Raw genomic sequence first — 55,259 nt, 5'->3', positions numbered from 1 at the left:
CAATGCGAAATCATTCGCTGAAGCCGGGATTGATCTGACTTTCGTTCAGGACAATCATTCGTTCTCGGCCGCCAGGGGTGTTGTTCGCGGGCTTCATTATCAGTTGCCGCCATTTGCGCAGGACAAGCTGGTGCGTGTTACGCGCGGTGCAATTCTCGATGTTGCGGTCGATATCCGCAAAAGCTCGCCAACATTCGGGAAGTGGGTTGCGTTGGAAGTCTCGGCTCAAAAATGGAACCAGATTCTGGTGCCGAAGGGTTTTGCACATGGCTTCATGACGCTCGTGGAAAATACCGAAGTCATCTACAAGGTGACGAATTATTATTCTCCCGAGCACGACCGCTCGATCCGGTTTGATGACCCCGCCATTGGTATCGATTGGCCTCTTCCATCTTCAGGCGCCCAGCTTTCCGACAAGGATCGGAAGGCTCCGCTTTTTGCTGACGCAGAAGTTTTTGCTTGAGGAAATGATATGAATATTCTCGTTACCGGCGGCGCAGGATTCATTGGTTCAGCGGTCTGTCGCCATCTGGCTGCTGATCCCAAGATCAATGTTGTCAATCTCGATAAACTGACCTATGCGGGCAATCTGGCGTCTCTTCGCCAGATCGAAAACCATCCGAATTACAGCTTTCTTCACGCCGACATTTGCGACGACGCAACCGTTCTGGAAGCTTTGCGTGCCCACGAAATCGATGTGGTCATGCATCTGGCGGCGGAAAGCCATGTCGACCGTTCGATCGATGGTCCGGGTGCATTCATCGAGACGAATATCGTCGGAACCTTCCGCCTGCTCAATGCGGCGCTTGCCTATTGGCGGGAACTGCCGGAGCCGCGCAAATCGAGCTTCCGTTTCCACCATATTTCGACGGATGAGGTGTTTGGCGATCTGCCTTTCGATAGCGGCATTTTTACCGAAGAAACGCCATATCAGCCGTCCTCGCCCTATTCGGCTTCGAAAGCTGCATCCGATCATCTGGTGCGTGCCTGGCATGAAACCTATGGCCTGCCGGTGGTGCTTACCAATTGCTCGAACAATTATGGACCGTTCCATTTCCCGGAGAAGCTGATTCCGCTCGTCATTCTCAATGCGCTCGATGAAAAGCCGCTGCCGGTTTATGGGGCAGGGGTGAATGTGCGAGACTGGCTCTATGTCGAGGATCATGCGCGTGCCCTGGCACTGGTCGCGACGACAGGCAAGCTCGGCGAAAGCTACAATATCGGCGGGCGCGCAGAGCGCACCAATCTGAATGTGGTGGAAACGATCTGCGCTATCCTCGACAAGAAGCGGCCTCGCGCAAACGGCAACAGCTATGCCGATCTGATAAGTTTCGTGACAGACCGCCCCGGCCACGACCGCCGCTATGCGATTGACGCTTCGAAGATCGAACGTGAACTGGGCTGGAAGCCGCAGGAAACCTTCGAGACGGGATTGGAAAAAACCATTCAATGGTATCTCGATAATGCATGGTGGTGGGAGCCGATCCGCAGCCGCACCTATGCGGGCGAGCGTCTGGGCAGCACGTCGGCGAAAGAGGTCAAGGCATGAAAATCCTCGTCACCGGGCGGGAGGGGCAGGTTGTCCAAAGCCTTCTTGAGAAGGCGGCTCAGCGTTCCGATCTGGAATTGATTGCGTTGGGTCGCCCGGAACTCGATCTGGCAAAGCCGGAAACCGTCCGCTGTGCCATTGAGGCGACCAAGCCGGAGCTTGTTGTCTCCGCCGCCGCCTACACGGCGGTGGACCTGGCCGAGGATGAGCCGAAACTTGCCTTTGCGGTGAATGCCACTGGCGCCGAAGCGGTTGCCGAAGCCGCAAAGAGCTGCGGTGTTCCCGTCATCCATCTGTCCACGGATTATGTTTTTGCGGGCGACGCAGACGAACCCTATGTCGAAACAGATGCCACCGGGCCCCGCAGCGTCTATGGAAGCTCCAAGCTTGAAGGCGAGCGTCTGGTTGCGCAAGCCAATCCGCAGCACATCATTTTGCGGACGGCGTGGGTCTATAGCCCCTTTGGCAAGAATTTCGTCAAGACGATGCTGAAGCTTGCGGAGACGCGCGATGCGCTCTCTGTCGTTTCCGACCAATGGGGCAACCCGACCAGTGCGCTTGATATCGCCGATGCGATTATCCGGGTGGCGGATCATCTGGCGGCCACGCCGGACTTTTCCGCTTATGGTGTCTATCATCTGGTGGGCACGGGCGACACGAACTGGAGCGGCTTTGCACGCGCCATATTCGATGAAAGCGCCAGACTTGGCGGGCCAGCGGCGACCGTCACGGATATTACGACAGCCGATTATCCAACCAAGGCGGCACGCCCTGCCAACTCACGCCTGTCAACCGCGAAATTCGAGAAGGTGTTCGCCTGGTCGGCACCGCAATGGCAATCGTCATTACGCGATGTGGTGGCCAGACTTGTATAGCTTTCCAGCCGAAGAGGCGCAAAACGGCAATTGTTAACACAGACTGCGTTAACAATTTGAAATTGCCTGCCTATAAGGATTATCACCAGCAATAAGGTGCATCGGGTTGCACCATTGTGGGGATGATAGTTCTCAGGTTCACGTTATAAGATGGCAACATTTTTGAGCGGGGCGCGCTTGCGGGCGGCGTCTCTTCGATACTGGAAAAAGAGCGGGCGGAAAGCATGAGCGGCACATCCCTTAAATTTGGCACAAGCGGTCTTAGGGGATTGGCGGATGAACTGAATGGTTTGCCCGCTTATGCCTATTGCCTTGCCTTTGTCAGGATGTTGTCTGATGCCGGGAAATTGCGGGCAGGCGACAGGGTCTTCGTCGGGCGTGACCTTCGCCCCTCCAGCCCGGCCATTGCAGCATTGTGCATGGCGGCAATCGAGGATGCAGGCTTTCAGCCGGTCGATTGCGGTGTGTTGCCCACGCCCGCATTGAGCCACTATGCGATCTCGCAGCATGCGCCTAGCATCATGGTCACGGGCAGCCATATTCCCGACGACCGCAACGGGCTCAAATTCTACCGCGCCGATGGGGAAATCGACAAGAATGACGAGAGCGCCATCAGCGCCGCCTATGCCGCTCTGCCTGAAAATATCGCCTTTCGTCATCGGCACGATGCGCCGCTCGGCAGTGATGCAATCGACCTCTATGTGCGGCGTTATGTTGGCTTTCTGGGGCTTGAGAGCCTTCAGGGCTTGCGGGTAGGGGTCTATCAGCACTCGTCCGTGGCACGTGATCTCATCATGCGCATCCTGACCGGGCTTGGTGCGGAAGCCGTATCGCTTGGCCGGTCCGATGTGTTCGTGCCTGTCGACACGGAAGCCCTGCGCGCCGAGGATATCGACCTTCTCGGCCAGTGGGCCAGGGAAAGCCGCTTCGACGCCATTGTTTCCACCGATGGCGATGCCGACCGGCCATTGATCGCAGACGAGAAAGGGCATTTCGTCCGTGGCGATCTGGTGGGGGCGATCACCGCGAAATGGCTCGGTGTCGAAACCATCGTGACGCCGGTGACGTCCAATTCCGCTCTTGAAGAGCATTTCGAGCGTGTTGTCAGAACCCGCGTAGGGTCGCCCTATGTCATTGAGGGTATGGAGCGGGCAATCGCGGAGGGCGTGCGGGCGGTTGTCGGGTTTGAGGCCAATGGCGGCGTGTTGCTAGGCACGGATGTCAGCCGGGGCGGGCGCCTGTTGAGCGCCCTGCCGACGCGTGATGCCTTGCTGCCAATTCTGGGGTGTCTCGGTTCCATCAAGGAGCTTGGCAAGCCCTTGTCAGAAATCGCGGCCCGCTTTCATTTCCGTTTCGCGCTGAGCGACAGGCTCCAGAATATCCCGCAGGAAAAGAGCCTTGCATTTCTATCCGTGCTGAAGAACGAAACGGAGCGCAATGCGCTGTTTCACCGGGATGATCCGATCATCCGAACCGAGACGATTGACGGCGTGAAACTCTTTTTCCATTCAGGCAATGCAATTCACTACCGCGCTTCCGGAAATGCGCCGGAATTGCGATGCTATGTGGAAGCCTCAGACGAGAGCCAGGCGGAAACGCTTCTGGAAACGGGACTTGCCATCGCCCGCAACGCAACGAAGGACAACTGAGCAATGAGCTTTATTCCTGTCATTATCAGCGGCGGTTCCGGGTCCAGATTGTGGCCGCTTTCGCGCGATGCGCACCCGAAGCCGTTCATCGAGCTGCCCGATGGCAGCACCCTGATCGGCAAGACCTACAAACGCGCGGCAAAGCTCGACGGCGTGGATCACATCCTCACGGTCACCAATCGCGACTTCCTGTTCCTGACGCTCGATGCCTATGCCGATGCAAAGGCGCCTACCGTGGATAACGCATTTCTGCTGGAGCCGCTCGGACGCGATACGGCGCCTGCCGTCGCGGTTGCGGCCCTGCATGCGGCTGCGACTTACGGCCCGGATGCCACATTGCTTGTCATGCCCGCCGACCACCTGATCGAGGATGAGGCCGCATTTGCCGAGGCTGTATCAAAAGCCCGCCTGCTGGCCGAAACCGGGCGGATCGTCACTTTCGGCATCGTGCCCGACCACCCGGAAACCGGCTTCGGCTATATCGAGACTGAAGGCACGGACGTGCTGCGCTTCGTCGAAAAGCCCGACGCTGCGACGGCGCAGGCCTATGTGGAAAGCGGCCGGTACTTCTGGAATTCCGGCATGTTCTGTTTCACTGCCGGAACCATGCTCGAAGCGATGCAGCGCTTTGCGCCGGATATTGTCAACGCCGTGCAGGCTTCGCTCGAACATGCCCGGCGCGGCGTCAACGGCGAAACCGGGACGATCGAAATCGCAAAGGACGATTTTGCGGCGGCTCCGGCCATTTCCATCGATTATGCGATCATGGAGAAGGCCGACAATATTGCCTGCATTCCGGTGTCCTGCGGCTGGTCCGATATCGGTTCCTGGGCGGCGATGGCCGATCTCATCACGCCCGATGAAGACGGCAACCGCCTGCGCGGCGAAACGGTGATCGAAGACACGACCGACAGTTTTGTCCTGTCCGAAACGCGCCTGGTCAGCCTTGTCGGCGTTCACGATCTTCTTGTCGTGGACACGCCAGACGCGCTGCTTGTCGCCCATCGCGACAAGGCGCAGGACGTGCGCAAAGTCTTCAACAGGCTGCGGGCGAACGGCCATGAGGCGGCCAAGCTGCACCGCACGGCTCACCGGCCATGGGGCACCTATACGGTTCTCGAAGAAGGCGATGGCTTCAAGATCAAGCGGATCGAGGTGAAGCCGGGACAACGCCTGAGCTTGCAGGCGCATCATCACCGGTCCGAACACTGGATCGTCGTTTCCGGCACCGCGAAAGTCACCAATGGCGACCGCGAGATCCTGCTCACAACCAACCAGTCGACCTATATTCCCTGCGGTTTCCGCCACCGGCTGGAAAATCCCGGCATTTTGCCGCTCGTGCTCATCGAGGTGCAAAGCGGCGAATATCTGGGTGAAGATGATATTGTGCGTTTCGATGACGTCTATGGGCGCACGTAAATCGGCCTGACGGGCAGGATGGCGGGAGAAAACGGCGCAAGCCAGCATTTATTCGGGAACCATTCGCGGTTGCCGGTGTTTGCCCTAACATGTCCAGCAAGGAACAGGACCCGGCGACCGATCTGATCGGCATGCCGGTCATCGACTTTCAAAAACACGCCCTTTTCTTCGATGTGGACGGAACCCTGCTCGATATCGCCGCCGATCCCGACGGTGTTATCGTTCCCGCAGCCTTGCAAACATCGCTGTCAATTCTTTCCGACCGTTTGTCCGGCGCAATGGCGCTGGTCACGGGGCGGGCGGTCGCGTTCATCGAGGAACGCTTTCCCGATTATCGCGGCCCGGTCGCCGCGCTGCATGGCGCGGAGTTTCGGCACGCCTCGGGACTGGTTGAATTGATCGAGCCGGACGAGCATTTCCTGATCGCCAGGGATTTTCTGCGCCAAGCCGCCCTTCGCGTCAGCGGTTTTATCGCAGAAGACAAGGGCAGCGCTGTCGCGCTGCATTATCGCGCCGCGCCGGAAAAGGCCGATCTGGCGCGTGATCTTGTCGGCAAGGCGTTGAAACTGGCCGGGCCGGGCTGGATCGTGCAGCCGGGCAGGATGGTTTTCGAGCTGCGGCCCGCCGTCAGCGACAAGGGCGCGGCCCTGCGGCGCTTCATGGGGGAAAAGCCCTTTGCCGGCAGGGTGCCCATCGCCTTTGGCGACGATCTCACCGATCTGCCGATGCTGGAGGCCGCGGCAGAATTGAACGGCAAGGCAGTGGTGATCGGGCGCGCGATTGATCCTGGCCGTGCCGCGCGACTTGGCAATCCGGCTGAATTGCGGCTTTGGCTTTGCGGGATCGTCGGAAAACAGCACACGAAAGGAATTGATGCATGGGACGGCTGATCGTGGTCTCCAACCGTGTTCCCTTGCCCGACGAACAGGGCAAGGCGCCGGCGGGCGGGCTGGCCGTGGCGTTGCAGGCGGCGCTCAAGGAAAGGGGCGGCATATGGCTCGGCTGGTCCGGCAAGACCCTTCCCAACGGCCAGATGCAGGCGCTGGCCATCAAGGATGCCGGCCCGATACGCTATGCGCTGCTCGATCTCCACAAGAAGGATATCGATGAATATTATGCGGGCTTCGCCAACCGCATGCTGTGGCCGCTCTGCCATTACCGGCTGGACCTGATCGATTACACGCGCAAGGACATGGCGGGATATTTCCGCGTCAACCGCCTGTTTGCAAAGCATCTTTTGCCGATGATCGAACCGGATGACGTGATCTGGATTCACGATTACCATCTCATTCCGCTGGCGGCGGAACTGCGCAATCTGGGGGTCGCCAACCGCATCGGCTTTTTCCTGCATATTCCCTGGCCGCCGGCCGATATCCTGTTCACGCTGCCGGTGCACGAGACCATCATGCGCGGCCTTGCCTCTTATGATGTCGTCGGCTTTCAGACGGAAAACGATGTCGATAATTTCATCGGCTGCCTGCGGCGCGAAAAAATCGGCAGGCCACTCAACGATGATGGCCTGTTCGAGGCTTTCGGCCATCAGTTTCGTGTCGAACGTTTCGGTATCGGCATCGAGACCGCCGCCTTCGCCGAAATCGCGGCAAAGGCACAGCGCCATGCGACGGTGAAGCGCATGCGCGACAGCATGCTGGACCGCGATCTTGTCATCGGTGTCGACCGGCTGGATTATTCCAAGGGCATCACCAACCGCATGGAGGCTTTCGAGCATTTCCTGAAAATCGATCCCGGCAATCGCGGCAAGGTCACATTCTTGCAGGTGACGCCGAAATCCCGCTCCGAAGTGCCGGAATATAAGGACATGCAGCGCGCGGTAGCCGAACTTGCCGGGCGGGTGAACGGGGCCAATGCCACGGTGGACTGGACGCCGATACGTTATATCAACCGCTCCCTGAACCGGGAGGTGCTGGCGGGGCTTTACCGGTTGGCTGCTGTGGGGCTGGTGACGCCGTTGCGCGACGGCATGAACCTCGTCGCCAAGGAATATGTTGCAGCCCAGGACCCTGAAAATCCGGGCGTGCTGGTCCTGTCCCGCTTTGCCGGCGCCGCGCAGGAGCTGGACGGCGCGCTTCTGGTCAATCCCTATGATGCGGAAGCGATGGCCCATGCCATGGCCCGCGCGCTTGCCATGCCGGTTGCGGAACGCAGGGAGCGGTTTGACGCCATGATGGGTTTTTTGACCACCCATGACGTCAATCGCTGGTGTGATGATTTCCTGAGCCGCCTCTCTCCCGCCTGACGGGCAGGGTTACGGCTTGATGATGCCGACTTTGGCGGCTTCCTCGGTCAGATGGATCGTATAGGAGAAAGCGGCAGGGTCGGATGCAAGCAGGGGGGCGCCCATGGATCTGGCATCTTTCGGCGACATGCCGAAGCGGGCCTTGAAGGCCTTGGTGAATTGCGTGCCGTCATGAAAGCCGCACCGATAGGCGATTTCCTTGAAGGATACCGGTTTGCCGTGCTGGCTGACGAGGATGCGATAGGCGCGATCCAGCCGCTTGTCGCGGATGACCTTGGCAACGCCGCCATCCATGTCGAATGCGCGATAGAGATGCGAGCGGGAAACGCGGAAATTCTGTATGATCGAATGCGGCCCAAGCAGCGGATTGGACAGGTTGTCGTCAATATAGGCGAGGATGCGCTTGCGCATCGGCAGGTTGATTGGAAGGCTTTCCACGGGCCCGCCTTCACTGCCCGCAATGCCCGCGCCAAGCAGGGTCAGCATCGCTTCCTGCGCGGAATGGGCCTCCGTCATGTTCAGTTCACCGCTGACGGCCTGAAGCCCGCGGAGATAATCGAAGAGAAGGCGCGTGATGGGATTGCTCGCGCGCATCACCAGCCCATGCAGGTTGCGCCAGCCCACGATCTTTTCCAGCTCGTCCCGTGGGATGATGACCGTTATGCGCGATCCGCCATCGGCGCGGCTGCTGAGTGTCTGGGTGAGATCGATGACGACAATGTCGCCCTGGCTGGCAACGACATCGACGCCGTTGAAATTGCCCTGGAGGTCGCCGCCGGTGATGACCTGCAGCAGATAATGATTGAGCCCGCCCTGGGCGATGATTTTGGGCGTGCGGGCATAATTCTGCGTGTTGAAGGTGGTGGTGCCGATCTGAATGGAACCCAGCATGCGGGCGGCAATCGTTCCTTCAAACAGATAGTCGCGATTGTCCTTGTCGACCGGGATTTCATACATGGGCTTGAGGACAGCGCGCCAGAAATCGTTGCGCAGCTTATCCTCCACCATGTCAGTTGAAATTGATGTCTCGATCGCCATTCCAGCACCATAAGACCCAGTATTGACACGCTCATATGCAAATTCATTCATGCTCACAAAATCAACAAGCTGTTAGACGGTCGTGATGCTTGCAATCAGTTGTGGACACTATATTGGAGGCGCATTATTATTGGGTGAAAATAGATTTGTCGACATAGTACAAAAAAATTTATATGTAGGGAATGTTTTGTAGGGAATTCCATTTGTTGCTTATTGACGCATGTGTTTGGCTTTTATTTGACGTATATTAGAGGTTACTAATATTAAAGACCCGGTTCCATAAGCCGCCATGCCGGCCTGCAAATGGCGTTTTGTCTCAGTTCCGGTGCTCATGTAACGTTCTCGGGCGCATCGGCCTATCCGAAAAGCCTGCAATTTTTCAGGACCATGCTCGGAGCCACGTTGCGCTCCGCTATTCGAAATTCACATTTTCGCGCACATAAGTCGCTTTTTGGTTCAGGCACTAAATTGGGATTGAGCCGGTTTTTAAACGGTTTATGGTACAACTTATATTTGAAAAAGTGATTGATATGAAATTATTTTGTGCTGTTGCGGCGCTGGCCGCGCTTGCTTGCACGGCAAGCGCGTTGGCTGCGGGACTGGATGCAAATTTCGGGGTGGAGTGCCGGACCGTTCCCATGCAGGGGACGGGGCCGTCGGATATGGCGACCTCCAATGCGATGCGCCCGTCAACCAGGGGAGCGCGGCCGTCCTGGGCGATGCCCCTGTCCAACTCGCCCTCGCGTTCCGTCGGCGGGCGGTCCAATCGCGCTGTCACCTATCCGCAGGCAGCGCCGTCGCCGCAGCTTTTCCGCTATGAGTGCGGCTCGCGGTCCGCGCAGCCGAATTTTGCTCCGCAGACCGGTTACGGCGGTCAGTAGGGGCTGTCGACCTTGCCCATCTCGACATAGACGGTCTTGATCTGGCTGTAATGGGCAAGGGCGGCAATGCCGTTTTCGCGTCCGATGCCCGATTGCTTGTAGCCGCCGAAAGGCACTTCCACCGGTGTCAGATTATAGGCGTTGATCCAGCATGTCCCGGCCTTGATCTGGCCGATCACGCGATGACCGCGCGCAAGATCGGCGGTGAACACGCCTGCCGCCAGGCCGAATTCGGTATTGTTGGCGCGGGCGATCACCTCGTCTTCGTCGGAAAATTCGAGCACGCTCATCACCGGCCCGAAGATCTCCTCGCGCGCGATGGTCATCCCGTCCGTGACATCGGTAAAGACGGTCGGCTCGATGAAATAGCCCTTGTCGAAGCCTTGCAGCTTCGGCACGCCGCCGCCGCAGGCAAGTGTCGCGCCTTCTGCCTTGCCCTTTTCGATATAGGAGAGAACCTTGTCGCGCTGGGCTGCATTGACAAGCGGGCCCATCTGGGTTGCCTCATCCATCGGATCGCCGATGCGGATTTTCCGCGTGCGTTCAACCAGCCGCTCGACAAAGCGCTCGCGGATAGTCTTGTGAACGAAGACGCGCGTGCCGTTCGAGCAGACCTGACCGGTCGAATAGAAATTGCCGAGCATCGCGCCGCCGATGGCGCTTTCCAGGTCGGCATCGTCGAAGACGATGAGCGGCGACTTGCCGCCAAGCTCCATGGTGACATGTTTCAGATGTTCGCCCGCCTGCGCCATGATGCGCTTGGCCGTAGGCACTGAACCCGTCAGCGAAACCTTTGCCGTCAGGCGATGATTGACAAGCGCGGCACCCACATCGCCAAAGCCCTGCACGACATTGAACAAGCCATCCGGCAAGCCCGCTTCCTTGTAGGCTTCGGCCAGTGCAAGCGCTGAAAGCGGCGTGTTTTCGGACGGCTTGAAGATGAAGGCATTGCCCATGGCGAGCGCCGGCGCCGATTTCCACGCCGCGATCTGGATCGGATAGTTCCACGCGCCGATGCCCACACAGATGCCGAGCGCTTCGCGGCGCGTATAGGCGAACGAACCGCCAAGCTCCACGAACTCGCCGTTGAAGCCGGAAATGATGCCGCCGAAAAACTCCAGCGCATCGGCTGCCGACGCTGCATCCGCGACCAGCGTTTCCTGAAGCGCCTTGCCGGTATCGAGCGTTTCGAGCTTGGAGAGTTTCCTGTTCTTCTCGCGAAGAATCTCTGCCGTGCGGCGCAGGATGCGCCCGCGCTCAACCGGTTTCAAGGCTGCCCATTCGCCCTGCGCCTTCAGCGCCGCCGCGTAAGCGGCTTCGATCACGCCGGGCGTCGCGGAATGGAGCCTGGCGATTTCGTCGCCGGTCGCCGGATAGATGACCGGCAGCGGCTTGCCCGCCTTGTCTTCCACGAATGCACCGCCAATGAAGTGCGAGGCCTTGGGTTGTACTTTCATTGTTGTTTCCTTGTTTAAGGCAGTAGGGCAGTAAGGCAGTAGGGCAGTATGTTTTTAAGCGCAGGGAACACGAGCCAACATATTGCCCTACTGCCTTACTGCCCTATTCCCCTGGACCGCGTCAGCGGTCTGCCTCCCTCCACCGCGGATTGATCCACGGCTCCTGATTGGAGCGGGCGAGCGGCGTGCGGCCGAGAATGTGGTCGGAGGCCTTTTCACCCACCATGATCGACGGGCCGTTGAGATTGCCGTTGGGGATGCGCGGGAAGATGGATGAATCCGCAACGCGCAAACCCTCGACGCCGATCACGCGGCATTCAGCATCGACCACGGCCATCGGATCGTCAACCGCACCCATCTTGCACGTGCCGCAGGGATGAAAGGCGCTTTCGACATGCTCGCGGATGAAATTGTCGATTTCATCGTCGGTTTGTATATGCGCGCCGGGCTGGATTTCCGCGCCGCGATAGGCGTCGAATGCTTTCTGTCCGAAGATTTCCCGCGTCAGCCGCACGCAATGGCGGAAATCCGCCCAATCGTCCTCATGCGACATGTAATTGAACCGGATGACAGGCTTTTCACGCGGATTGGCCGAGCGAAGCGTCACGCTGCCGCGGGATTTCGACCGCATCGGGCCGACATGGGCCTGAAAGCCATGCGATTGCGCCGCAGCCTTGCCGTCATAGCGGATGGCGACCGGCAGGAAGTGATACTGGATGTCGGGATATTCCACGCCCGCCTTTGAGCGCACGAAAGCAGCGGATTCGAAATGGTTCGTCGCGCCGTCGCCCGTCTTGAAGAACAGCCATTCCGCGCCGATCTTGGCTTTCGAGAACAGGTTCAGCTTGGAATAGAGCGTGATGGGCTGCGTGCATTCCTGCTGGATATAGACCTCCAGATGGTCCTGCAGGTTCTGGCCGACGCCGGGACGATCCGCCACCACGTCGATGCCGTGTTGTTTCAGTTGTTCGGCCGGTCCGATGCCGGAAAGCATGAGAAGCTTGGGCGAATTGATCGATGAAGCGGCAATGATGACCTCGCGCCGCGCGCGGATGGTCGAGAAGCTGCGGCCCGCTTCGATTTCCACGCCGACGGCGTGCTTTCCTTCCAGCACGATCTTGCGCGCCAGACCCTTGACCAGCTTGACATTCGGGCGTTTGAGCGCAGGCTTCAGATAGGCATTGGCGGCAGACCAGCGACGACCGTTGTGGATCGTCTGTTCCATCGGGCCAAAGCCTTCCTGCTTCTCGCCATTATAATCTTCGGTGACTTCAAAACCCGCCTGCTGGCCCGCCTCGACAAAGGCATGGAACAGCGGATTGTCGCGCTTGCCGCGCTGCACATAAAGCGGGCCGTTGGTGCCGCGCCAGCCTTCCTGCCCGCCTTGCGAATTTTCCATCCGCTTGAAATAGGGCAGCACATCGGCATAGGCCCATCCGCGCGCGCCGCTTTCCGACCAATGGTCGTAATCGCGCGCATGGCCGCGCACATAGACCATGCCGTTGATGGACGACGAGCCGCCCAGCACCTTGCCGCGCGGGGTGACAAGGCTGCGCCCGCCAATATGCGGCTCCGGCTCGGTGGAGAATCCCCAGTCATAGGTCTCCATGTTCATGGGGAAGGAGAGGGCGGCAGGCATCTGGATCAGCGGACCGACATCGGGGACGCCATATTCGATGACGATCACCGAATAACGCCCGTCTTCCGAGAGACGGTAGGCCATGGCCGATCCGGCGGAACCGGAGCCGATGATGACGAAATCTGCTTCCATGCTCAATTCTTCCCCGCAAGCTGAACTGCGATATAGTCTTCCACCAGCGCGATGGCCGAGGCGGCATCGGGCGCGTCGGCGCCAAGCGCGTGACGGATATAAAGGCCGTCGATCATGGCGCCCGCCCCCTCGGCGATGCGGTGGGCGTTGGCGCGGCTTGTGAGCTGCTCCAGCGCGAAAACCAGGTTGGAATGAAGGCGGCGCGCATAGATGCGCAAAAGCCGCTTCGTGTCTTCCGACTGCTGGGCGTGGACATAGAAGGTCAGCCAGGCTGCAATCGTTTCCTGCGCGAATTGCGATGCGGAAAAATTGACCGCGATGATCGCGGCGATGCGCTCGCGCGGTGTCGCGGCCTGTTTCACCGCCGCGTTGAGATCGTGGCCCAATTCGCGCAGCAGGTGGCGCATGGTGGCGAGAATGAGCTTGTCCTTGCCGCCGAAATAATGATGCGCGAGCGCGGGCGAAACGCCTGCCTCATGGGCGATCTGCGCAACGGTCACATCCAGCGAGCCGCGCTGGCCGATGGTGCGGATGGCGGCATCGATCAACTCGCGCCGCCGCAAGGGTTCCATCCCGATCTTGGGCATGATTTTGGTCCGTTCTCAGGCAAATTATGGGGCAGTTTAACGTTGATTGACTCATCAATCAATAAAAACTGGATATGCAAATCATGCATTTACCCCGTCCTGCATGCTGGCGGAGCCTGTCGCAGGCGGGCTTGCGGGAGCAGCGCCCACCGCCTACATTCAACTGATGAGCAGAGCATTCACCAAAGAACAGGATGATGCGCCGACCGATCTCGGCGAGCGTCCGGTCAGCCCGCACCGCAATCTCGTCACGCCCGCCGGCCTGAAGATGATCGAGGACGAGATCGCACGGCTGCAACATGAACTGGCGGACGCCAATGTCGCGGGCGAACGTTCGGCGATTGCGCGCATTTCGCGCGATCTGCGCTATTGGACGGCGCGGCGCGAAAATGCCGAGCTTTCGGTGCCTGATCCCGCCAGCGATGTGGTGCGCTTCGGCATGACGGTGGAGTTGGAAAATCTGGATGACGGCAAAACCCGCCGCTGGACAATCGTGGGCGAGGACGAGGCCGATCCGTCAAGCGGCAGGATTTCCCACGTCGCGCCGGTGGCGATCCTGCTGTTCGGCAAGCCGGTCGGCGATATCGTCAAGATCAACAATGTCGAATGGGAAATCGTGTCGCTGAAAGGGCTTTAACCTTCTATGGCGACGGCATGATCGCGGAAGAACGCCGCCGCGCCCGCTTCATCGATTTCGCTGGTCGAAACCATCAGGACAAGCTGGATGACGTCTTCCTGTTCAGCTTCAAGACTGTAGCCGTTGAAATAAAGAAAAAGGTCGGCGGCAGCCAGTCCCGTTCTCTTGTTGCCGTCCACGAAAGGATGGTTTTTCAGCACTCCGAACAGATAGGCTGCTGCCAGGTCGAAAATATCGGGATCGCCATAGGCTTCCTTTTGCAAGGGGCGCGCCAGTGCCGAATCCAGCAAGCCTGAATCGCGAATGCCGGCTGCGCCGCCGTGCAGGCGCAATTGCTCTTGATGCAGAGCCTCTATGAAAGACCGCGAATGAAAGTCGATCATTGCGCGAGCACGCGATAGGCGGTCTCGTATTTTTTCATCCGCTCGCGGGCAATCTTCATCTTCTGCTCGAAGACTTCGGGCGCTTCGGTGCTTTTGGTCAGCCGCAGCCCATCCTTGTCTGTCGTCAGGATCAAAGTGTCGCCGGTTTGGACATTCAACTGCTCCAGCACTTCCTTGGGCAGGATCACTCCGTCGGAATTGCCGATCTTGCGCAGGGTTACGTTCATGGCTTTTCTCCTATGTTATAACCCATGATATAACATAGTGCGCCTTGCTTGTCACGACTGGCTACAGCCAGCCCTTGCGGCGGAAATAATAGAGCGGCAGCAGGGCGGAAGCGACCATCATGCCAAGCGCCATCGGATAGCCCCAGGGCGAATTCAGTTCCGGCATGAAGGAGAAGTTCATGCCATAGATGGAAGCCACCAGCGTCGGCGGCATGAAGCCGACCGCCGCCACGGAAAATATCTTGATGATGGCGTTCTGCTCCACCGAAATCAGCCCGACGATCGTATCGAGCAGGAATGTGACCTTGTTGGCCAGAAAATCGACATAGGCGGTCAGCGATTGGGTGTCGCGCTCCAGCGATTTGATCCAGCTGCGCGTTTCCTTCTTGCCGGATGCGGGATTGCTGGTGGCCGACAGATAGACCAGCATGCGGCTGATGCCCGCCAGACTTTCCCGCATGCGCGAAAGAAAGGTTCCCTGTCCGCCGATCTGGGTCAGGATATGGCGAAAGTCCTGCGTCGTCATCGGGCGGGCTTTCGGCTGGCGGCGATAGATGGAGTGCGAGGCCGCATCGATCTTGCCCGCCACCCCTTCCAGAATATCGGCAAGCCGGTTGGTCGTGGCCTCGGTGATGCCGAGCATGATCGAAAGGCCGGAGCATTTGGATGAGGTCAGTCCGTTGCCCGGTTTTGTGGCGCGCAGAATATAGGTGCTGAAGGATTTCGGGTTGGCGTAGCGCACGGTGATCAGCCGCGGGCCGTGCAGGATGAAGGTGACCGGCGCAAGCTCGCGATGGTCGAGATCGACCGCGTGCAGGATCGGGACGGTCAGATATTGCGCGCCGGTTTCCATGTAGAACCGGCTCGATTCCTCGATTTCGGTCATGTCCTCGCGCGTGGGGATCGAAATGCCTGTCCAGGCCTCGACGATGCTGTCTTCATTGACGGCGGGAGCAATCAGGTCGATCCAGATCACATTGTCGGGCAGGGGGCTGCCGGGCGCGACCTCCACCGCTTCAAGATGGTCTCCGGAAAGGCTGTAGGTTGTAATCATGCTGGCACCTGAAGTCTGGCCTGAAATCTGGCTTGAAATATAGGATGTCTATTGTCGGATCGCGTAAAGGCACTTTGCGCGAAAATTGTTAACGGAATGCGGCAGTGGTTTCCAGCCCGCGCGGCGGTTGACAGGCCTGTTCCGCAGGTCTAATTCATCAAGTCATCAGATGACTTTGGTGGAGTTATGAAGGCACTATCCCGCAAGACCCTGGCGGACGCAGCCACGCAGTCCTTGCGTGCGGAAATCACATCCGGGCGCTGGGCGATAGGCGATCAATTGCCCAATGAAGCGGCCCTTTCGGCAACGCTCGGCGTCAGCCGCGGCACGGTGCGTGAGGCCGTCCGGGCGCTGGTGGCGCAGGGAATGCTGGAAACCCGGCAGGGTTCGGGAACCTATGTCCGCTCCACCGCCGATACCGTGCGCAGCCTCGACCGCATCCGCCATACCAGTCTGCGCGACCGTTTTGAAACACGGGCAGTCCTGGAAACGGAGGCCGCGCGCCTTGCCGCCCTGCGCATCACGCAAAGGGGGCTTGCGCATCTGGAAAAAATGCTGGTCCAGCGCGGCAACCGCGACGAACTCGACCGCGCAGCCTTCGTGGCCCGCGATTTCGCCTTTCATGAGGCCATCGTCGCGGCCTCCGGCAACAGCGCGCTGATCGAGGTCTATGCGTTTTTTTCCGCCTCCATCCGCGATTCCATAGAAGCAACGCTCGACGGCGAACTGCCCGAGCCCAGCCATGAAGCGCACCGCCAGATCGTCGAGGCCATCGCCACCGGCGATCCCGACAAGGCCGGCGCGACGGTTCGCCGTTTCATGGCGCCCCTGATTGAAGCACTTGAAAGGTTGCTCGCATCATGAGCCACACGAACACAGCCTTGCCGGACAGGGCGGAAGACGCGGCGATCATACAGCCCGACGCGCTGGTCGATGCGGAGGCGGACAGCGTTCCGCCGCCGCCGGCCCAGCCATCGCCGGGCAGGGCAATGCGTGTCCTGTTGGGGTTGAGCCTCGTGCTGATCGCGGCCAATCTGCGTCCGGTATTCTCCAGCGTTTCCGTGCTGTTGCCGGAGATTATCGACGCCACCGGCATGTCCTCCGTCGCAGCCGGTGTGTTGACCACCTTGCCGGTCGTCTGCCTCGGCGTCTTTGCGCCATTCGCGCCGCGGCTGGCGCAGCGTTTTGGCGCGGAGCGCGTGCTGCTTATGGTTCTGGCTGTGCTGACGGTCGGCACCGCCATTCGCGGCTTCGGTTCGTTTTACTCGCTTTATATCGGCGCGGCGCTGGCCGGCGCCGCCATCGCAACCGGCAATGTCCTGCTTCCCGGTGTCGTCAAGCGCGACTTTCCCAAAACCGCCGCCATCATGACCGGCCTTTATACGATGGCGCTGTGCGGCGGCGCCGCCGCTGCTGCCGGTTTCACCATTCCGATCAAGGGGATGCTCGGCGGTTCGTGGAACCTCGCTTTGGCCTTCTGGGCCGTTCCGGCGGCAATCATTCTCGTGCTGTGGCTGCCGCAGGCCATGCGCGCGAAACACAATGTGGCCCATTCGGGCTTCAGGGTCGTCGGCCTCTGGAAGGACAGGCTGGCCTGGCAGGTGACGCTCTTCATGGGGCTGCAATCCTCCACCGCCTATATCGTCTTTGGATGGCTTGCGCCGATGCTGCGCGAGCAGGGCCTCAGCCCGGCGGCTGCGGGCGGTCTGGTTTCCTTTTCCATCATGGTGCAGGTCATCACCTGCCTCGGCGTTCCTTCCATCGCCACCCGCCAGAAGAACCAGAGCCTGCTCAATGTCGTTCTGTGCGCCTGCGCGGCCCTGCCGCTGATCGGTTTTCTCTATTTGCCGCAATGGACCTATTGGGTGCTGGCCGTCATTCAGGGCATCGGGCAGGGCGGGCTCATCGCCGCGGCCATGATGGTGATCGTGCTGCGCGCACCGGATTCGCACACGGCAGCGCATCTGTCCGGCATGGCGCAATGCGTCGGCTATACGCTTGCCGCCATCGGACCGCTGATCGTGGGGATGATCCACAGCGCGACGGGCAGCTTTGCGGCCTGCGGCGCGTTCTTCGCCCTGCTGGGCTTGGGGGCTGCCACCGCCGGATGGGGCGCGGGGCGCGCGCGCCATGTCGGCGTGCAGGTCATCAAGGAATAGCGGCAACAAAAAACCCCGGCAAAACCGGGGTTTTTCTTGACCGTCATACGAAATGGATCAGGCCTTTTCGTAGAGTTCTTCGACGAATTCCCAATTGATGAGATTATCGACGAAGGCTTCGAGATATTTCGGACGCAGGTTGCGATAATCGACATAATAGGAATGTTCCCACACGTCGACGCCGAGGACCGGCGTTGCGCCATGAACGAGCGGATTTTCGCCATTCGGGGTCTTGGAGATTTCAAGCTTGCCGTTCTTCACCGACAGCCAGGCCCAGCCCGAACCGAACTGGCCGACACCGGCGGCGATGAAATCTTCGCGGAACTTGTCATAGCCGCCAAGATCCGAATCGATAGCCTTTTCAAGCTTGGCCGGCAGCTTCTTGCCGCCACCGCCCTTCTTCATCCACTTCCAGAACAGGATGTGGTTGTAGTGCTGGCCGGCATTGTTGAAGAGGCCCTGGTTCTTGCCATAGCTTTCCTTGACGATCTCTTCCAGGCTCTTGCCTTCGAGGCCGGAGCCTTCGAGCAGCTTGTTGCCGTTGGTGACATAGGCCTGATGGTGCTTGTCGTGATGAAGTTCAAGCGTCTCGCGCGACATGAAAGGCGCAAGCGCATCATAGTCATACGGCAGGGCGGGCAGTTCGAAAGCCATTGGAAACTCTCCTCTTTTTTTCAGCTTATATGGGCAGCTTGCGGCGGGCCGAGCAGACGCTGCCTCAAAACCTGTGTGCGGTTCCTACATAGGCCGCATCGGTGCGGGCGGCAATGGCGCGAATGCGCAATTCAGCTTCAAGACAATGAAATATTATTGAAATCCCAGTAGGATGGCGCAAATCTGAATTTTATGCCTCGCATCGCGCGGCGGCCCTACACAGGAGAAAACGGTGTCCTACAGTTCTTATGTCTTCGACGCTTATGGCACATTGTTCGATGTCCATTCGGCGGTGCGGCGACATGCGGACAAGGCCGGGCCGGACGGCCGGGCATTTTCCGAGCTGTGGCGCGCAAAACAGCTCGAATATTCCTGGGTGCTGAGCCTGATGGGTGCCTATAGCGACTTCTGGAAACTGACCGAGGATTCGCTCGATTTCGCTTTCGCCCGCTATCCTTCCGTCGATCCGGCGCTGCGCGGCGATCTGCTCGACGCCTATTGGAAGCTCGATTGCTATCCGGAAGTGCCGGCCGCCCTCAAAAGCCTGAAGGAGAAGGGCGCGCGGCTTGCAATCCTCTCCAACGGATCGCCTGCAATGCTGGTATCCGCGGTCCGTTCGGCAGCGCTCGACGTCCTGCTGGACGACGTGATTTCGGTCGATGAAGTGAGAAAATACAAGACCGCCCCGGCCGTCTATGAACTCATCACCCTGCACTGGCGGCTTTATCCGTCGGCAATCTCGTTCCAGTCTTCCAATCGCTGGGACGTGGCAGGCGCGGTGCGGTTCGGCATGCGCGGGGTCTGGATCAACCGGACCAACCAGCCCGACGAGTACAGGCAATTTGCACCGGCGCTCATTTTGCCGAGCCTTCAATTGCTGGACTGATTGCTCACCAAAATTTGAACTGTCCGCATTTTTTGAAAGCAGGCTGTTGCACCCAAAATTGTGTCGCGGCTGCAACACGCGCCATGCCGGTGGGGCTTTGCCATGTTTAGGCCGCATTGCGAACGGGCGTACGCCACAATTTTCGGGCGTTTTCCCTGCAACCAAACACCGGAAACAGCCATTTTGGGCCGTTTCGATGGTTTGCCGCCGGTCCGCCACAATTGGCCGGGTCGCAATTCGTTAACCCTGAATGTGTATCTGTAACCCTCCCATCACTAAACTGGTTTTCATATGCAAACGACCCTTACCCGCCGTTCCTTTCTGACGGCAATGACAGCAACAGCGGCCGCCGGCCTGGCCGGTTGCGCTCAGTTGGGGCAGAATGTTCCAATCATCGATGTGGATCAGTCGGGTAATCCGATCAACCGCACCCCGCAGGCCAATGTCGACGCTTCCTATGGCGGCTGGGCGCAGATGTATGCCGCCGTCGAGGATGGCGGTTTCCAGCTTCCGGCAATCCCGATCCAGAAGATGGACAAGCGCTATCTGCGTCAGGTGGTGCAGGACCCGACCGGCGAACTGCCGGGTACGCTGGTCATCGATACGGCCAACCGCTTCTGCTATCTCGTCCTCGAAAACGGACAGGCGCTGCGCTACGGCGTCGGCATTGGCCGCGAAGGTTTTGCCTGGTCGGGCCGCGCCGTGATCCAGTACAAGCGCCAGTGGCCGCGCTGGACCCCGCCGGACGAAATGATTGCCCGCCAGCCGGAACTGACGCAATACAGCGCCAGGAATGGCGGCATGGCTCCGGGCCTGAAGAACCCGCTCGGCGCCCGCGCGCTCTATATTTTCCAGGATGGCAAGGACACGCTCTACCGCCTGCACGGCAATCCGGAATGGTGGTCCATCGGCAAGGCGGTCTCTTCGGGCTGCGTGCGCTTCCTGAACCAGGACATCATCGATCTCTACGATCGCGTACCGGCAAAGTCGCCGATTTTGGTAATGTGAAGTTAGGGCAATAGGGCAGTAAGGCAGTAGGGCAATATGTTTTTGCTTGACTGAAAACCTTCTGCCCTATTCACTTACTGCCTTACTGCCTTACTGCCTTACTGCCTTACTGCCTTACTGCCCTAAATCACCTCTTGAACCCGCCGAGAATGCCGCGCACGAGCGCGCGGCCGAGCGAACTGCCGACCGAGCGGACGACGGATTTCATCGCGGCTTCTGCAACGGTCTGGCGGCCGGAGCGGCGACCGGTGCCAAGTGCCGTGCCGACCAGATCGCCAAGGATGCCGCCGCCGTCGCCTTCTTCGTCCGCCTTGGTCTTCTGCTGGGCTTCGGCGGCATTTTGCGCCTTGCGCGCCAGCATTTCGAAAGCGGAATCGCGGTCCACCGCCTGATCGTATTGTCCGGCAACCGGGCTTGCGGCGATGATCTTCGCGCGTTCTTCCGGCGTCAGCGGGCCGATGCGGGAGGAGGGCGGGCGCATGAGCGTGCGCTGCACGATGGAGGGCACGCCCTTGGCCTGAAGCGTGGAAACCAGCGCCTCGCCGGTGGCGAGATTGGTGATGGCCTCGAACGTGTTGAAATCCGGGTTCGGGCGGAATGTGTCGGCTGCGGTTTTCACGGCATTGGTTTCGCGCGGCGTATAGGCGCGAAGCGCGTGCTGCACGCGGTTGCCAAGCTGCGCCAGCACCGTTTCGGGCACGTCGAGCGGGTTCTGCGTGACGAAATAGACGCCGACGCCCTTGGAGCGGATCAGGCGCACCACCTGCTCGACCCGGTCGATCAGCGCCTTCGGCGCTTCATCGAAGAGAAGATGCGCTTCATCGAAGAAGAAGACGAGCCTCGGCTTGTCGGGATCGCCCACTTCCGGCAGTTCCTCGAACAGTTCCGACATCAGCCAGAGCAGGAAAGTCGAATAGAGGCGCGGGCTCATCATCAGCTTGTCGGCGGCAAGCACGCTCACCACGCCGCGTCCGTCGGTCGTGGTGCGCATCAGGTCGGCAATCTTGAGCGCCGGTTCCCCGAAGAATTTCGAGCCGCCCTGCTGGTCGAGGACCAGAAGCGAACGCTGGATCGCGCCAACGGAAGCCTTGTTCACATTGCCATATTTGCCGGAAAGCTCGGCCGAGCGCTCCGCCATTTCGGCCAGGATAGCCTGCAAGTCCTTGAGGTCGAGAAGCAGCAAGCCTTCCTCATCCGCAAGGCGAAAGGCGATGTTCAGCACGCCTTCCTGCGCGTCGGTCAGGCTCATCAGGCGGGCCAGCAGCAGCGGCCCCATTTCGGAAATGGTGGCGCGGACGGGATGGCCCTGTTCGCCGAAAATATCCCAGAAGATGACGGGCGCGGCGCGCATCTCATAGGGGTCGAGCTTCACTTCCGCGGCGCGCTTGAGAAGACCGTCATTTTGCACGCCGACAGCGGCGATGCCGGACAGGTCGCCCTTGATGTCGGCGCAGAACACCGGAACGCCGGCCGCCGAAAAACTTTCGGCCAGAACCTGCAGCGTCACCGTCTTACCCGTGCCGGTCGCGCCGGTGACAAGGCCGTGCCGGTTGCCGTATTTCAGCGCTAGATATTCCGGCTGCTGGTAGGAGTCGTCAGGCTTGCGGCTCGCGCCAAGAAAAATAGCGTCTTCGGCAGTCATCAGGCAGCTTGCTCCCTCTCTTCAATTATGACTTACGGTATAAACTTCGCTCGACGTCACGACAAGAAAAAGCCTTGGATAAGGGCCTCGGACAAGGCCGGCTATCCGCCTCAACGCGCAAGGTAGCCGTTCGGGTGGGCCGGAATGGCTTTCAGATAGGCGGCAATGGCATTGCGGTCGGCTTCTGTAAGATGGGCCATGTTCGCAACCACATCGGTCATCGATCCGCCAAGCGAATCGAAATCCGGCGTAAAGCCGCTCTGCAACGCATAGGCGATCTCGTTTTCGCTCCAGTCGGCAAGGCCCGCCTCGTCGGATGTGATGTTGGGCACGACACCGCGTTTTCCGTCGCTACCGGTCTCCGGCGACAAGGCACCGGCAAGCCATTGGCCGCTCTCCAGCCCGCCAATCGCATTGCGCGGCGTGTGGCATTCGCCGCAATGGCCAAGCGCTTCGACCAGATATTGGCCGCGTTTTACCGCATCGGAGGCATTTGCGATTTCCACCGCAGGCCGGTCGGTCAGGTAAAGATGTTTCCACAGGCCAAGCCCGCGCCGGATATTGAACGGAAAGGAAAGCCTGTGCGGTGCCGCGACATTGTCGGATGGCGGCAGCGTTTTCATGAAGGCGAAGAGATCGGCCACATCCTGCGGCTGCATCCTTGCATAGGATGTATAGGGGAAGGATGGATAAAGATGCTCCCCCTGCCTGCCGACGCCTTTCAGCATCGCATTGGCGAAATCCTGAATGGTCCAGGTGCCGATCCCCTGTTCGGACGGGGAAATATTGGGCGCAACGAAAGTCCCGAAATCCGAAACCAGCTCATGCCCGCCCGCCAGCACCTTGCGCGCATCCCCCGATGCGCCGGGTGCAGCATGGCAGGAAGCACAGCCGCCCGCCCAGAAAACCTGCTCTCCCTTGACGGGGTCGCCGGGCTTCATCGCGTCCAGCATGGTCGCGTCCACCTTTTGCGGGGTGGTGAGAATCCAGAAGACCGCAGCGCCAATGACGGCCACGGCACCTGCGGCATATGCCAGTTTTCGGACCATTTCATCCGTTCCCGTCTGTCGGCCCCGACAATCGCCGACCGCTCTTCCGGCTGTCATCCGGCAGGAAAATTTCACATGCAGGGCAGGGGAACCGCGCCGGCACACCGAATGTTTCCGCCCGGTGCGCCCTCATGTCAACCGTGACGGTCAGTTCTTTTTGACGCGATAGACCTGATGGCAGGAGCCGCAATTGGCCGCGACCTGCTGGAAGGCAGGCTTCAGCGCATCGAGATCCTGTGGCTTGGCGGCGACAGCCGCAGCCGCGTCGGCACGGAATTTTTCGACATGCTTGACGAAATCGTCCTTGTTTTCCCAGATTTTCGGCGAGGCTTCCGTGTCACCCTTGTCGGAACCGGCGGGGAACAGCGTCTCCACATCCAGCTTTTTGGCATCGGCATCGATCTTTTCGAGTGCGGCAAGGGCTGTAGCCGCGTCGAAAGGCTTCTCACCCTTGACCATGTGGGCGATCGTCCTGACCGACCGTCCAAGGTCCTTCATGATCGCCTGACGATCGGCAACGACATCGGCCTGCGCCACACCGGCCACCAATACCGCCGCAGAACTGACAGTCAGGAAAAACAAACGCATGCGATCCTCCACATTTAAAAACTGAACAGATTTGGCCCCTTGGTTCAAATATCCGATACAATCCACGACATTGCAATCTTCGCATCGGCTAAATTCCCGGTACGGCAAGTATCATCCAGAATTTATAGGGATTATTGCGCGGGCTTCACGTTATCGTGAAAAACATGACTAGAATACTATTGTTTTATACTGACTGGCTTGGTCGTCTTTACACTCGGTTGGAGTGGCCAAGAACGAAAAAAGCCCCGGAAACCGGGGCTTTTCAAGCATATAAACTTCGATCAGACGAACTGGCCGAGGCCCGGAATTGCGCCGATCACGGCATCCACCGGCTCGTCACCGGCCTTTTCCTTGGCAAAGCGGATGGTTTCCTTGGCAACGCCGGAAATTTCACCCATGCCGAGGCCGGCGCCCATGAGCTGTGAGCCGAGGCCCATCACGCCGCCCATCAGGTTGGACAGGAAGCCGCCGCCCTTGACCTGCGCGATTGCTTCTTCCGCGCCGGGAACCGCTGCCAGAAGCTTCTGCACTTCCGCGGCCGGGCCTTCCTTTTGCAGGAAGGCGAGGATCATGCCGACTGCCTTTTCTGCCGTTGCCGCATCGATGCCAACTTTGGAGGTGATGCGCGCGATCAGTTCTTCCATGGAAACTCTCCCAAATGTCTTACGTTTACGTAATATGCATTCTCGCCTTCGCTTTGCAAGCCGCCATGAGCGAAAATGTGAGGGGCAATATGCAATAATCGCAGAGTATGACGGTTTGAGCATCGGCGCCGCATTGCGCTATGCGGTGCGGATCTCCTGCAATTCCAGTTCCTCGATCATGACCTGCCGCATGACGAATTTCTGGATCTTGCCGGTCACGGTCATCGGAAACTGATCCACGAAACGGATATGGGCGGGAATCTTGTAATGCGCGATGCGCTGCCGGCAATATTCGGCCAGTTCCTCGTCGGTTAGCCGGGCATCCTTGTGCAGCTTGACCCAGGCGCAGATGATTTCGCCGAATTTCCGGTCGGGAATGCCGAATATCTGCACATCGCTGATCGCGGGATGGGTAAAGAGAAATTCCTCGATCTCGCGCGGATAGATGTTCTCGCCGCCGCGAATGATGAGGTCCTTGATGCGCCCGACAATGTTGCAATAGCCTTCCTCGTCTATGGTCGCGAGGTCCCCGGTGTGCATCCAGCCCGCATCGTCTATGGCGCCGCATGAGCTTTCCGCGTCGTTCCAATAGCCGCGCATGACGCTGTAGCCCCGCGTCAGCAATTCGCCCTTTTCCCCGCGCGCCACCACCTTGCCGTCCGCATCGACGATCTTCACCTCCAGATGCGGGTGGATGCGCCCGACGGTCGAGACGCGCCGCTCCAGCGGATCGGTCGTCGAACTCTGGAAACTGACCGGGCTTGTCTCCGTCATGCCATAGGCGATGGTGATTTCGCTCTGGTGCATCTCGCTCACCACGCGCCGCATCACTTCGATGGGGCAGGGCGATCCCGCCATGATGCCGGTGCGCAGGCTTGAGAGGTCGAAACGGCTGAATTCCGGGTGATCCAGCATCGCGATGAACATTGTCGGCACCCCATGCAGGCCGGTGCATTGCTCCTCCTCGACGGTCTGGAGCGTCAGGAGAGGGTCGAAACTGTCATTCGGGATCACCATGCAGGAGCCATGGGTGACGCAGGCAAGATTGCCCAGCACCATGCCGAAGCAATGATAGAACGGCACCGGGATGCAGAGCCGGTCCTGTTCGGAAAGCCGCATCGCCTCGCCGACGAAAAACCCGTTATTGAGGATATTGTGATGCGAGAGCGTCGCGCCCTTCGGGTTGCCCGTCGTGCCGCTGGTGAACTGGATATTGATGGGATCGTCGAATTGCAGCTCGTCCGCAAGCCGCGCCAGTTCTTCGCGCGTGACTTCATCGCCGGATTGGGCGACATCGCCGAAATTCAGCATGCCCGGCGTCTGTTCCGCGCCAAGCCGGATCACGCAGCGCAGACTGGGAAGCCGCCCGCACACCAGATGGCCGGGCCGGGCTTCGTCCAGTTCGGGCACGATGCTGCGCAGGATATCGATATAGTTGCTGGTCTTCAGCGATGGCGCGAGGATGAGTGCGGCGCATTCGACTTTGCCGAGCACATATTCCAGTTCATGCGCCCGATAGGCCGGGTTGATGTTGACCAGGATCAGCCCCGCCTTGGCGCTCGCAAACTGGGTGAGTATCCATTCGAGATTGTTCGGCGACCATATGCCGAGGCGCTCGCCGGGGCGAAGCCCGATGGCCAGAAAACCTTCGGCAAGTTCGTCGGTCAGTTGTCTGAGTTCGCGATAGGTCAGCCGGATATTCTGGTGCCGGACCACGACGGCCGGACGGTCGGGGTATTTTTCCGCGATCCCGTCCAGATGCCGACCGATCGTATTGCCGATGAGAAGCTTGTCGCTCGCGCCATGGACATAGCTTTGAGCGCGGCTGGCCTGCTGCTGCATTTCCGATCCTCCCAAACCGAAGATGACGCCCAAGGGCGATGCATCAAGTGATGGGAGGATGCCATTCGCGAAGCTTCGTGAAAACCACGAGTTTCAATATTCTTGTTCAGCGTTTGGTGCAGCGTACCAGAGTGGCGGCACCGGCATTGGTATATTTGCTCTGCATCGTATAGAGCCAGCCCTTGCATTCCGACATGCTGCTGAAGCACCGGACGCGGTCGATCGAAACCAGCCCGTCGCCGCCGGTGATGAAGGGCGAATCGTCCACGCCGCTGAACTGGCCGACGATGATCCCGCTGCCTCTTTTCGGCACATTGCAGCGCTGGCCCGCATATTCGCTGACATCCTTGCGCACCTGCGCCTCAGCCGACATGGGCAGCGCAATGAGGCCCGAAACCGCAAGCGACGCGGAAGTGAGGCAGACAGCAACAAGCTTATGCAGCATCGAACTCTCCCTGAAAACTACGGCTATGGAATAATATCATAAGTAGAATAGTGCTTTTTTCCAGAACATGTCTCCCGAAAGTGGAAACCGGTTTCGGGATAAAGACATGCATAAAACAAGGAAGCATCGCACCCGTGAAATAGGGATGCGATGCTTTTATCGGAAATCAAAGCGTATCGCCGGCCTTGCCTGTCACCTTGAGCGCGAAGGCATGGGTGTAGGCGACTTCCTCCAGCCGGGAAAAGCGGCCCGACGCCCCGGCATGGCCCGCATCCATATTGATGCGGAACAGGACCGGATGCTCATCGGTCTTGAGTTCGCGCAGGCGCGCGACCCATTTGGCCGGCTCCCAATAGGTCACGCGCGGATCGGTCAGCCCCGCCACGGCCAATATGGCCGGATAGGCCTGGGAACGGACATTTTCATAGGGCGAATAGGCCGCAATCGTCCGGTAATCGGCTTCCGAGGTGATCGGATTGCCCCATTCGGGCCATTCCGGCGGGGTGAGCGGCAGGGTGTCGTCGAGCATCGTGTTCAGCACGTCCACAAACGGCACTTCGGCAATGATGCCGCCGAATGCGTCCGGCGCCATATTGGCAATCGCGCCCATCAACATGCCGCCCGCCGAACCGCCATGGGCAACGATGCGCTCATGGCTGGTGAAGCCTTCGGCAACGAGGTGTCTTGCGGCGGCGATGAAGTCGGTGAACGTGTTCACCTTCCTGTCGCGCTTGCCGTTTTCATACCAGGCGAAACCCTTGTCCTTGCCGCCGCGGATATGGGCGATGGCATAGACGAAGCCGCGATCCACAAGCGACAGCCGCGAGGTGCTGAAGCTTGCGGGAATGGTGATGCCGTAGGAACCGTAGCCATAAAGCAGGCAGGGTGCCGAGCCGTCGAGCCTGGTGTCCTTGCGATAGAGCAGGGACACCGGCACCAGTTCGCCGTCCGATGCCTTGGCGAAGACCCGGCGCGTGACATAATCCTGCGCATTGTGGCCGGAGGGGACTTCCTGCGTCTTCAGGAGCGTCCGCTCGCGCGTGCGCATATTATAGTCGAAGAGCTGTTCCGGGGTCGTCATGGACGAATAGGAAAAGCGGATCACATCCGTATCATATTCCGCGCTGCCATGAAGGCCGAGCGAATAGGCTTCCTCGTCGAAGGCGATGGCATGTTCCGTGCCGGTCTCGCGGTCGCGGATGACGATGCGCGGCAGGCCGTTGTCGCGTTCCATCCAGACCAGATGCCGCTTGTAGGCGTCGTGCGACAGGATCAGCCGTCCGGGCTTTTCCGCCACGACCTCGACCCAGTTTTCCGGCTGCGGCGCGGCCACCGGCGCCTGGCAGATCTTGAAATCGCGGGCGCCGTCGGCATTGGTCAGGATGTAGAAGACATCGCCGCCCGGCGTGAGATAATATTCGGTGCCGGTCTTGCGTTCCATGACCAGTTGCGGCCTTGCCGCCGGATCATTGGCGGGAAGCAGCCAGCATTCCGATGTTTCATGGTCGCGAATGTCGATGAACATATAGTCGTCCAGCGACGAACTCGCGACACTGACGAAAAATCCCGGATCCTTTTCTTCAAAAATCAGGCGGTCGTCCGCCTGATCCGCGCCGACCGCGTGATAGAAGACCTTCGACGGACGATGGTTCTCGTCGAGGCGCGTATAGAAGAAGCCCTTGCTCGCCGCGTCCCATGCGCCGCCGCCGCTGGTATCGGTGACGACATCCTCCAGGTCCTTCATCGAGGTGAGGTCACGGACTTTCAGCTTGTAAAATTCCGATCCCTTGTCGTCATAACCCCAGATCAGAAGCTTGTGATCCGGCGCGTGATCCGCCGAGGCCAGGCGGAAATAAGCCTTGTCCCTGCCTTCGACATCGCCGTCGAGAAGAATGGTTTGCGCGCCGCCATCGCGCGGCGTGCGGATGAAATAGGGCTGCTCGCCGCCGGTGCGGTAGGACATGCCATAGGCGTAAGGGCCATCCTTGGCGGGGACGGACGAGTCGTCCTCCTTGATGCGCGCGCGCATTTCGGCGAACAGGCTTTTTTGCAGCGCTTCCGTATCCTGCATCAGCGCGGCCTGATAGGCATTCTCCGCTTCCAGATGCGTGCGGATTTCGGGCGGCAGAACCGACGGGTCCTTGAAGACGTCCTGCCAGTTATCGGCGCGCAACCAGGCATAATCGTCGGTGCGGGTGATTCCGTGGCGGGTGTCGTTGACCGGATGTTTGGCCGCGTGCGGCGGCTGGGGTTGGAACGAGTTTCGAGACATCCACAATTCCCATGAAAACTGTTTCGATTTGCTGCATGGCCGGGTGATAGCAAACCGCGACAGGCTTGTCTCATCGAGGTTTGGCCCGGCCCGTGCGGCGATTGGGCCTTTCCGGGGCGCGCGGATGGCGTGAGCATCCTGATGCCCCGGCATAAATCTGCATTCGGGAGGACGATACTGGTGTTTATATAGTTGGGCGAAAAGGCGAATGCGAGTTGATTTCGTTGAAATATATTTGATCAATGCCTTTTTGAGGCCCGATTCTGCGGCCAAAAGCTGCATAACGGAAACAGATTAGTCTTTAGTTTTGTACAAGAAAACTTGAGGGAGAAAACTGTTGCTAAGGCTGGCCGAGCAAACTAAAAGAAGCTTGGCTGCGAACTGCGGCTTCACCCATATCCTGTAATAAATGACAGGATCGCCCGCGCGAACACATCGCGATCCAAAGTTTCCCAATCCTTTTTGAGGTTCAGACCGGAATTTTCTATTTGACGGCTCAAGAAGAAAGACTTGTTTTTAATGTAATGTGGTTTGACAATTCTATTGCAAATGACATCATCAACTGATATTCGCATTCTGGAACAGATGGGGCGAAGTTTTGGAATACGCAGCGACGATGGCAGGCGGGGATCTCCAGTCGTCGATTGCGCAACAATAAAAAGTAAAAAGGAAATCTGATGGAAAATCTGGACACGCATGATGAGAGCGCAGAACTGCTGCTGAGCCTTACTGCCGATGTTGTGGCTGCCTATGTCGGCAATAATTCGATTCGGGCTGGTGAACTGCCGTTGCTGATCGCTGAAGTACATGCTGCTTTCAAGCGTCATGTGGAACGCGAAGAAGCGCCTGTCGTCGTTGAAAAGCCGAAGCCTGCCGTCAATCCGAAGAAGTCGGTTCATGACGACTACATCGTCTGCCTTGAAGACGGCAAGAAATTCAAGTCGCTCAAGCGCCACCTGATGACCCATTACAACATGACGCCGGAACAGTACCGCGAAAAGTGGGATCTCGACCCGAACTATCCGATGGTCGCTCCCAATTATGCTGCCGCCCGTTCGCGCCTGGCCAAGAAGATGGGTCTGGGCCGCAAGCCCAAGGACGCCTGATCGCGCCCATTTGCAGCTCCGGCTTTGGAGTGCGCTGCGCTTTGCCGCATCTGATCTGAAACTTTTATAGATCTGGCCGGTATCGTTGAGCTTGTGCTTCTCGATACCGGCCATTTTATTTTGCGACTGCAAGAATTGCGGGAAAGCTGCGCGGCGCTCAGCCGATCCGGTCGAAGGCCTGTTTCAGCGCGATATGCCGGTTCAGGTCATAGCTCCAGTGGCCGCACATTCCTTTCAGCCGCTCCCTTTCGATGAGGCGCGTCAGGCGCCGTTTGGTTCGTTCCTTTTCTTCCCGCGGCGCCTTGAGAACCGCATCCAGGTCGATCCCGGCAATCAACTGCAAGGCAAGGCGCTGCATCGCGGTCAGTTGATTCTGCTTCTGCCGGACGAAAAACAATGTTCGGGCGTGTTCGAGATCCGCTTCCATGGCAATTACCCTCATTTTCTGATGGGAAACAGCATGAGCCACGGCAGATAGCGTTGGATAATATTCCTAGATTTTGTTCCGTCTTTCTATAAAATGGGCTTTACTTTCGCATGGTCGCGCCGGGTTAATGATGTGCTGACAAGATGTTAGCTTTATTTTAGCTGCTTCGAAAATAAGCGCGGCGGCAATTCCTTCCACGAAACTTATCCACGCTTGCATTTTCCTCATTATAAGAAGATATTCCTATTCTGGCGAGGAAAGATGAATGTCTTTGGAACTATCGGATGTCATTCATACGCGGGCGCAAGCTTTCGAAGCATTGAAGCTGCTGGCGGCGCGACATGGGCGGAGCCTGAGTCTTGAAAGAGTGGAGGGGCTGGCCGACCGGCCGCGGCAACAGCACAATGTAGCGCTGTGCGATGCCCTGATTGATTTGCTCGTGGCCATGTTCGGTGTTTCTGGCACCGAATTGCGGTCGCCCTTGCGGTGCAGGCGCGAGGTGGCGCGGGTGCGCCAGATCGGCATGTATGTCGCGCATACGGTGTTCGGCCTGGCCATGCGTGACGTGGCGGCCGGGTTTGCGCGCGACCGGACAACGGTGATGCATGCCTGCCATTTGGTGGAGGACATGCGCGACGATACGGAATTCGATGCAATCGTCTCGACATTCGAGCGGGTCGCGCAAAGTGCGTTCACGGCCTGGAGGATGGCGGCATGACGATGCAGTTGTCGGTATCCGAAGCGAGAATCCTGCGTTTCCTGAAGAGTGGCGGCTGCGAGGTTCAGGATTCGGTCCGCGCGTCGCATGTGCTGCTGTCGACCGGGCAGGGGACCATTGCCGCGTCCCGCGCCGAGCTTGCGGCGATGGAGCGGAAGGGATTGCTGCAATGGGAGGAGGAGCGGCTTCGTCTGGCGCAGGGCCAAGCCCGGCCTTCGAAGGAGAAGGGCAGGCGCTTGCCCCGTTCTGCACGGCGCACTGAGACCGTCGACTATGCGCAGGGCGAAAGGATCGAGATCAATATCGAGGAATCGCCGCTCGCCATGCTCTACCGGCGCAAGAACGCGAATGGTTCTTCCTTCATCTCGGAAAACGAATTTCTGGCCGGCGAGCGATTGCGCGCCGATTTCACGCGCGGATCGCTGATGCCCTCCGTCACCATGCGCTGGGACAACAGTGCCCGGAGCGGGCGCAACGGACCGGGCGGCATGGCCGAGCTGACGGACATGGCGCTTGCCAGCCGCATGCGCGTCGAGCGGGCGCTGGAGGCGGTCGGGCCGGAACTGGGCGGTGTGCTGGTTGACGTGTGCTGTTTCCTGAAGGGCCTCGAAACCGTGGAGCGGGAGCGGCAATGGCCCGCGCGTTCGGCCAAGATGCTGCTCAAGGCCGGTCTTGGCGCGCTGCACAGGCACTATAATCCTCATGTCGAAAGGGCTCGCGGCGCGGGCACGATCCTGCATTGGGGAACAAATGACTATCGGCCGCAGATGCGCTCGCAGAATATGTGATGCTCTGCCCCTCATTGACACCCACCGGAGGCGGGTCTATCGCCTCTTTCCCGAAGGGCTCCGTGCCCGTTGGGGAAGTGGGGAGAAATTGCATGAATTCGGTACGGGACCGGCTGGAAAACATCCTGTCGCGGCTGGAAGCCCGCGCAGGCACCGAGCGCGTCTTCAGCAAGATCTACGCGCAACAGGCGCGGGATGCGGCGGATGCCGCCGATGCCCGCCTGCGTGACGGGCGCGCGCTCGGGCCGCTCGACGGGCGCATCGTTTCGATCAAGGATCTGTTCGATATCGCCGGAGAGCCGACGCTGGCCGGTTCGGTCATCCGCCGCGGTGCGGCCCCGGCAAAACAGGATGCAGCAATCGTCCGACGCCTGCGCGATGCGGGCGCCGTCATCGTGGGCAAGACCCACATGACGGAATTTGCCTTCACCCCGGTCGGTCTCAATCCGCATTATGGCGCGCCGGGCAATGCCGTCGATCCCGCGCATATTCCGGGCGGATCGTCGTCTGGCGCGGCAGTCTCGGTCGCGGAAGGCACGAGCGATATCGCCATCGGTTCGGATACGGGCGGATCGGTGCGCATTCCGGCGGCGCTGAACGGCATTGTCGGCTTCAAGCCGACCGCCCGGCGCATTCCGCTCGACGGTGCCTTTCCGCTGGCGCCGTCGCTCGATTCCATCGGCCCGCTGACCCGGACGGTGGCCGACGCCATTGTGACCGATGCCGTCATGGCGGGCGAAACGCCGGTGCTGCCCGATGCCCTGCCGCTCACGGGCCTGCGCGTCGCGCTGCCGAAGGGCTATCTTCTGGCCGATATGGAGCCGGATGTGGCAAAACACTTCGCGGCCGCCGTCGCGCTTCTTGAAAAGGCGGGCGCGATCATTGCCGATCTGGAGGTCGATGATCTGATCCAGCGCCTGCGTGAGGCAACCCGCGTCGGCTCCATCGCGGGGATCGAGGCAAGCCATATCCACGCCGCGACCTGGCTTGGCGATCCCGACGCCAATGTCGATATCCGCGTGAAGCATCCGCTTTCCATCCGCGCCAAGGTGCCGATGGAAACCTATCGGGCGCTCATGGAAATGCGGGCAATGCTTGTGCGGGAAATGGATGAGCGCCTCGGCGGTTTCGACATGTTCGTGACGCCCACGACGCCCATCGTTGCGCCGACGATTGCCTCGGTCAGCCATGACGAGGCGGAATATGACCGTGTGGAAGGGCTGCTCCTGCGGGATACGCAGGTTGGAAACCAGTTCGATCTCAGTAGTATCACCGTGCCCATGCCGGGCATGACGTTGCCGACCGGCTTCATGCTCACCGCACGCGGCGGCACGGATAAAAGGCTGCTGGCCGCAGCACTTTCGGTCGAAAAACTGTTAGAGCCTGATTCAAAAAGCGGCATGTGTGCGCGAAAATGGTGATTTTCGAGTACCGGAGCGGAGCGTACTTAAAGGTACGTGAGCACCGGAACGCAGACAAATTGCCATTTGCAGCCGCACAGGGCGACTTTTGGAACAGGCTCTTCTAGGCTGATTCTTTCGCCACCTCAGCTTCGCGGCGAATGCGCGCCACCATGGCGCGCAATCCGTTGGAGCGCTGCGGCGTCAGATGCTCGTCGAGGCCGAGTTTTTTCAAAATGGCTTCGGGGTCGACGTTGAGGATTTCCGAAGCCTTGCGGCCCGAATAAAGCGCCAGCACGATGGCCACCAGACCGCGCACGATATGCGCATCGGAATCGCCCAGAAATTCGATGACCGGATCCTCGCCGCCTTGGGGCAGCGTCTTGAGCCAGACCTGGCTCACACAGCCCTGAACCTTGTGCGCCGCGTCACGCGCATCGTCGGGATAGGGCGGCAGTTCCTTGCCGAGGTCGATAACGTAGCGATAGCGGTCTTCCCAATCGTCGAGAAATTCGAAATCGGACATGATGCTATCGATGGTCGTGGTCATGATACTCGCCTGAAAGAAGTTTCTTGCCGCTTATATAGTCACGAAACGCCGCGAGGTCACGGAAAACTAGCGTTGAATTGAACCAGTCGGGCGGCGGTCGAGTGCGCGCAGGGCTTCGTCCCGCGATGTCGGGATGGGAATGCCGGTTGTGACCTGTACGGGTTCGGCGGCTGCCGGTTCCACTTTTGCGGGCGGTTGCGGCTTGGTGCCGAAACGGTCGCTCAGATATTCGAGCGCGGCGCGGCTTCCTTCCAGGAGCCCGCTTCCGGCGCTGGAAACAAGCGAGGTTCCGTTCTGGCAGAAAGACGGGTTGTCGATGCACAGCTTGCCCAGTTCCACGGCGGTTTTGCCATTGGCGAGAAGCTGATCGATGGAATCCGGTTCCCGCTTCGTCTCGGCTATGACGGGTTTCTCCTGCTGCCTGTTTTGCTCATCCGCAGGAAAGAAGCGCGGCATCACGATGAATGCCAACGACAGCCAGAATACGGATTTGAGGAGAAAACGGATCATTGCCTTCTTGCTGTTGCGCACCTTCGGTTTGGATCAATGTCGGATGAATTTGACAAGATTCCGTAACCGATCGGTTCGATAAGAGGTATTTGAACGTCAGAATTGCGTGATCGCAATGATTTCATCCGTCCGATCGCTACTCTCTGTTTACCATAGGCGGAAAAGGAGACCCGGCGCGTCACTTATCCGCTTCGGGCGGTCCCGTTTTATCGTTTCTTTAAAGCCTCGGCTGCAATCTGTTGCTGGCTGGAACTGCGTCGTCACGGCGAACGGTTTTCCGGTTTTGACAATGCAAGAGTATTGAGTGAGTAAGGCACGTTGAACGCCATTCTTTTGAAAACAGCCGAAACCGTCCGCGCGAATGCGCAGGCGATCAGCCGTTTTTACGAACGTTTCTGCCGCCGCTGGGTAGCCCATCCCGATGCGGCCTCCATACGTGTCATCGGTTCGGTTCTGGCCGTCCCGGTCCTGCTTTGCGCTGCGGTGCTCGGCTCCGGCGTAACGCCGGGCTTTACGGAATTTGCGATCCTGGCCGCAAGCTTTGCGGGCGTCGCCATGATCCTGTGCGCGCTGTCGCTGATGGGCGTCGCAATGCCCGTTCTGGCTGGCCTGAACTTCTCGGCCTATGGCGCGGGCCTTGCCGCCATCGGTGCCTTTTCGCATGGCAATGCCGTCCTGTGGCTGATGGCCGCCGGCCTGCCGCTTGAGGTCTGGCTTGCGACGCGAAAGCCTGTGGCTGCCGCTTTTGCCGCCGCTTTTGCTGCCGTGATTCTCGGTTATCTTGCGACCGCAAGCGGCGGTGTCATTTCCGGCGGCAGCTATGTGTCCGTCGCCGTTCTGGTGCTTTATGCCGCAAGCCTCGTTGCGCGTGGCTTTGCAAGCGCCTCCACCCCCAAGCAGATCAGGATCGGTGCGCCGCAGGTGGCCGTGGCCGCAGGTGACGTGCAGTTTGCCCTCGATGCCGAGGGCGTGGTGTCTTCGGTCGATGCGAATTCGGCAAGGCTTCTGGGCGTCCAGCCCAAGATGCTGGAAGGAACGGCGCTGATCGAGCGCGTGCATGTGGCCGACCGTGTGCAGTATCTTTCGCTTCTGGCCGATCTTCGCGCGGGCACATCCTTGCGCAAGACCGAAGTGCGCCTGCGCTCCATCGAAAATGGCGAAACCATCTTCCGCGCCTATCGTCTCGAAGGGGCGGCAAGTGCTGACGCGATCACGCTGATCGGCCGTTCGCTCGAAGGCGAACAGAAGCTTTTGAACGAGATCGCAACGCTGAAAGCGGAACTGGAATCGGAGCGCATCGGCAAGGGTCGCCTGCTTGCCGCCGTCAGCCATGAGCTGCGCACGCCGCTCAATTCCATCATCGGCTTTTCCGACATGCTGTCGCATGAAATGGGCGGCAAGCTCGCCAATGAGAAGCAGCGCGAATATGCGGGCCTCATCCACCAGTCCGGCCATTATCTGCTGGAACTCGTGAATGCCGTTCTCGACAATTCGCGTCTGGAAACCGGCAATTACAGCATCGACCCGCAGACGCTCGCTTTCCGCGAGGCGGCTGAAATGTGCACCGCCGTCCTGCTGCCGCAGGCTGAAAAGAAAGGCGTGGCCTTCTGCCACCGCGTCGGCAACGGCATTGGCGAACTGGTGGCCGACCGCCGCGCCGTGCAGCAAATCCTGCTCAACCTCGCCGGAAATGCGGTGAAGTTCACGCAAAGCGGCGGCTGCGTCACCATCGATGCGGCCCGCGTGATGACCGAGGGCCGTCCGATGCTGGAAATCATCGTGTCGGATACCGGCATCGGCATCGAGCCGGAAGATATGCAGCGCATCGGCACGCCTTTCGTGCGCGCCGACAACACTTATACGCGCGCGCAGGAGGGAAGCGGCCTCGGGCTTTCAGTGGTCAAGGGGTTGGTGGAACTGCATCAGGGGAGCATGCAATTGAAAAGCTGCCCCGGCGAAGGCACGATCGTCACGGTCCGCCTTCCGGTGGCGGGTCCGCAATGTGTTGTGGGAGAAGATGAACATCAGGAGCTTGGCCCAGAGCTTGGCACGGTGATTGATATGCACCGTCACCAGGGAGAAAGGCGTAATGACTGGCAGAACGACGAAATCCGGGAGCAGAAAAATGCGCAAACCCGCAAAACGGCGTAGCTTGGGATCGCGGCTTCTCCACTTCTTCTTCACATCGGCTTCCGCGCTGGCGATTGCAGCGGGAGATTTCATCGTGCGCAACCCCGTCCTGACCGGCGGGGCGACGGCGTTTCTGGTGGTTTTGGGTTTCGTCTCGGCCAATGCGCTCTGGTATCAGCCGGAGGCGCACAATGCCGTGTTCTTCCGCACCAGGCCGGATTTCGTGTTCAAGCCGACGCCGCGCCCGGTCCTGCCGGGGACGGCGGCGGCAAGCGACAACGCCCCGAAACCGGCCGCGACAGCCTCTGCAAACAATGACATGGCGCAGCCGCCGGAAGCTGCCAGCCCGTCGCCCGAGCGCATGATGATGAGCGCATCGGTGGACGACATGCTGCCCGCGCTTGCGCCCAATGCCGATCTGGAAATCGCGCGCCTCCAGCAGCGGCTTTCGACGCTTGGCATCTACAAGGGGCCGGTGGATGGTTTTACCGGGCCGCAGACCCGCGAAGCGGTGGAACGCTGGCGCGCCCTCCAGCAGAAGCTCGGCGTGCAGGGGGCGAACATGCCCGCGCAATTGCAGGCCGATGCGCAAAACAGCGCCCCGGCCGAGGACGATGTGGCAAGGGCCATCGAGGTCGCGGTTCCCACACCGCGCCCGCAACCTGCGGTCTTGAAGACGGAAACGAATGCAAAGCCGAAACCGGCCCTCGCATCCTATGAAAAACCCGCGCCGAAAAGGCAGGCGGCGGCAGTGCCCACGGCGCATTCGGCGAAGGTGAGTTCGCAGGATATCATCCGCGTGCAGGCCGGGCTGAAGGCCTTCGGCAATGACACGGTGCCGGTGAACGGACAGGCGGGCAAGGCGACGCAGGAAGCGGTGCGCGAATTCCAGAAACTGTTCAGCCTGCCGGTGACAGGCGAAATCGATGCAGCGCTCATCACCAAGATGCGCGAGATCGGCCTGATAAGCTGATGGGCTCTCGATGCGCCTGACCTCCGATTTCTGGGTTTCGGCCTTGATCCGCAAGGTGCAGGGCGCGGGCGGCTTTGCCTATCTCGCCCGTCGCGGTTCGCCGGAGGCGGGCGCGATCTTCATCAAGGTCAGCTCGCGTTTGGGTGCCTGCGACCTCTATTCGCCTGCGCCGCAAACCTCCTATGAGGAGGATAATGACGGCGAGCGCATGTTTCTGCGCATTCTTCACGATGCGGATGAGATGGCGGCAAGCGACCGCATGGCGCGGGAAACCCGCTTCGATCCTGATCTCTGGCTGGTCGAACTGGAAGATATAGCCGACGCATCGGCGTTCTTTTCCGTTTCGCAGGACGGTGAAGCAATATAAGGCGGGATTACTTCACCGACGTCTGAAGCGATGGGCGATCGGAATTGGCGGCGTCCACGAGCGGGGCATCGTCTTCGGCTTCAGCCATTTCACGCAGTTTGCCGCGCAGCATGGCCGACATGTCCTCGGCCTTCCAGCGCCGCACGAGCGCCATCGCCTTTTCGCGGTCGATGGAGCGATAGATATGGACAAATTCCCGCAGGCTGTCGCGATTGGTGTCGATGGGTCCCAGAACGGCCGTCATGACGAGATAGCATTCGGCGGCCGACAGTCCGAGCGCCTTGAGCGCAATCGGCAGATGCGAATCCGGCCATTGCCCGATGATCGCATCGGACCGCTCGAAGGAAAGATCAAGCGCATCGGCCAGCGCATTGCGGAAAAACTGGCTGTCGATCAGAAGCGCGGTATCGATGAGCGGCTGCGAGCCGGTGGGACCGCCCGCCTCATAGAAGGGCTGTTGCAGCGCGCGCGCCAGCCGTTCGGAACTGCCTTCCTTCATCAGGGGCGCCCTGGCGGCGGAAAGGTCCGGCACGACCGGCCTTTCGAGCGGCTCGGCCTCGATATTGGCAAGGTTTTCCTGAAGCGCCAGCGTGCGGTCGATCACGGGATCGGCAAAACTGCGCAGCACCCCTTGCAGAAGAACATCGCCGGACTGGCGCCGCGCAATGGCGCGCGCATGGGCAAGGCCGTTCTTGCCGATGATGTCGATCAGGTCGGCAGGGCGCAGAAGGGGAGAGCGCAGCAGGATGGGCGCGGAGATTTCGACGGGCTGGCTGGCCAGCGCCAGAATGAGGCGGCGCGGCGCGTCTTCCAATTGCGCCAGCGCATTGGCTGCTTGCCGCTTGCCGCGGGTGGAAGCGCATTGCAGAAGCGGCAAAGCGAGATCTTCAAGCTGCTGCATGTCCTGCCGTCCGGGGCGCGTGATGCCCGCAAACGCCGAAATCGCGGCCGCCAGAAGGTCGTCCGCCTTGGCTGTCCCCGCTTTTGAATTCGACGGGCTCCGGTGGCCTGAAATATCCTCCAGGGCGCGGAACTGTTCATTTGTCACGCAGAATACTCCGGTAGGCACACAACTCACCCGCCCCAAATCGCAGATCGCGCCTCCGGCAGCAGCCGGTTTATGCGCAAATGCGCCCCGCACAGGTCGCTGGTCCGGGGTCGGTATTGCGGATAGTAGCGTTGAAGCCTTAGCAACTCATTAACCGTGCCGTGGAGAAACGGTGTTGGCGTTGGGTTTTACAGTCCTTCGAAGGGTGCGCACCGCGCTTGCGCGAAGAAGTGCCGCATTTGCCTGTTCCACGTTGCATCGGGCACGAAAACCCGCAGCACGGCGGCGCCTTCACCAATATTCTGCTCGATCAGGATCGAGCGGCCATCAGCCTGCGATCCATCGGAGCGAAGACTGGCCATGCCGATGGGGTCGGCCAGGATCAGGTCGAGCTTGCGTTCGTTGGAAACGCTGTCGTTCAGGCTGTAGAGATTGTCCCCGTTCGGCGCATAGATGGACAGCGACCAGTAGGGCACGTTTGCCCCTGTCGTGATGTGCACGGGACCGTCGGCCAGATCGAAGCGGCAGGTGGCTTGCCGCACCAGCGGATCGCTGTCGCTGACCGGGCCGGTCTTTTCGTCCAGCCGGTGAAAACGGTATGGCTCGCTTCCGGCTTCGATCCGCGACCAGGCGTTCTTGTCGGAATAGTAGGGAACGAGAAAAAGCACCGCGATATGCACAATCGCAGCACCCACAAGGCCGAGGAGGACGAGGTGGAAAATTCTAGCCACGGCACGCCCCCGGATTGGCCCCGGCAACGCGCACGATATCCGGCATCACCAGATCGGAAAGGCCGGAGGAGGAGGCCGCAGGCGTGTCGTAGAGCGTCATGACGAGAACGAAATCGCCGCTGCCTTCGACGGGCAGCCAGTTGCCCGGTGCGGCATCGGGACCGATGGTGATCGTGACGCTGCCGTCATCGTCGTAAAGCACCTCGCGTGAATGCAGCGCTGCCTGCAATCCTGCGCGCGGCCTGACGGGTTCGAGATCGGGCGTGGTGGGATAGAGGGTCCAGAAGCGGGCAGGCGGTGTCATGCCGCTCAGGCGATAGGTGCAGCCGCGCCGCAATGCGCGCCCGCTCTTGTCGCCGCGCGCATGGAAGGCAAGCCCTTCCGCCGTTCCGAGCGCCAGATAGGCCTCGCGCGCGGCGCGGGCCTTGGAATAGGGGTCGGCATCGGGCGTGCCTGCCGCCGGATAGGCGCTCCAGACCCCGACCTGGAGTTCACCGAACCCCTCAAAGCGGTCGAGCACCTTGTCGACGCTCCAGATGCCGCCGCCGAGAGCCAGCGCAAGCACTATCGCCGTGTTGAATATCGTCTTGAACATCGCCCCTCAGAGTACTGAAATTTTCATGTGCTCGGCGGTCCTGGGCAAAGGCGGCGCGGCGAGGAAGCGGTCGTGCAGCGCCTTGATAAGTTTTGTCGACAGCGGCGAGAGGATGCGCGGCGGCGGGGCCATGGCCTCTTCCGGCCTGGCATTCGCCTCTTGCGGCTTGCTCTTCTCTGGCGGCGCGGGGAATGGTGGGGTGACGCCCGGTATGGGTTTCAGCTCGATGTTCTGATGCGCATAGGCCATCATGCGCTGCCAGGCCATGGCAGGCAGAACGCCGCCGGTCATTTCCTTCATCGGGGTGAAATTGTCGTTGCCGAACCAGACGGCGGCCGTGAAATTGCCGGTGAAGCCGACGAACCATGCATCGCGATAATTCTGCGTCGTGCCGGTCTTGCCGCCCACCCGCGTCATCGGCAGCGCGGCGCGGCGTCCGGTGCCGCGCTCGGGCACCTGCACCAGCATGGAATTCATTTCGAGTGCCGCTTTCTCCGACAGCGCCCGGTGCGGCTTTGGGGCATCGCGGCCGAAATCCCAAAGCACCTTGCCGTCTGACGCGACGATCTGCGTGAAGGCATGGCGATTGCCGGCCATGCCCGCATTGGGAAACACGTTGAAGCCGGTGGCCTGATCCATCACCGTCATTTCCGATGTGCCGAGCACCATGGTCTTGTGCGACGAGATCGGCGATTCCACGCCCATCGCCTTGGTCAGCGCAACGATGGGAGCCGTGGTCAGGTAATCGCGCGCCAGCCGCACCGGCACGCTGTTCAACGAGCGGACAAGCGCCGTCGTCAGGTCCACACGGCCCGCAAAACTGCGGCCATAATTGCGCGGCGACCAGTTGCCCCAGCTGATCGGGGCATCCGAAACGATGGTGGCGGGCGTCAGGCCCTTTTCCATCGCCGCCGCATAGACATAGGGCTTGAAGGATGATCCTGCCTGCCGCAACGCCCTGGTGGCGCGGTTGAACTGGCTTTCGCCATAGTCCCGCCCGCCGACAAGCGCCCGGACGGACCCGTCATTGGCGAGCACGACGGTTGCCGCCTCCGAAACATTATAGTCCTTGCCGAACTGGCGCAGGTGATATTCGAGCGATTCCTCCGCCGCCTTCTGAATGTTGCGGTCGAGCGTGGTGCGCACGATCAGCGTGTGCTGGGGAATATTGGCGGCGACCTTCTTCACCTCCTCGAAGGCCCAGTCGAGGAAATAATCCGGGCTTTCGTTCTTGGCGCGGTCGATGACGCTCGCCGGGTGGCGGCGCGCGGCGGCAACCTGACCCTCGCTCAGAAAACCGCTTTCCACCATGTTGGAAAGCACGACATTGGCGCGCGCACGCGCCGCAGGCAGATTGACATGCGGCGCGAACTTGGCTGGCGCCTTGAAAAGCCCGGCCAGCATGGCCGCTTCCGCCAGCGAGACATCCTTGACGTTCTTGCCGAAATAGAATTCCGAAGCGGCAGCGATGCCGAAGGTTCCGCCGCCCATATAGGCGCGGTCGAGATAAAGCTGCAGGATTTCCTTCTTGCTGAGATTGCTTTCCAGCCAGAGTGCCAGGAAGGCTTCCTTGATCTTGCGCTCGATGGTGCGCTCATTGGACAGGAAAAGGTTCTTGGCAAGCTGCTGCGTGATGGTCGAGCCGCCCTGAACCACGCCATTGGCGCGCATGTTCTGGCTGAGCGCGCGGGTCAGGCCCCAGACGTCGATGCCGTAATGGTCGAAAAAGCGCCGGTCCTCGGTGCCGAGCACGGCCTTGATGACGTGATCCGGCAATTCGTCGATCGGCACGGCCTGCCGATGCAAAATGCCGCGCTGGCCGATTTCATTGCCGTAACGGTCGAGGAAGGTGACGGCATAATCGTCCTGCGCGCGCCAGTCCTTCCCGGTTTCCTCGAAGGCGGGCAGGGCCAGCATCAGCATCACCACCGAACCGGCGACGCCGAGCGTGAACCCTTCATCGAGAACCTCGACCACAAGGCGCCGAAAGCCGCGCACGCGAAAACGGCGCGAGAAAATGGTGATGTTTTCCCACCATTCGCCGAGATTGTAGCGCAGGCTGTAGAGGGTGGAATCGATCCATGCGTCGAGCCCGATCAGGCGCGAAACCCTGAACGGCTTGCGCTTTTCGCTTCCGGAATCTTTTTCTGCCGTTTTACGCATGAACACTGACTTCGGCACGGTTGGTTTCGCAGACAGGCGGAACTTGCCCATTCATCATAGCAGATAAATAAGCCACACCTCATGTGAAATGGTTAAGCTATATGAAGCTTTTTGCAGTCAGGAAAAAATTCAAATTATAGGAAAATAGTCCTTGACAGCGTAACGGTGCTTTGATAGGTTTCAGGCACGGTCGAAAAACTGCGACTGTCCCGGGACTGACTAAATACCCCCGGTTGCTCCTGGTGTGCATAACCCCGGAAGGCTATAGCGGCTTTCCGGGGTTATGTCTTTTAAAGCAATTGTGAAAATTGTGGATATACACTCTAAAATTGTGGAAAAGCCGGCGCGCGGCGAAGCGCGCATTCGTCTGGCGCATCAATTGCAGGTTGCACACGGCATCGACCCCGCGGATATGGCGGAGCTGCTGTCTGTCTCGGTGAGCCAGTATCTCAATCGTCTGAACCGCCTGAACCTGGCCTGTGCATCCGCAAAGCCTGATTCGGAGAAAAGGGTGCGCGAGGCGGTTCTGGAGCGTCTGCAAACGGAGCTGAAACGGCTGCTGGAAGGCGGCGACCTGCCGGACAAGAGCAAGTCGGAAGCGCTGATGGCGCTTGCCCGCGCGGTCAAGTCGGTTGGCGAACTGGCTTCCGATGAGCGTGCCGTGAGCCAGCCGCCGGGCGTCCAGGCCGTTGCCTCGCTGGGCGACACACGCAAGGCGCTGACGCGATTAAGCAGGAGGATAAACGAACTTGCAGAAAGGCGGGCGCGGGAGATTCTGGACGGCAGGCCTGACGCCGCGGCAAGTGGAGGCAGTGGAGGCGGAATGGCTGTTCCAGGCGCGTGATGCGCAATTGCCGCCCTATGGTGACTGGCGCACATGGCTGATCATGGGCGGGCGCGGCTCCGGCAAGACGCGGGCGGGTGCGGAATGGGCTTCCGGCATGGCGCTGGGGCTGCCGCCCTTTGCCAGGGCGGCGTGCGGGCATATTGCGCTGGTCGGCGAAACGCTGGGCGATGCGCGTGAGGTGATGGTGGACGGGCCGTCCGGCATTCTGGCTGTATCGCGGCTGGCGCGCCCCCGTTATGAAGCGACGCGCCGCAGGCTTTTATGGGAGAACGGCGCGGTGGCGTCGCTTTATTCGTCCGAAGACCCCGACAGCCTGCGCGGTCCGCAATTCGATGCCGCATGGTGCGACGAGCTTGCGAAATGGAAAAACCCGCAGGAAACCTGGGACATGCTGCAATTCGGCCTGCGTCTGGGCGCCTTTCCGAGACAGGTGGTGACGACCACGCCACGCGCCGTTCCGCTCCTGAAAGCCCTGCTTGGGGATGCATCGGTGTCGATGACGCATATGCGGACGGAAGAAAACGCGGCCAATCTGGCGCAGGGCTTCATGCAGATGATCAACCGCCGTTATGCCGGGACGCGTCTCGGACGGCAGGAACTCGACGGCGAACTGATCGAGGAGCGCGCCGGTGCCCTGTGGTCGCGCGACCTCATCGAGCGCTGTTTCGAGGCGCAAGCCCCGGAACTGGTGCGCATCGTCGTGGCGATCGACCCGCCTGCCTCGTCCGGCAAGGCGTCGGATGCGTGCGGTATCGTTGTTGCCGGTCTTGACGATGAGGGAAACGGCCACGTGCTTGCCGATGCCAGCATGAACGCGGCAAAGCCGCACCAATGGGCGCGAAAGGCGATTACGCTTTTCCACGCGCATCAGGCCGATGCGATTGTGGCGGAGGTCAATCAGGGTGGGGAGATGGTGGCGGCGGTGCTGGCCGCGGAAGATGCGGGCGCGCCGGTTCTCAAGCGCCATGCGGCTCGGGGCAAGTTTCTCCGGGCGGAGCCGGTGGCGGCACTCTATGAACAGGGGCGCATCCGCCATGCCGGACGGTTTCCGGCGCTGGAGGATGAAATGTGCGATTTCGCGCCGGGCGGTCTTTCCAATGGTCGCTCGCCCGACCGGCTCGATGCACTGGTCTGGGCGCTCAGCGAACTGATGCTCGGCACCGAACGCAAACCGCGTATTCGCCGGTTTGGTTGAAAACCTAGAATATATGGAGAAGCCATCAAATGGCATGGAACTGGGTCCGAAAATGGCCGGGGCGACGAAACGCGCCCCTATCAGCCGGAAAGTCCGATACCCCGCGTCAGACGAAAATGGCCAACGGCTTTGTTGCACTGCATATGGATCGCGGCGCATCGTGGATCGCGCGGGATTATACTTCGCTGGCGCGTGAAGGCTTCATGCGCAATCCGGTTGCCCATCGCTGCGTGCGCATGATTGCGGAGGCGTCAAGCAGCGTGCCGTGGCTGCTTTATGAGGGCGCGACCGAACATGAAACGCATCCGCTGCTCGACCTGATCGCGCGCCCGCAAGCCGGGCTGGACGGGGCGACATTTTTCGAGCGCCTGTATGGGCATCTGCTGATTTCCGGCAATGCCTATGTCGAACGCGTCGATCTGCCGAGCGGCCGGATGGAACTGCATCTTTTGCGCCCGGAGCGGGTCAGTGTCGAAACCGACACGGATGGCTGGCCGCAGGCGCTGGTCTATCGTTCAGGATCTGCCGGCAGGCGGCTGTCACTCGGCAGCGACCGGGCCGATGCCTTGCAGCTCAAGCTGTTTCATCCGCTGGATGACCATTACGGTTTCCCGCCGCTGGAGGCCGCACTCATGGCGCTCGACCTGCACAATGCGGCAGGCGCCTGGAACAAGGCGCTGCTGGACAATTCGGCCCGGCCTTCCGGCGCGCTGGTCTATGCGCCGAAGGACGGCGGCAATCTGACGGATGAGCAGTTCGAGCGCCTCAAGGAAGAACTGGAGGAGGGCTATACCGGCGCCTCCGGCGCGGGCCGTCCGCTGCTTCTGGAAGGGGGGCTGGACTGGAAGGCGATGGGCTACAGCCCGCAGGACATGGATTTTATCGAAGCAAGGAACGGTGCGGCCCGCGACATCGCGCTCGCCTTCGGCGTGCCGCCGATGCTGCTCGGCATTCCGGGCGACAACACTTTTGCCAATTATGCGGAGGCCAACCGCGCCTTTTACCGGCTGACGGTGCTGCCGCTGATAGGCCGCGCCGCCAAGGCGCTCGGCGGCTGGCTCGGCCCGCATTTCGGTGACGGGTTGCGGCTTGATCATGACATCGACCGCATAGAAGGCCTGTCATCCGAGCGGGAATCGCTGTGGCGGCGCATTTCCGAGGCGTCGTTCCTCACCGACGAAGAAAAACGGGATGCGGTGGGCTATCAGCCGCATTCAGTCAGGAGACTGTCATGAGCAACCTCAACGATGCAGTGTTTGCCTCGCAGGCGGCCTGGATATGGTTCGCCAAGGTGGCGGGCGCGGTGGCGGGTTCCGCCGTGTCGCTCGCCTATATGCTGCCGCACGGAAAACGCGAGGCGGCGATCCGTTTCGCGGTCGGCATCATCTGCGGCATGGTTTTCGGCGGCGCGGCAGGCGTCAAGATTTCCGAAACCCTGGCTCTGGGCGGATTGCTTGGCCGGGCGGAACTGATGCTGATGGGATCGGCGGCGGCAAGCCTTGCCGCCTGGTCGGCGCTCGGCATTTTCAAGCGGTTTTCCGAGCGGCTGAAACAGGCCCCGATACCCGGATTCCTGCCCGAGGAAAGGGGGCGCAATGGCGATGCATGATATGCGGCTGGAAACAAAACAGGCGGCCCTTGCCATCGAGGATGTGGAACTTGATGGCAGCTTTTCGGGCTATGCAAGCGTTTTCGGCCTGCCGGATCTCGGCAATGATGTGATCGAACGCGGCGCTTTTGCCCGCTCGCTTGCCAGGGGCGGCGTGTCGGGCGTGCGCATGCTCTGGCAGCATGATGCGGCTGAACCTATCGGCGTGTGGACCGCGATCCGCGAGGATGCGCGCGGGCTTTATGTCGAGGGCAGGCTGGCCAAGGGCGTGGCGCGGGCGCGCGATGCGCTGGAGCTGATGCGCGGCGGCGGGCTGGACGGCCTGTCCATCGGCTTTCGCACCGTCAAGGCGCGCAAGGATGCGCGCACGGGCCTGCGCCATATCATCGAAGCCGATCTGTGGGAAATCTCGGTCGTCACCTTTCCGATGCTGCCGCAGGCGCGTGTCAGCAGCGTCAAGGCGGGACTGCCCACGATCCGTGAATTCGAACGCTGGCTCACGCGGGATGCGGGGCTGAGCCGGACTGCGGCGAAAACCGTCATAGCCAAGGGCTTTGCGGCGCTCGCCGACGGGAGACAGGGGCGGGACGCTCGCCTGTCGTCTGAGGACAAGGGCCTCGCGCAACGTATGCGCGAGGCTGCAAAAATTATCTGAAACAACCAAACTACAGGACATACATGGAAGAAAAACAGACCATCCCGCTCGAAATCAAGAGCGTGGAAACGAAGGCGCTTGGCCATAATGATGGCGATGTATCCGAGGCTTTCGACGAGTTCATGACGGCCTTTTCGGCGTTCCGCGAGGCCAATGACGAACGGCTGAAGAAGGTCGAAAAGGGTGTGGATGCCGATGTGCTTTTGCGCGACAAGGTCGACCGCATCAACCGCGCGCTTGACGAGCAGAAGGCGGCGCTCGACCACTATGTTCTCAAGCAGGCGCGTCCGCCGCTTGGCGGCGGCGCACCGCTTGCCAATGTCGAGCACAAGCAGGCTTTCGACGGCTATGTTCGCCGTGGCGACGAGCAGACGCTGCGCGGGCTGGAGCAGAAGGCGCATTCCTACGCCTCCGGTCCGGATGGCGGCTATCTGGTGCCGGCGGAACTGGAAACCGAGATCGGACGCAGGCTGGCCGTGCTGTCGCCGATCCGCGGCATTTCCAGCGTGCGTCAGGTTTCGGGCGCTGTGCTGAAAAAGCCGTTCTCGGTCAGCGGCCCGGCCACGGGCTGGGTCGGCGAAACCGATGCGCGTCCGCAGACCGCTTCGGCAAAGCTGGCCGAATTGCAGTTCCCGACCATGGAAATCTACGCCATGCCGGCGGCGACCGCATCGCTTCTCGACGATGCGGCCATCAATGTCGAACAGTGGATTGCCGAGGAGGTGGAAGCAGCCTTCGCCGAACAGGAGGGTGCAGCCTTCGTCAATGGCGACGGTGTCAACAAGCCGCGCGGTTTCCTGAATTATGAGAGCGTCGCGGATAATGCCTGGGCCTGGGGCAAGATCGGCCATATCGCCACCGGCGTTGCGGGCGCTCTGCCGGATGCGGACCCGTCCGACAAGCTGATCGAGCTGATCTACGGCCTGCGTGCCGGTTATCGCCAGAACGCGAATTTCGTCATGAACCGCAAGACGCAGAGCGTGTTGCGCAAGCTCAAGGACAAGGACGGCAATTATCTCTGGCAGCCGCCATCCGCCGTTGGCGAAAAGGCGTCGCTGATGGGCTTCGGTCTGGTCGAGGCCGAACATATGCCGGACATCGCGGCCGACAGCGCGGCCATTGCCTTTGGCGATTTCGGGCGCGGCTATCTGGTGGTGGACCGCATCGGCGTGCGTGTGCTGCGCGATCCTTATTCCGCCAAGCCCTATGTGCTCTTCTATACGACCAAGCGCGTCGGCGGCGGGGTGCAGGATTTCGAGGCAATCAAACTGCTGAAATTTTCCGCCTGACGGAACCGGCAGCGTGAAGCTGTCAGTTTTCTCAGGGAATTTCGGGCCCACCCTGCCGGTTTTGGCAGGTGGTTTCCGGTTTCAAAGCGGGTGAATCTTCACCCGGAATTCATGCTTAACTGTCTGATTGAGGGGAAAGCCCATGACAATGTTTCTTGTCACGCCACCGGCGCTGGAGCCGGTGACGATCGCTGACGTGCGCGCATTTTTACGAATTTCCACCGATAGCGAGGACGATCTTCTGCGCCGTCTCATCGCGACCGCCCGCGAAATCATCGAAGCCGAGACCGGCCTGTCGCTGATCGACCAGACCTGGCGCCTGCGCGTCGATCGCTGGCCGCGCTCGGGCCGCCTTGCCCTGTTCAAATATCCGGTCAAATCGGTGGCAGCCGTGGTGGCCTACCGGCGGGACGGAACCGCAATCAGTTTCGAGCCGGAAGAATTCGTCCTGCACCATAACCGCAGGCCGCAGCGTCTTTATATGGCGCAATATCCCGACGCAGCGGAATTCATCGGCCTCGAAGTCGATTTCGTGGCCGGTTTCGGGGAGAGCGGCGTCGAGGTGCCGGACGCTCTCAAACATGCGATCCTGACGCTCGTGGCGCATCTCTATGAATCGCGCGCCGGTGTCGATGCGGATGCCGTGCAACGCTCCTTCCCGCCGGTCATCAACCAGATGATCGATGGCTGGAAGCGGGTGTCCCTATGAACAATGTGCTCTTCATCGATCCGGGCCAGCTCACATCCGAACTGGTGCTGGAGGCGATGCAGCCGGTGGCGGACGGCATGGGCGGCTATGATGAGACATGGTCCGAGATCGGCATGGTCTGGGGCCGAATCGAGCCGCTCTCCACATCGCAGAAGGATTTCGGCACACGTCCGCAGCCGGAAGTGACGCATCGCATCCTGCTGCGGTTTCGGCCTGATCTCTCCACCGCCATGCGGCTGCGCAAGGCGGGGCGGGTCTTTTCACTGCGTTCCATCCACGATCCCGATGAAAGCGAACGCTATCTCGTCTGTCTCGCGAGCGAACAGGGACGATGAATATTTCAATGCAACTTACATTCGATGGTCTTGTCCGGGCGCTGCGCTGGAAAGCGTTGTCTGTCCGGGAAACCGTCGCGGTTCAACAGGCGCCGGGATCGGATGATACCGGCATTCGTACAGCTCAGGATGCAGGCGGGGGCAAGCATGAGGAATGGCGCGGCAGCATTGCAGAAGGCTCTGTTTGAGGCTCTGAAGAAGGATGGCGAACTCATTGAATCGATAGGCGGGGAGCGCATCTACGACCATGTCCCGCCCAAAACACCCTTTCCCTATGTGACGCTTGGCGAGACCGCCAGCCGCGATTGGGACACGTCGACGGAAAAGGGCGGCGAGCATTTTCTCAATATACAGATATGGGCCAGGGAAAGCGGGCGCAAGCGTGTGCTCGACATTGCGGCAAAGATTGCGACGGCGCTTGACGAAAAGCCGGTCGAGGTGAGCGGGCACCGGCTCGTAAACCTGATGCTGACGGAAGTTCTGGCCCGCAATACCGACGGACAGGGCAGCTATCTCGGCACCATGCGCTATCGCGCCGTGACCGAACCCGCAGACTAACACTACAGTTGCATTCTTCGTGATGCCGGGCTGCAAAGAGCAATTTGTCTGCGTTCCGGTGCTCATGTACCCAAAAGTACATTGCGCTCCGGTACTCGAAAATCACTCTTTTCGCCACGGCCTGACGAATTTGCAACTGTAGTGCTAAATTTCAGGGAGATTTTGAATGGCAGCACAGAGAGGCAAGGACATCTTGCTCAAGACGGCGCGTGACGACGGCACGTTTGAAACCTGCGCGGGCTTGCGCACCAAGCGCATCGCCTTCAACGCCGAAACCGTGGATGTAACGGATGCCGACGCCGCCGGTCGCTGGCGGCAATTGCTGGCGGGCAGCGGGGTGCAGCGCGCATCCGTCAGCGGGTCGGGCAGCTTCAAGGATGCGGCGTCCGATGCGCTGATCCGCCGGATATTCTTCGATGGCGAAATCCGCGACTGGCAGATCGTTCTGCCGGACTTCGGCACGATCAGCGGGCCGTTCCAGATAACGGCGCTGGAATATGGCGGCAATCACGATGCCGAGGTGACGTTCGAGATCGCACTGGAATCGGCAAGCCTCATCACCTTTGGTGAAGCGCTGTGATGGTCAATCGCCATCGCGGCGAGGTCGCCGCAAGGCTCGATGGCCGCGACTGGACGCTCTGCCTGACGCTTGGCGCGCTGGCGGAACTGGAAGCGGCGTTCGAGGTCGACAATCTTTCTGACCTGACGGCGCGCTTTTCGACGGGGCGGCTGTCGGCGCGCGACATGCAGCGCATTCTGTGTGCCGGGCTTCGCGGCGGCGGTCATGCGGTGAGCGCGGATGACGTGGCCGATATGCGCGCTGAGGGCGGGGCGGCAGGCTTTGCCCGCATTGTCGCATCGCTTTTGACGGTTACGTTCGGAGCGCCTGAAAAGGATTTCCCGCCAAACCCTTGAATGCCGCAGTTGAATCGAAATCTCCACTGCCGCCTTTTCCCTGGGATGAGGCGATGCGGGCGGGGTTCGGTCTTCTGCGGCTTTCCCCACAGGCATTCTGGTCGATGACGCCGCGTGAATTGAACGCCGCGCTCGGCCCCGCCGCGCCGGTTTTCGATGCGCCATCGCGCCGCTCACTCGAAACGCTGATGCGCGCCTTTCCCGACAGGTGAATCATGACAGATGAAACCGTTACCGTATCCGTTAACGCGGATACGAGCGCCTTCGACCGCGCTCTGACCGATCTCGAAAAACGCTCGTCGAGCTTCGGCAACAGCCTCAGCTTGGCTTTGAAAGGCGCGATCACATCCGGCAAGGGGCTGGAGGACGTGCTGCGCGGCCTTGCCGGCAGCCTGGCCGGGACCGCGCTTTCAGCGGGTATGCAGCCCTTGCAGAGCCTGACTTCATCGATGATGGGCGGGCTTTTCAGCGGCATTCGCGGCATCATGCCCTTTGCCAAGGGCGGGGTGGTGTCGAGCCCAACCTATTTCGGCATGGGCAACGGCTCGCTCGGCCTCACCGGCGAGGCGGGGGCCGAAGCCATCCTGCCGCTGGCGCGCGGCGCGGATGGTCGCCTGGGCGTTGCGACGGGCGGCGGCGGCAAGCCGGTGCAGGTCGTCTTCAACATGACGTCGCCGGATGCCTCGTCCTTCCGCAAGTCTGAAGCCCAGCTTTCGACCATGCTGGCAGGCGCGGTGCGCCGCGGCGCAAGGAGGCTTTGATAATGGTTGAAGCCTTTCATGATGTGCGCTTTCCGCTCGGCGTGTCCTTCGGGGCGACGGGCGGGCCGGAATGGCGCAATGAGATCGTCACACTCACCTCCGGCATGGAAAAGCGCAATGCAAGATGGGCGCATTCCCGCAGGCATTTCGATGCCGGAACGGGTCTGCGCTCGCTGGATGATTTGCGGCAGGTGCTGGCCTTTTTCGAAGCGCGGCGCGGTTCGCTTCATGCGTTCCGCTTTCGCGATCCGTTCGATTTTTCGTCTGCTGCGGGCAGTGTGCCGCCCAAGGCGACCGATCAGCGGATTGGGGTGGGCGACGGGGCGAAGGCGGGCTTTCAGCTCGTCAAACACTATGAGAGCTATGACCGCCCGATCACGCATCCCGTGGCCGGTTCCGTGCTGGTCGCGGCCAATGGCGCGGCCATGCCGGAAGGCGAAGCCTTCACGGTCGATCACGCCGCTGGCACGGTGACATTTTCACCGGATTACGTGCCGGCACCCGGTGTGAATATCACCGCCGGATTTCTGTTCGATGTGCCGGTGCGTTTTGACACGGATCGCCTGACGGCAAGCATCGCCTCATTTCAGGCGGGCGAAATTCCGTCGATCCCGATCATAGAGGTGAAGATATGATCCCGGTTCCGGCAGAACTTGAATCGCATTTGAAAGGCGAGGTGACAAGCCATTGCTTCGCCTGGCTTATCAGACGAAGCGACGGCGTTGTTCTGGGCTTCACCGACCATGATCGCACATTGCAGGTGGGGGGGATTGCCTGCGAACCCCTGACGGGGCTGAACAGCAGCGAAGCCTCGACCACGCTCGGCCTGTCGGTGGCGGGCGGCGAGGTCGAGGGCGTTCTGTCATCCGCGACGATCAGCGATACGGATATCGAGCAGGGCCGCTATGATGGCGCTTCCATCGAGGCCTATCTGGTCAACTGGTCGGCACCGGCACAGCATATGCTTTTGCGCCGCTGGACGGCTGGCAGGATCAGCCGGTCCGGCAGCCGGTTCGTGATGGAACTGAAAGGGGCGGCGGCCGCGTTCGACGCGGTGCGCGGACGCCGCGTGCTGCGCCATTGCGATGCGGATTTGGGCGACAGCCGTTGCGGCGTCGATGTCAATGATCCGCGTTACGTTGCGGAAAGCACGGTGCAGGCTTCGGATGGTCCAAGCCTGACTGTGACGGGTCTGGACCGCTTTGCTCCCGGCTGGTTTTCCGGCGGGATGCTCAACTGGACCGGCGGCGCGAATGCCGGTCGTGCGGTCCGCGTGACGGTTCATGCCGGACAGGTTTTGCAACTTGCCGAACCGCCGGTGCTGCCTGTCGGCGAAGGCGATGCGTTTCGCATCATTGCCGGGTGCGACAAGAACTTTGCGACCTGCAAGGCGAAGTTCGCGAATGGTGTGAACTTTCGTGGTTTTCCCCATCTGCCGGGCAATGACGCGGCCTATGCCTATGTCAATGGCGGCGGTGAATATGACGGGAGCGCGCTCGTTCCATGACGATGGCTGACGAGGTTCTGTCCGAGGCGGAACGGTGGATCGGCACGCCCTATCGTCACGGCGCTTCCAGAAGGGGTGTCAGTTGCGATTGCCTCGGTCTGGTGCGCGGTGTCTGGCGCTCGCTTTACGGCTGCGAGCCGGAAGCGCCCGCCGTCTATGCGCCCGACTGGGCCGAGGTTTCGACCGGCGATCCCATGCTGGAAGCGGCATCCCGCCATTTGATCCGGCGGGGTTCCGAGCCAGAGCCCGGCGACCTTGTCGTGTTTCGCTGGCGGGCAGGCGTTGCGGCCAAGCATCTGGGCATCATGGCGCATGATAACCGTTTCATCCATGCCTATCAGGGGCATAGCGTGATGGCGTCGGCGCTGGTGCCGCAATGGCGCAATCGCATCGCTGGAATTTTCATCTTTCCCGAACGGAAAATCTGAAACATGGCCACAATTGTTTTGCAGGCGGTGGGTGCTGCGGTCGGCGGCATTTTCGGGCCTGTCGGTGCCGCTATCGGCGCCGGTCTTGGCGCGATGGGCGGCTATGCCATCGACAATGCGCTCATCAATTCCACACGCCATGTCGAGGGCGCGCGCCTGAATGGCGGGCGTGTCGCCACGGCGGAGGAAGGGGCGGCTCTGCCCTTTGTCTATGGCACGGTTCGGGTTTCCGGCACGCTCATCTGGGCGACCCGCTTCGAGGAACGGAAGACGACGGAACGCCAGGGCGGCAAGGGTGGGCCGAAAGTCACCAGCTACAGCTATTTCGGGAATGCCGCCTATGCGGTCGCGGAAGGTTCGATCGCTGGCATTCGCCGCATATGGGCCGATGGGCAGGAACTCGATCTCACCGAGATTGAAATGCGCATCTATCGCGGCACGCAGACACAGGCGCCCGATCCGCTGATCGAGGCGAAACAGGGGGCAGGCAACGCGCCCGCCTATCGCGGCACGGCCTATGTGGTGTTCGAGCGCATTCCGCTCGACAGGTTCGGCAATCGCCTGCCGCAGTTCCAGTTCGAGGTGATGCGGCCTGTCGGCAAGGTTGCAGGGTCCATCCGGGCGGTGGCGCTGATCCCCGGCTCGACGGAATTCGGACTGTCGCCCGATCCGGTGAGCGATGAACCGCTTGCCGGTCAGAAGCGCTGGATCAACCGCAATATCTTGCGCGCCCGCAGCGACTGGGCGGCTTCGATGGACGAGTTGCAGGCGCTTTGTCCGGACTTGCGCCATGTCGCGATTGTGCTGCCATGGTTCGGCGATGATCTGCGCGCCGGTTCCTGCCGGATCAGGCCGGGCGTCACCGCGCTTTCAGCCCGTAAGCCCAGCCATGCGTGGGCGGTGGAAAATGTGACGCGGGCGACGGCCCATCTCATTTCCACAAGCGGCAAGGGCGCTGCCTATGGTGGAACGCCATCCGACCAGACGGTGATTGCCGCCATTCGCGATGCGAAGGCGCGTGGGCTGAAGGTAACTTTATACCCTTTCATCATGATGGATGTGCCGGAAGGCAATCAATTGCCGTCGCCCTATGGCGGCATTGGCCAGCCTGCCTATCCATGGCGCGGGCGCATCACCTGTCACCCTGCGGTCGGCGTCGCCGGATCGCCCGACAAGACGCCTGCCGCGGGCGAAGAGGTGCGGGCCTTTGTCGATGGGCAATGGGGCTATCGCCGCTTTCTCAACCATTGCGCCGATCTGGCCCGGCGGGCGGGCGGCGTCGATGCCTTTCTGCTCGGATCGGAACTGCGTGGCTTGACCGCCATCCGCGATGGACAGGAGAGTTTTCCCTTCGTCGCGCATCTTTGCACGCTTGCCGCCGACATGCGGGCAAAGCTCGGCAATGGTTGCAGGATCACCTATGGCGCCGACTGGTCGGAATATTTCGGCTATCAGGCGCAGGATGGCAGCGGCGACCTTTTCTTCAATCTCGACCCGCTCTGGGCGCACCCGGCCATCGATGCCATCGGGATCGACAATTATATGCCGCTTGCCGACTGGCGTGACAGCGATCTCGACAATGGCAACCCGGACGGGTTTGCGACGGCCTATGATCTCGATGGCCTTGCGGCTCAGCTGGCCTCCGGCGAGGGCTATGACTGGTATTATGCAAATGCCGGGGATCGCGCGGCCCGCAGGCGTTCGCCCATTACGGACGGTCTGGCGGGCAAGCCATGGGTCTATCGCTACAAGGACCTGGAAGGCTGGTGGAGCAACCGGCATTATAACCGCGTCGCGGGGGGCGAAGCCGCGCAGCCGACGGCGTGGATACCGCAGTCGAAGCCCTTCTGGTTCACGGAGCTTGGCTGTCCCGCCGTCGACAAGGGGCCGAACCAGCCGAATGTCTTTCCCGATCCGAAATCGTCGGAAAATGCAACGCCGTATTTTTCCAACGGATCACGCGCGGATATCG

At 60.5% G+C, this 55,259-nt stretch carries 61 protein-coding genes (2 of these 61 cut by a window edge); 39 read left to right on the top strand and 22 right to left on the bottom strand.

Annotated elements, in window-relative coordinates; genetic code table 11:
• The 7 genes from rfbC to otsA form a co-directional block, all read left to right on the top strand.
• Positions 1-463 carry the 3' portion of a dTDP-4-dehydrorhamnose 3,5-epimerase gene (gene rfbC / locus AVM02_RS13500; RefSeq protein WP_411507444.1) on the top strand. 89 nt of this gene lie to the left of the window's left edge, so the window shows 463 of its 552 coding nt (coding positions 90-552); its start codon lies beyond the left edge, outside the window; the stop codon is at positions 461-463.
• A 9-nt stretch (positions 464-472) separates the two neighbouring features.
• Positions 473-1,549, top strand: coding sequence for a dTDP-glucose 4,6-dehydratase (gene rfbB / locus AVM02_RS13495; RefSeq protein ID WP_411507443.1), 1,077 nt, complete (start codon positions 473-475; stop codon positions 1,547-1,549).
• Positions 1,546-2,424 carry a dTDP-4-dehydrorhamnose reductase gene (rfbD, locus tag AVM02_RS13490; RefSeq protein ID WP_411507442.1) on the top strand — a complete coding sequence of 293 codons (879 nt, stop codon included), beginning with the start codon at positions 1,546-1,548 and terminating at the stop codon, positions 2,422-2,424. The genes rfbB and rfbD overlap by 4 nt, the downstream gene beginning before the upstream one ends.
• Before the next feature lie 224 nt (positions 2,425-2,648).
• Entirely contained in the window at positions 2,649-4,073 is a 1,425-nt protein-coding gene (locus AVM02_RS13485; protein WP_411507441.1) for a phosphomannomutase, read from the top strand.
• Positions 4,074-4,076: 3 nt separating this feature from the next.
• Entirely contained in the window at positions 4,077-5,492 is a 1,416-nt protein-coding gene (locus tag AVM02_RS13480) for a mannose-1-phosphate guanylyltransferase/mannose-6-phosphate isomerase (RefSeq protein WP_411507440.1), read from the top strand.
• 89 nt (positions 5,493-5,581) lie between these two features.
• Positions 5,582-6,382: a trehalose-phosphatase gene (otsB, locus tag AVM02_RS13475; protein ID WP_411507439.1), complete on the top strand. Its 801-nt coding sequence runs from the start codon at positions 5,582-5,584 to the stop codon at positions 6,380-6,382.
• On the top strand, positions 6,370-7,749 hold the full coding sequence (gene otsA, locus AVM02_RS13470; protein WP_411507438.1) for an alpha,alpha-trehalose-phosphate synthase (UDP-forming): 1,380 nt from the start codon (positions 6,370-6,372) through the stop codon (positions 7,747-7,749). The genes otsB and otsA overlap by 13 nt, the downstream gene beginning before the upstream one ends.
• Positions 7,750-7,758: 9 nt before the next feature.
• Here the strand turns inward: otsA and AVM02_RS13465 are convergent, their stop codons facing one another.
• Positions 7,759-8,787 carry a helix-turn-helix domain-containing protein gene (locus AVM02_RS13465; protein WP_411507437.1) on the bottom strand — a complete coding sequence of 343 codons (1,029 nt, stop codon included), beginning with the start codon at positions 8,785-8,787 and terminating at the stop codon, positions 7,759-7,761.
• Between the two features lie 530 nt (positions 8,788-9,317).
• Between AVM02_RS13465 and AVM02_RS13460 the strand changes: the two genes are divergently transcribed.
• Positions 9,318-9,668, top strand: coding sequence for a hypothetical protein (locus AVM02_RS13460; protein WP_411507436.1), 351 nt, complete (start codon positions 9,318-9,320; stop codon positions 9,666-9,668).
• On the opposite strand, the gene betB is transcribed toward AVM02_RS13460, so the two are convergent.
• The 3 genes from betB to betI all read right to left on the bottom strand — a co-directional run bounded on the left by betB (position 9,662) and on the right by betI (position 13,483).
• Positions 9,662-11,125: a betaine-aldehyde dehydrogenase gene (gene betB / locus AVM02_RS13455; protein WP_411507435.1), complete on the bottom strand. Its 1,464-nt coding sequence runs from the start codon at positions 11,123-11,125 to the stop codon at positions 9,662-9,664. The genes AVM02_RS13460 and betB overlap by 7 nt on opposite strands.
• 121 nt (positions 11,126-11,246) lie before the next feature.
• Positions 11,247-12,896: a choline dehydrogenase gene (gene betA, locus AVM02_RS13450; RefSeq protein WP_411507434.1), complete on the bottom strand. Its 1,650-nt coding sequence runs from the start codon at positions 12,894-12,896 to the stop codon at positions 11,247-11,249.
• Positions 12,897-12,898: 2 nt separating this feature from the next.
• Entirely contained in the window at positions 12,899-13,483 is a 585-nt protein-coding gene (gene betI / locus AVM02_RS13445; RefSeq protein WP_411507433.1) for a transcriptional regulator BetI, read from the bottom strand.
• Positions 13,484-13,649: 166 nt separating this feature from the next.
• Here betI and AVM02_RS13440 point away from each other — a divergent pair, with 166 nt between their 5' ends.
• On the top strand, positions 13,650-14,120 hold the full coding sequence (locus tag AVM02_RS13440; RefSeq protein ID WP_411507432.1) for a GreA/GreB family elongation factor: 471 nt from the start codon (positions 13,650-13,652) through the stop codon (positions 14,118-14,120).
• Here AVM02_RS13440 and AVM02_RS13435 read toward each other — a convergent pair.
• From AVM02_RS13435 to AVM02_RS13425, 3 genes are all read right to left on the bottom strand, one after another.
• A complete protein-coding gene (locus tag AVM02_RS13435) occupies positions 14,117-14,503 on the bottom strand; it encodes a type II toxin-antitoxin system death-on-curing family toxin (protein ID WP_411507431.1) in 387 nt (128 codons plus the stop codon). The genes AVM02_RS13440 and AVM02_RS13435 overlap by 4 nt on opposite strands.
• Positions 14,500-14,730 (bottom strand): AbrB/MazE/SpoVT family DNA-binding domain-containing protein, encoded by a 231-nt coding sequence (locus tag AVM02_RS13430; RefSeq protein WP_411507430.1) that lies wholly within the window; start codon positions 14,728-14,730, stop codon positions 14,500-14,502. Before AVM02_RS13430 ends, AVM02_RS13435 begins: the two co-directional genes overlap by 4 nt.
• 61 nt (positions 14,731-14,791) lie before the next feature.
• The gene (locus tag AVM02_RS13425) at positions 14,792-15,784 is read right to left on the bottom strand and encodes a magnesium transporter CorA family protein (protein ID WP_411507429.1); all 993 of its coding nucleotides are present in this window, start codon (positions 15,782-15,784) and stop codon (positions 14,792-14,794) included.
• Between the two features lie 186 nt (positions 15,785-15,970).
• Here AVM02_RS13425 and AVM02_RS13420 point away from each other — a divergent pair, with 186 nt between their 5' ends.
• Together AVM02_RS13420 and AVM02_RS13415 are read left to right on the top strand one after the other, a co-directional pair.
• On the top strand, positions 15,971-16,648 hold the full coding sequence (locus tag AVM02_RS13420) for a FadR/GntR family transcriptional regulator (protein WP_411507428.1): 678 nt from the start codon (positions 15,971-15,973) through the stop codon (positions 16,646-16,648).
• Complete coding sequence (locus AVM02_RS13415) at positions 16,645-17,943, top strand: CynX/NimT family MFS transporter (RefSeq protein ID WP_411507427.1); 1,299 nt, start codon at positions 16,645-16,647, stop codon at positions 17,941-17,943. Before AVM02_RS13420 ends, AVM02_RS13415 begins: the two co-directional genes overlap by 4 nt.
• 57 nt (positions 17,944-18,000) lie before the next feature.
• Here the strand turns inward: AVM02_RS13415 and AVM02_RS13410 are convergent, their stop codons facing one another.
• Positions 18,001-18,597 carry a superoxide dismutase gene (locus AVM02_RS13410; protein WP_411507426.1) on the bottom strand — a complete coding sequence of 199 codons (597 nt, stop codon included), beginning with the start codon at positions 18,595-18,597 and terminating at the stop codon, positions 18,001-18,003.
• A 232-nt stretch (positions 18,598-18,829) separates the two neighbouring features.
• Here AVM02_RS13410 and AVM02_RS13405 point away from each other — a divergent pair, with 232 nt between their 5' ends.
• On the top strand, positions 18,830-19,483 hold the full coding sequence (locus tag AVM02_RS13405) for a haloacid dehalogenase type II (protein ID WP_411507425.1): 654 nt from the start codon (positions 18,830-18,832) through the stop codon (positions 19,481-19,483).
• Between the two features lie 291 nt (positions 19,484-19,774).
• Positions 19,775-20,491 carry a L,D-transpeptidase gene (locus AVM02_RS13400; RefSeq protein WP_411507424.1) on the top strand — a complete coding sequence of 239 codons (717 nt, stop codon included), beginning with the start codon at positions 19,775-19,777 and terminating at the stop codon, positions 20,489-20,491.
• A gap of 127 nt (positions 20,492-20,618) precedes the next feature.
• Here the strand turns inward: AVM02_RS13400 and AVM02_RS13395 are convergent, their stop codons facing one another.
• From AVM02_RS13395 to AVM02_RS13365, 7 genes are all read right to left on the bottom strand, one after another.
• Complete coding sequence (locus tag AVM02_RS13395; protein WP_411507423.1) at positions 20,619-22,133, bottom strand: helicase HerA-like C-terminal domain-containing protein; 1,515 nt, start codon at positions 22,131-22,133, stop codon at positions 20,619-20,621.
• Positions 22,134-22,243: 110 nt separating this feature from the next.
• Positions 22,244-23,182: a c-type cytochrome gene (locus AVM02_RS13390; protein WP_411507422.1), complete on the bottom strand. Its 939-nt coding sequence runs from the start codon at positions 23,180-23,182 to the stop codon at positions 22,244-22,246.
• Between the two features lie 147 nt (positions 23,183-23,329).
• A complete protein-coding gene (locus AVM02_RS13385; RefSeq protein WP_411507421.1) occupies positions 23,330-23,770 on the bottom strand; it encodes a c-type cytochrome in 441 nt (146 codons plus the stop codon).
• A gap of 281 nt (positions 23,771-24,051) precedes the next feature.
• Positions 24,052-24,414 carry a DUF2267 domain-containing protein gene (locus AVM02_RS13380; RefSeq protein ID WP_411507420.1) on the bottom strand — a complete coding sequence of 121 codons (363 nt, stop codon included), beginning with the start codon at positions 24,412-24,414 and terminating at the stop codon, positions 24,052-24,054.
• A gap of 138 nt (positions 24,415-24,552) precedes the next feature.
• Positions 24,553-26,256 carry an AMP-binding protein gene (locus AVM02_RS13375; protein WP_411507419.1) on the bottom strand — a complete coding sequence of 568 codons (1,704 nt, stop codon included), beginning with the start codon at positions 26,254-26,256 and terminating at the stop codon, positions 24,553-24,555.
• Positions 26,257-26,362: 106 nt separating this feature from the next.
• Positions 26,363-26,701 (bottom strand): hypothetical protein, encoded by a 339-nt coding sequence (locus tag AVM02_RS13370; RefSeq protein WP_411507418.1) that lies wholly within the window; start codon positions 26,699-26,701, stop codon positions 26,363-26,365.
• Between the two features lie 166 nt (positions 26,702-26,867).
• Positions 26,868-28,973, bottom strand: coding sequence for a S9 family peptidase (locus AVM02_RS13365; RefSeq protein ID WP_411507417.1), 2,106 nt, complete (start codon positions 28,971-28,973; stop codon positions 26,868-26,870).
• A 677-nt stretch (positions 28,974-29,650) separates the two neighbouring features.
• Between AVM02_RS13365 and AVM02_RS13360 the strand changes: the two genes are divergently transcribed.
• The gene (locus tag AVM02_RS13360) at positions 29,651-30,079 is read left to right on the top strand and encodes a MucR family transcriptional regulator (RefSeq protein ID WP_411507416.1); all 429 of its coding nucleotides are present in this window, start codon (positions 29,651-29,653) and stop codon (positions 30,077-30,079) included.
• A gap of 157 nt (positions 30,080-30,236) precedes the next feature.
• Here the strand turns inward: AVM02_RS13360 and AVM02_RS13355 are convergent, their stop codons facing one another.
• Positions 30,237-30,506 carry a cytoplasmic protein gene (locus AVM02_RS13355; protein ID WP_411507415.1) on the bottom strand — a complete coding sequence of 90 codons (270 nt, stop codon included), beginning with the start codon at positions 30,504-30,506 and terminating at the stop codon, positions 30,237-30,239.
• A gap of 271 nt (positions 30,507-30,777) precedes the next feature.
• Here AVM02_RS13355 and AVM02_RS13350 point away from each other — a divergent pair, with 271 nt between their 5' ends.
• The 3 genes from AVM02_RS13350 to AVM02_RS13340 all read left to right on the top strand — a co-directional run bounded on the left by AVM02_RS13350 (position 30,778) and on the right by AVM02_RS13340 (position 33,433).
• A complete protein-coding gene (locus AVM02_RS13350) occupies positions 30,778-31,224 on the top strand; it encodes a helix-turn-helix domain-containing protein (protein ID WP_411507471.1) in 447 nt (148 codons plus the stop codon).
• Positions 31,221-32,012, top strand: coding sequence for a DUF6456 domain-containing protein (locus AVM02_RS13345; protein WP_411507414.1), 792 nt, complete (start codon positions 31,221-31,223; stop codon positions 32,010-32,012). The genes AVM02_RS13350 and AVM02_RS13345 overlap by 4 nt, the downstream gene beginning before the upstream one ends.
• A 92-nt stretch (positions 32,013-32,104) precedes the next feature.
• A complete protein-coding gene (locus AVM02_RS13340) occupies positions 32,105-33,433 on the top strand; it encodes an amidase (protein WP_411507413.1) in 1,329 nt (442 codons plus the stop codon).
• Positions 33,434-33,536: 103 nt separating this feature from the next.
• Here AVM02_RS13340 and AVM02_RS13335 read toward each other — a convergent pair whose 3' ends face one another.
• On the bottom strand, positions 33,537-33,887 hold the full coding sequence (locus AVM02_RS13335; protein ID WP_411507470.1) for a SufE family protein: 351 nt from the start codon (positions 33,885-33,887) through the stop codon (positions 33,537-33,539).
• On the opposite strand from AVM02_RS13335, the gene AVM02_RS13330 reads away from it, so the two are divergent.
• Positions 33,783-34,043, top strand: a complete 261-nt coding sequence (locus tag AVM02_RS13330; RefSeq protein ID WP_411507469.1) for a hypothetical protein — start codon at positions 33,783-33,785, stop codon at positions 34,041-34,043. The genes AVM02_RS13335 and AVM02_RS13330 overlap by 105 nt on opposite strands.
• Here the strand turns inward: AVM02_RS13330 and AVM02_RS13325 are convergent.
• Positions 34,029-34,472: a hypothetical protein gene (locus AVM02_RS13325; RefSeq protein ID WP_411507412.1), complete on the bottom strand. Its 444-nt coding sequence runs from the start codon at positions 34,470-34,472 to the stop codon at positions 34,029-34,031. The two genes, AVM02_RS13330 and AVM02_RS13325, sit on opposite strands and share 15 nt — an antisense overlap.
• Before the next feature lie 318 nt (positions 34,473-34,790).
• Between AVM02_RS13325 and AVM02_RS13320 the strand changes: the two genes are divergently transcribed.
• Genes AVM02_RS13320 through AVM02_RS13310 form a run of 3 tightly spaced genes read left to right on the top strand, consistent with a single transcriptional unit; the run spans position 34,791 to position 37,942 of the window.
• Entirely contained in the window at positions 34,791-36,623 is a 1,833-nt protein-coding gene (locus AVM02_RS13320) for an ATP-binding protein (RefSeq protein ID WP_411507411.1), read from the top strand.
• Entirely contained in the window at positions 36,598-37,575 is a 978-nt protein-coding gene (locus AVM02_RS13315) for a peptidoglycan-binding protein (protein WP_411507410.1), read from the top strand. Before AVM02_RS13320 ends, AVM02_RS13315 begins: the two co-directional genes overlap by 26 nt.
• Positions 37,576-37,585: 10 nt before the next feature.
• Complete coding sequence (locus AVM02_RS13310; RefSeq protein ID WP_411507409.1) at positions 37,586-37,942, top strand: DUF1491 family protein; 357 nt, start codon at positions 37,586-37,588, stop codon at positions 37,940-37,942.
• 7 nt (positions 37,943-37,949) lie between these two features.
• Here AVM02_RS13310 and AVM02_RS13305 read toward each other — a convergent pair whose 3' ends face one another.
• The 4 genes from AVM02_RS13305 to AVM02_RS13290 form a co-directional block, all read right to left on the bottom strand.
• Positions 37,950-38,990 (bottom strand): DUF2336 domain-containing protein, encoded by a 1,041-nt coding sequence (locus tag AVM02_RS13305; protein ID WP_411507408.1) that lies wholly within the window; start codon positions 38,988-38,990, stop codon positions 37,950-37,952.
• Between the two features lie 188 nt (positions 38,991-39,178).
• Complete coding sequence (locus AVM02_RS13300; protein ID WP_411507407.1) at positions 39,179-39,721, bottom strand: hypothetical protein; 543 nt, start codon at positions 39,719-39,721, stop codon at positions 39,179-39,181.
• Positions 39,714-40,316: a DUF1214 domain-containing protein gene (locus AVM02_RS13295; protein WP_411507406.1), complete on the bottom strand. Its 603-nt coding sequence runs from the start codon at positions 40,314-40,316 to the stop codon at positions 39,714-39,716. The genes AVM02_RS13300 and AVM02_RS13295 overlap by 8 nt, the downstream gene beginning before the upstream one ends.
• A gap of 6 nt (positions 40,317-40,322) precedes the next feature.
• Positions 40,323-42,479 (bottom strand): penicillin-binding protein 1A, encoded by a 2,157-nt coding sequence (locus AVM02_RS13290; protein ID WP_411507405.1) that lies wholly within the window; start codon positions 42,477-42,479, stop codon positions 40,323-40,325.
• Positions 42,480-42,789: 310 nt separating this feature from the next.
• Here AVM02_RS13290 and AVM02_RS13285 point away from each other — a divergent pair, with 310 nt between their 5' ends.
• The 18 genes from AVM02_RS13285 to AVM02_RS13200 form a co-directional block, all read left to right on the top strand.
• The gene (locus AVM02_RS13285; protein WP_411507404.1) at positions 42,790-43,323 is read left to right on the top strand and encodes a hypothetical protein; all 534 of its coding nucleotides are present in this window, start codon (positions 42,790-42,792) and stop codon (positions 43,321-43,323) included.
• Entirely contained in the window at positions 43,229-44,521 is a 1,293-nt protein-coding gene (locus AVM02_RS13280) for a DNA-packaging protein (protein WP_411507403.1), read from the top strand. Before AVM02_RS13285 ends, AVM02_RS13280 begins: the two co-directional genes overlap by 95 nt.
• Positions 44,522-44,550: 29 nt before the next feature.
• The gene (locus tag AVM02_RS13275; protein WP_411507402.1) at positions 44,551-45,756 is read left to right on the top strand and encodes a phage portal protein; all 1,206 of its coding nucleotides are present in this window, start codon (positions 44,551-44,553) and stop codon (positions 45,754-45,756) included.
• Positions 45,753-46,130, top strand: coding sequence for a DUF6107 family protein (locus AVM02_RS13270; RefSeq protein ID WP_411507401.1), 378 nt, complete (start codon positions 45,753-45,755; stop codon positions 46,128-46,130). Before AVM02_RS13275 ends, AVM02_RS13270 begins: the two co-directional genes overlap by 4 nt.
• Positions 46,117-46,785, top strand: coding sequence for an HK97 family phage prohead protease (locus AVM02_RS13265; protein WP_411507400.1), 669 nt, complete (start codon positions 46,117-46,119; stop codon positions 46,783-46,785). The genes AVM02_RS13270 and AVM02_RS13265 overlap by 14 nt, the downstream gene beginning before the upstream one ends.
• Positions 46,786-46,808: 23 nt before the next feature.
• Positions 46,809-48,074 carry a phage major capsid protein gene (locus tag AVM02_RS13260; RefSeq protein WP_411507399.1) on the top strand — a complete coding sequence of 422 codons (1,266 nt, stop codon included), beginning with the start codon at positions 46,809-46,811 and terminating at the stop codon, positions 48,072-48,074.
• Positions 48,075-48,216: 142 nt separating this feature from the next.
• Positions 48,217-48,783, top strand: a complete 567-nt coding sequence (locus AVM02_RS13255) for a phage head-tail connector protein (RefSeq protein WP_411507398.1) — start codon at positions 48,217-48,219, stop codon at positions 48,781-48,783.
• Entirely contained in the window at positions 48,780-49,118 is a 339-nt protein-coding gene (locus AVM02_RS13250; RefSeq protein ID WP_411507397.1) for a phage head closure protein, read from the top strand. Before AVM02_RS13255 ends, AVM02_RS13250 begins: the two co-directional genes overlap by 4 nt.
• Before the next feature lie 8 nt (positions 49,119-49,126).
• On the top strand, positions 49,127-49,306 hold the full coding sequence (locus AVM02_RS13245; protein ID WP_411507396.1) for a hypothetical protein: 180 nt from the start codon (positions 49,127-49,129) through the stop codon (positions 49,304-49,306).
• A complete protein-coding gene (locus tag AVM02_RS13240) occupies positions 49,266-49,676 on the top strand; it encodes a DUF3168 domain-containing protein (protein ID WP_411507395.1) in 411 nt (136 codons plus the stop codon). Before AVM02_RS13245 ends, AVM02_RS13240 begins: the two co-directional genes overlap by 41 nt.
• A gap of 166 nt (positions 49,677-49,842) precedes the next feature.
• Positions 49,843-50,256 carry a phage major tail protein, TP901-1 family gene (locus AVM02_RS13235; protein ID WP_411507394.1) on the top strand — a complete coding sequence of 138 codons (414 nt, stop codon included), beginning with the start codon at positions 49,843-49,845 and terminating at the stop codon, positions 50,254-50,256.
• Positions 50,256-50,591 (top strand): gene transfer agent family protein, encoded by a 336-nt coding sequence (locus AVM02_RS13230; RefSeq protein ID WP_411507468.1) that lies wholly within the window; start codon positions 50,256-50,258, stop codon positions 50,589-50,591. The genes AVM02_RS13235 and AVM02_RS13230 overlap by 1 nt, the downstream gene beginning before the upstream one ends.
• On the top strand, positions 50,588-50,803 hold the full coding sequence (locus tag AVM02_RS13225) for a rcc01693 family protein (RefSeq protein ID WP_411507393.1): 216 nt from the start codon (positions 50,588-50,590) through the stop codon (positions 50,801-50,803). Before AVM02_RS13230 ends, AVM02_RS13225 begins: the two co-directional genes overlap by 4 nt.
• 3 nt (positions 50,804-50,806) lie before the next feature.
• Complete coding sequence (locus tag AVM02_RS13220; RefSeq protein ID WP_411507392.1) at positions 50,807-51,352, top strand: phage tail tape measure protein; 546 nt, start codon at positions 50,807-50,809, stop codon at positions 51,350-51,352.
• 2 nt (positions 51,353-51,354) lie between these two features.
• Positions 51,355-51,987, top strand: coding sequence for a TIGR02217 family protein (locus AVM02_RS13215; RefSeq protein ID WP_411507391.1), 633 nt, complete (start codon positions 51,355-51,357; stop codon positions 51,985-51,987).
• Positions 51,984-52,859 (top strand): DUF2163 domain-containing protein, encoded by an 876-nt coding sequence (locus AVM02_RS13210; protein WP_411507390.1) that lies wholly within the window; start codon positions 51,984-51,986, stop codon positions 52,857-52,859. The genes AVM02_RS13215 and AVM02_RS13210 overlap by 4 nt, the downstream gene beginning before the upstream one ends.
• A complete protein-coding gene (locus AVM02_RS13205) occupies positions 52,856-53,287 on the top strand; it encodes an NlpC/P60 family protein (protein WP_411507389.1) in 432 nt (143 codons plus the stop codon). The genes AVM02_RS13210 and AVM02_RS13205 overlap by 4 nt, the downstream gene beginning before the upstream one ends.
• Before the next feature lie 3 nt (positions 53,288-53,290).
• Positions 53,291-55,259, top strand: the 5' portion of a protein-coding gene (locus AVM02_RS13200) for a glycoside hydrolase/phage tail family protein (protein WP_411507388.1). It continues 1,874 nt past the right edge of the window; 1,969 of the gene's 3,843 nt are visible here — the first part of the coding sequence; its start codon is at positions 53,291-53,293; its stop codon lies off the right edge, out of view.

Source organism: Brucella anthropi, assembly GCF_046630315.1.
Classification (GTDB): domain Bacteria; phylum Pseudomonadota; class Alphaproteobacteria; order Rhizobiales; family Rhizobiaceae; genus Brucella; species Brucella anthropi_A.
The sequence above is the reverse complement of the archived record's forward strand: the minus strand, read 5'-3'. Positions and strand labels throughout refer to the sequence as shown.

Bases quoted from the DNA above. Each gene is read 5' to 3' on its own strand.
- AVM02_RS13430 (WP_411507430.1), bottom strand. From the start codon at position 14,730: ATGAACGTAACCCTGCGCAAGATCGGCAATTCCGACGGAGTGATCCTG.
- AVM02_RS13460 (WP_411507436.1), top strand. From the start codon at position 9,318: ATGAAATTATTTTGTGCTGTTGCGGCGCTGGCCGCGCTTGCTTGCACG.
- AVM02_RS13425 (WP_411507429.1), bottom strand. From the start codon at position 15,784: ATGATTACAACCTACAGCCTTTCCGGAGACCATCTTGAAGCGGTGGAG.
- AVM02_RS13295 (WP_411507406.1), bottom strand. From the start codon at position 40,316: ATGTTCAAGACGATATTCAACACGGCGATAGTGCTTGCGCTGGCTCTC.
- AVM02_RS13205 (WP_411507389.1), top strand. From the start codon at position 52,856: ATGACGATGGCTGACGAGGTTCTGTCCGAGGCGGAACGGTGGATCGGC.
- AVM02_RS13315 (WP_411507410.1), top strand. From the start codon at position 36,598: ATGCGCAAACCCGCAAAACGGCGTAGCTTGGGATCGCGGCTTCTCCAC.
- otsA (WP_411507438.1), top strand. From the start codon at position 6,370: ATGGGACGGCTGATCGTGGTCTCCAACCGTGTTCCCTTGCCCGACGAA.
- AVM02_RS13270 (WP_411507401.1), top strand. From the start codon at position 45,753: ATGAGCAACCTCAACGATGCAGTGTTTGCCTCGCAGGCGGCCTGGATA.
- AVM02_RS13385 (WP_411507421.1), bottom strand. From the start codon at position 23,770: ATGCGTTTGTTTTTCCTGACTGTCAGTTCTGCGGCGGTATTGGTGGCC.
- AVM02_RS13250 (WP_411507397.1), top strand. From the start codon at position 48,780: ATGAACAATGTGCTCTTCATCGATCCGGGCCAGCTCACATCCGAACTG.
- AVM02_RS13230 (WP_411507468.1), top strand. From the start codon at position 50,256: ATGGTCAATCGCCATCGCGGCGAGGTCGCCGCAAGGCTCGATGGCCGC.
- AVM02_RS13435 (WP_411507431.1), bottom strand. From the start codon at position 14,503: ATGATCGACTTTCATTCGCGGTCTTTCATAGAGGCTCTGCATCAAGAG.
- AVM02_RS13365 (WP_411507417.1), bottom strand. From the start codon at position 28,973: ATGTCTCGAAACTCGTTCCAACCCCAGCCGCCGCACGCGGCCAAACAT.
- rfbD (WP_411507442.1), top strand. From the start codon at position 1,546: ATGAAAATCCTCGTCACCGGGCGGGAGGGGCAGGTTGTCCAAAGCCTT.
- AVM02_RS13275 (WP_411507402.1), top strand. From the start codon at position 44,551: ATGGCATGGAACTGGGTCCGAAAATGGCCGGGGCGACGAAACGCGCCC.
- AVM02_RS13480 (WP_411507440.1), top strand. From the start codon at position 4,077: ATGAGCTTTATTCCTGTCATTATCAGCGGCGGTTCCGGGTCCAGATTG.
- AVM02_RS13245 (WP_411507396.1), top strand. From the start codon at position 49,127: ATGCAACTTACATTCGATGGTCTTGTCCGGGCGCTGCGCTGGAAAGCG.
- AVM02_RS13390 (WP_411507422.1), bottom strand. From the start codon at position 23,182: ATGGTCCGAAAACTGGCATATGCCGCAGGTGCCGTGGCCGTCATTGGC.
- AVM02_RS13400 (WP_411507424.1), top strand. From the start codon at position 19,775: ATGCAAACGACCCTTACCCGCCGTTCCTTTCTGACGGCAATGACAGCA.
- AVM02_RS13410 (WP_411507426.1), bottom strand. From the start codon at position 18,597: ATGGCTTTCGAACTGCCCGCCCTGCCGTATGACTATGATGCGCTTGCG.
- AVM02_RS13210 (WP_411507390.1), top strand. From the start codon at position 51,984: ATGATCCCGGTTCCGGCAGAACTTGAATCGCATTTGAAAGGCGAGGTG.
- AVM02_RS13345 (WP_411507414.1), top strand. From the start codon at position 31,221: ATGACGATGCAGTTGTCGGTATCCGAAGCGAGAATCCTGCGTTTCCTG.
- AVM02_RS13310 (WP_411507409.1), top strand. From the start codon at position 37,586: ATGCGCCTGACCTCCGATTTCTGGGTTTCGGCCTTGATCCGCAAGGTG.
- AVM02_RS13220 (WP_411507392.1), top strand. From the start codon at position 50,807: ATGACAGATGAAACCGTTACCGTATCCGTTAACGCGGATACGAGCGCC.
- AVM02_RS13420 (WP_411507428.1), top strand. From the start codon at position 15,971: ATGAAGGCACTATCCCGCAAGACCCTGGCGGACGCAGCCACGCAGTCC.
- AVM02_RS13235 (WP_411507394.1), top strand. From the start codon at position 49,843: ATGGCAGCACAGAGAGGCAAGGACATCTTGCTCAAGACGGCGCGTGAC.
- AVM02_RS13260 (WP_411507399.1), top strand. From the start codon at position 46,809: ATGGAAGAAAAACAGACCATCCCGCTCGAAATCAAGAGCGTGGAAACG.
- AVM02_RS13360 (WP_411507416.1), top strand. From the start codon at position 29,651: ATGGAAAATCTGGACACGCATGATGAGAGCGCAGAACTGCTGCTGAGC.
- AVM02_RS13265 (WP_411507400.1), top strand. From the start codon at position 46,117: ATGGCGATGCATGATATGCGGCTGGAAACAAAACAGGCGGCCCTTGCC.
- AVM02_RS13340 (WP_411507413.1), top strand. From the start codon at position 32,105: ATGAATTCGGTACGGGACCGGCTGGAAAACATCCTGTCGCGGCTGGAA.
- AVM02_RS13240 (WP_411507395.1), top strand. From the start codon at position 49,266: ATGAGGAATGGCGCGGCAGCATTGCAGAAGGCTCTGTTTGAGGCTCTG.
- AVM02_RS13380 (WP_411507420.1), bottom strand. From the start codon at position 24,414: ATGGAAGAACTGATCGCGCGCATCACCTCCAAAGTTGGCATCGATGCG.
- rfbB (WP_411507443.1), top strand. From the start codon at position 473: ATGAATATTCTCGTTACCGGCGGCGCAGGATTCATTGGTTCAGCGGTC.
- AVM02_RS13375 (WP_411507419.1), bottom strand. From the start codon at position 26,256: ATGCAGCAGCAGGCCAGCCGCGCTCAAAGCTATGTCCATGGCGCGAGC.
- AVM02_RS13395 (WP_411507423.1), bottom strand. From the start codon at position 22,133: ATGACTGCCGAAGACGCTATTTTTCTTGGCGCGAGCCGCAAGCCTGAC.
- AVM02_RS13465 (WP_411507437.1), bottom strand. From the start codon at position 8,787: ATGGCGATCGAGACATCAATTTCAACTGACATGGTGGAGGATAAGCTG.
- AVM02_RS13290 (WP_411507405.1), bottom strand. From the start codon at position 42,479: ATGCGTAAAACGGCAGAAAAAGATTCCGGAAGCGAAAAGCGCAAGCCG.
- AVM02_RS13215 (WP_411507391.1), top strand. From the start codon at position 51,355: ATGGTTGAAGCCTTTCATGATGTGCGCTTTCCGCTCGGCGTGTCCTTC.
- AVM02_RS13485 (WP_411507441.1), top strand. From the start codon at position 2,649: ATGAGCGGCACATCCCTTAAATTTGGCACAAGCGGTCTTAGGGGATTG.
- AVM02_RS13440 (WP_411507432.1), top strand. From the start codon at position 13,650: ATGAGCAGAGCATTCACCAAAGAACAGGATGATGCGCCGACCGATCTC.
- AVM02_RS13255 (WP_411507398.1), top strand. From the start codon at position 48,217: ATGACAATGTTTCTTGTCACGCCACCGGCGCTGGAGCCGGTGACGATC.
- otsB (WP_411507439.1), top strand. From the start codon at position 5,582: ATGTCCAGCAAGGAACAGGACCCGGCGACCGATCTGATCGGCATGCCG.
- AVM02_RS13370 (WP_411507418.1), bottom strand. From the start codon at position 26,701: ATGCTGCATAAGCTTGTTGCTGTCTGCCTCACTTCCGCGTCGCTTGCG.
- betB (WP_411507435.1), bottom strand. From the start codon at position 11,125: ATGAAAGTACAACCCAAGGCCTCGCACTTCATTGGCGGTGCATTCGTG.
- betI (WP_411507433.1), bottom strand. From the start codon at position 13,483: ATGCCCAAGATCGGGATGGAACCCTTGCGGCGGCGCGAGTTGATCGAT.
- AVM02_RS13415 (WP_411507427.1), top strand. From the start codon at position 16,645: ATGAGCCACACGAACACAGCCTTGCCGGACAGGGCGGAAGACGCGGCG.
- AVM02_RS13325 (WP_411507412.1), bottom strand. From the start codon at position 34,472: ATGATCCGTTTTCTCCTCAAATCCGTATTCTGGCTGTCGTTGGCATTC.
- AVM02_RS13355 (WP_411507415.1), bottom strand. From the start codon at position 30,506: ATGGAAGCGGATCTCGAACACGCCCGAACATTGTTTTTCGTCCGGCAG.
- betA (WP_411507434.1), bottom strand. From the start codon at position 12,896: ATGGAAGCAGATTTCGTCATCATCGGCTCCGGTTCCGCCGGATCGGCC.